This is a genomic window from Clostridium sp. AF20-7 (assembly GCF_003479275.1).
GTDB classification, from domain to species: domain Bacteria; phylum Bacillota; class Clostridia; order Lachnospirales; family Lachnospiraceae; genus Otoolea; species Otoolea fessa.
On sequence record NZ_QUGF01000006.1, the window covers coordinates 12,841 to 70,511 of the forward strand.

General features: G+C 50.4%; 56 protein-coding genes and 1 riboswitch (1 of these 57 running past the window's edge). Of the genes, 5 read left to right on the top strand and 51 right to left on the bottom strand.

The features are described 5' to 3' along the window. Positions 1 to 39: 39 nt before the first annotated feature. The 9 genes from DWX68_RS07260 to DWX68_RS07295 all read right to left on the bottom strand — a co-directional run bounded on the left by DWX68_RS07260 (position 40) and on the right by DWX68_RS07295 (position 6,338). Positions 40 to 507 carry a VanZ family protein gene (locus tag DWX68_RS07260; protein WP_107000974.1) on the bottom strand — a complete coding sequence of 156 codons (468 nt, stop codon included), beginning with the start codon at positions 505 to 507 and terminating at the stop codon, positions 40 to 42. A gap of 106 nt (positions 508 to 613) precedes the next feature. Then, positions 614 to 763 carry a hypothetical protein gene (locus DWX68_RS14650; protein ID WP_022359365.1) on the bottom strand — a complete coding sequence of 50 codons (150 nt, stop codon included), beginning with the start codon at positions 761 to 763 and terminating at the stop codon, positions 614 to 616. A 74-nt stretch (positions 764 to 837) separates the two neighbouring features. Continuing rightward, positions 838 to 1,512 carry an orotate phosphoribosyltransferase gene (gene pyrE / locus DWX68_RS07265; protein ID WP_107000484.1) on the bottom strand — a complete coding sequence of 225 codons (675 nt, stop codon included), beginning with the start codon at positions 1,510 to 1,512 and terminating at the stop codon, positions 838 to 840. Between the two features lie 14 nt (positions 1,513 to 1,526). Continuing rightward, positions 1,527 to 2,432, bottom strand: a complete 906-nt coding sequence (locus DWX68_RS07270) for a dihydroorotate dehydrogenase (RefSeq protein ID WP_022359363.1) — start codon at positions 2,430 to 2,432, stop codon at positions 1,527 to 1,529. Further along, entirely contained in the window at positions 2,429 to 3,193 is a 765-nt protein-coding gene (locus DWX68_RS07275; protein ID WP_107000486.1) for a dihydroorotate dehydrogenase electron transfer subunit, read from the bottom strand. Before DWX68_RS07275 ends, DWX68_RS07270 begins: the two co-directional genes overlap by 4 nt. Positions 3,194 to 3,203: 10 nt before the next feature. After that, complete coding sequence (pyrF, locus tag DWX68_RS07280; RefSeq protein WP_118628915.1) at positions 3,204 to 4,121, bottom strand: orotidine-5'-phosphate decarboxylase; 918 nt, start codon at positions 4,119 to 4,121, stop codon at positions 3,204 to 3,206. A gap of 276 nt (positions 4,122 to 4,397) precedes the next feature. After that, positions 4,398 to 5,162, bottom strand: coding sequence for a nitroreductase family protein (locus DWX68_RS07285; protein WP_333489839.1), 765 nt, complete (start codon positions 5,160 to 5,162; stop codon positions 4,398 to 4,400). Positions 5,163 to 5,283: 121 nt separating this feature from the next. Continuing rightward, positions 5,284 to 5,976 carry an LrgB family protein gene (locus DWX68_RS07290; protein WP_118628916.1) on the bottom strand — a complete coding sequence of 231 codons (693 nt, stop codon included), beginning with the start codon at positions 5,974 to 5,976 and terminating at the stop codon, positions 5,284 to 5,286. After that, complete coding sequence (locus DWX68_RS07295; protein ID WP_118629099.1) at positions 5,973 to 6,338, bottom strand: CidA/LrgA family protein; 366 nt, start codon at positions 6,336 to 6,338, stop codon at positions 5,973 to 5,975. Before DWX68_RS07295 ends, DWX68_RS07290 begins: the two co-directional genes overlap by 4 nt. 280 nt (positions 6,339 to 6,618) lie before the next feature. On the opposite strand from DWX68_RS07295, the gene DWX68_RS07300 reads away from it, so the two are divergent. Then, complete coding sequence (locus tag DWX68_RS07300; RefSeq protein ID WP_022359357.1) at positions 6,619 to 7,500, top strand: GNAT family N-acetyltransferase; 882 nt, start codon at positions 6,619 to 6,621, stop codon at positions 7,498 to 7,500. Between the two features lie 65 nt (positions 7,501 to 7,565). On the opposite strand, the gene DWX68_RS07305 is transcribed toward DWX68_RS07300, so the two are convergent. The 10 genes from DWX68_RS07305 to DWX68_RS07350 all read right to left on the bottom strand — a co-directional run bounded on the left by DWX68_RS07305 (position 7,566) and on the right by DWX68_RS07350 (position 16,561). Further along, entirely contained in the window at positions 7,566 to 8,279 is a 714-nt protein-coding gene (locus tag DWX68_RS07305) for a GTP pyrophosphokinase family protein (protein ID WP_107000490.1), read from the bottom strand. Between the two features lie 37 nt (positions 8,280 to 8,316). Beyond that, positions 8,317 to 9,144, bottom strand: coding sequence for an Mrp/NBP35 family ATP-binding protein (locus tag DWX68_RS07310; protein WP_022359355.1), 828 nt, complete (start codon positions 9,142 to 9,144; stop codon positions 8,317 to 8,319). 312 nt (positions 9,145 to 9,456) lie between these two features. Then, on the bottom strand, positions 9,457 to 10,041 hold the full coding sequence (locus DWX68_RS07315; RefSeq protein WP_022359354.1) for a biotin transporter BioY: 585 nt from the start codon (positions 10,039 to 10,041) through the stop codon (positions 9,457 to 9,459). A 127-nt stretch (positions 10,042 to 10,168) separates the two neighbouring features. Further along, complete coding sequence (locus DWX68_RS07320) at positions 10,169 to 10,732, bottom strand: folate family ECF transporter S component (protein ID WP_022359353.1); 564 nt, start codon at positions 10,730 to 10,732, stop codon at positions 10,169 to 10,171. Between the two features lie 63 nt (positions 10,733 to 10,795). Then, positions 10,796 to 10,900, bottom strand: a riboswitch (THF riboswitch). 90 nt (positions 10,901 to 10,990) lie between these two features. After that, the gene (locus DWX68_RS07325) at positions 10,991 to 11,425 is read right to left on the bottom strand and encodes an acyl-CoA thioesterase (RefSeq protein WP_107000491.1); all 435 of its coding nucleotides are present in this window, start codon (positions 11,423 to 11,425) and stop codon (positions 10,991 to 10,993) included. Positions 11,426 to 11,553: 128 nt separating this feature from the next. Next, a complete protein-coding gene (locus DWX68_RS07330) occupies positions 11,554 to 11,829 on the bottom strand; it encodes an HPr family phosphocarrier protein (RefSeq protein ID WP_022359351.1) in 276 nt (91 codons plus the stop codon). A gap of 73 nt (positions 11,830 to 11,902) precedes the next feature. Next, positions 11,903 to 14,380, bottom strand: coding sequence for a homocysteine S-methyltransferase family protein (locus tag DWX68_RS07335; RefSeq protein ID WP_118628917.1), 2,478 nt, complete (start codon positions 14,378 to 14,380; stop codon positions 11,903 to 11,905). A 30-nt stretch (positions 14,381 to 14,410) separates the two neighbouring features. Beyond that, on the bottom strand, positions 14,411 to 15,064 hold the full coding sequence (locus DWX68_RS07340; RefSeq protein ID WP_107000493.1) for a vitamin B12 dependent-methionine synthase activation domain-containing protein: 654 nt from the start codon (positions 15,062 to 15,064) through the stop codon (positions 14,411 to 14,413). Beyond that, complete coding sequence (metF, locus tag DWX68_RS07345; RefSeq protein ID WP_022359348.1) at positions 15,064 to 15,924, bottom strand: methylenetetrahydrofolate reductase [NAD(P)H]; 861 nt, start codon at positions 15,922 to 15,924, stop codon at positions 15,064 to 15,066. The genes DWX68_RS07340 and metF overlap by 1 nt, the downstream gene beginning before the upstream one ends. A gap of 166 nt (positions 15,925 to 16,090) precedes the next feature. Beyond that, a complete protein-coding gene (locus DWX68_RS07350; RefSeq protein WP_117796165.1) occupies positions 16,091 to 16,561 on the bottom strand; it encodes a hypothetical protein in 471 nt (156 codons plus the stop codon). A gap of 236 nt (positions 16,562 to 16,797) precedes the next feature. On the opposite strand from DWX68_RS07350, the gene DWX68_RS07355 reads away from it, so the two are divergent. Continuing rightward, complete coding sequence (locus tag DWX68_RS07355) at positions 16,798 to 17,820, top strand: PTS sugar transporter subunit IIC (protein WP_022359346.1); 1,023 nt, start codon at positions 16,798 to 16,800, stop codon at positions 17,818 to 17,820. A 106-nt stretch (positions 17,821 to 17,926) separates the two neighbouring features. On the opposite strand, the gene DWX68_RS07360 is transcribed toward DWX68_RS07355, so the two are convergent. From DWX68_RS07360 to DWX68_RS07370, 3 genes are all read right to left on the bottom strand, one after another. After that, entirely contained in the window at positions 17,927 to 18,781 is an 855-nt protein-coding gene (locus DWX68_RS07360) for a RelA/SpoT domain-containing protein (RefSeq protein ID WP_265104151.1), read from the bottom strand. A gap of 10 nt (positions 18,782 to 18,791) precedes the next feature. Then, a complete protein-coding gene (galT, locus tag DWX68_RS07365) occupies positions 18,792 to 20,297 on the bottom strand; it encodes a UDP-glucose--hexose-1-phosphate uridylyltransferase (RefSeq protein ID WP_118472164.1) in 1,506 nt (501 codons plus the stop codon). 313 nt (positions 20,298 to 20,610) lie between these two features. Beyond that, positions 20,611 to 21,144, bottom strand: a complete 534-nt coding sequence (locus DWX68_RS07370) for a Gx transporter family protein (RefSeq protein WP_118472165.1) — start codon at positions 21,142 to 21,144, stop codon at positions 20,611 to 20,613. Between the two features lie 283 nt (positions 21,145 to 21,427). Between DWX68_RS07370 and DWX68_RS07375 the strand changes: the two genes are divergently transcribed. Next, entirely contained in the window at positions 21,428 to 22,453 is a 1,026-nt protein-coding gene (locus tag DWX68_RS07375; RefSeq protein WP_107000498.1) for an FAD:protein FMN transferase, read from the top strand. Then, positions 22,434 to 22,778: a NusG domain II-containing protein gene (locus DWX68_RS07380; RefSeq protein ID WP_181357182.1), complete on the top strand. Its 345-nt coding sequence runs from the start codon at positions 22,434 to 22,436 to the stop codon at positions 22,776 to 22,778. The genes DWX68_RS07375 and DWX68_RS07380 overlap by 20 nt, the downstream gene beginning before the upstream one ends. A 69-nt stretch (positions 22,779 to 22,847) precedes the next feature. Here the strand turns inward: DWX68_RS07380 and DWX68_RS07385 are convergent, their stop codons facing one another. The 21 genes from DWX68_RS07385 to DWX68_RS07485 form a co-directional block, all read right to left on the bottom strand. Next, positions 22,848 to 23,843, bottom strand: a complete 996-nt coding sequence (locus DWX68_RS07385; protein WP_118628918.1) for an aldo/keto reductase — start codon at positions 23,841 to 23,843, stop codon at positions 22,848 to 22,850. A gap of 15 nt (positions 23,844 to 23,858) precedes the next feature. After that, a complete protein-coding gene (locus DWX68_RS07390) occupies positions 23,859 to 24,719 on the bottom strand; it encodes an SseB family protein (protein ID WP_022359338.1) in 861 nt (286 codons plus the stop codon). 16 nt (positions 24,720 to 24,735) lie between these two features. Further along, positions 24,736 to 25,365 (bottom strand): DUF3877 family protein, encoded by a 630-nt coding sequence (locus tag DWX68_RS07395; protein WP_182432155.1) that lies wholly within the window; start codon positions 25,363 to 25,365, stop codon positions 24,736 to 24,738. A 134-nt stretch (positions 25,366 to 25,499) separates the two neighbouring features. Further along, the gene (locus tag DWX68_RS07400; protein ID WP_117796169.1) at positions 25,500 to 25,997 is read right to left on the bottom strand and encodes a metallophosphoesterase; all 498 of its coding nucleotides are present in this window, start codon (positions 25,995 to 25,997) and stop codon (positions 25,500 to 25,502) included. Next, the gene (rdgB, locus tag DWX68_RS07405; protein WP_107000503.1) at positions 25,994 to 26,596 is read right to left on the bottom strand and encodes an RdgB/HAM1 family non-canonical purine NTP pyrophosphatase; all 603 of its coding nucleotides are present in this window, start codon (positions 26,594 to 26,596) and stop codon (positions 25,994 to 25,996) included. The genes DWX68_RS07400 and rdgB overlap by 4 nt, the downstream gene beginning before the upstream one ends. Before the next feature lie 109 nt (positions 26,597 to 26,705). Beyond that, a complete protein-coding gene (locus tag DWX68_RS07410) occupies positions 26,706 to 28,421 on the bottom strand; it encodes a lectin like domain-containing protein (RefSeq protein WP_118628920.1) in 1,716 nt (571 codons plus the stop codon). Then, entirely contained in the window at positions 28,411 to 29,577 is a 1,167-nt protein-coding gene (locus DWX68_RS07415; RefSeq protein ID WP_107000505.1) for a class I SAM-dependent RNA methyltransferase, read from the bottom strand. Before DWX68_RS07415 ends, DWX68_RS07410 begins: the two co-directional genes overlap by 11 nt. A 141-nt stretch (positions 29,578 to 29,718) precedes the next feature. Beyond that, positions 29,719 to 30,030 (bottom strand): rhodanese-like domain-containing protein, encoded by a 312-nt coding sequence (locus tag DWX68_RS07420; RefSeq protein ID WP_118628921.1) that lies wholly within the window; start codon positions 30,028 to 30,030, stop codon positions 29,719 to 29,721. Between the two features lie 217 nt (positions 30,031 to 30,247). Beyond that, positions 30,248 to 30,448: a hypothetical protein gene (locus DWX68_RS07425; protein WP_107000506.1), complete on the bottom strand. Its 201-nt coding sequence runs from the start codon at positions 30,446 to 30,448 to the stop codon at positions 30,248 to 30,250. Between the two features lie 264 nt (positions 30,449 to 30,712). Then, positions 30,713 to 31,432 carry a C40 family peptidase gene (locus DWX68_RS07430; protein ID WP_118628922.1) on the bottom strand — a complete coding sequence of 240 codons (720 nt, stop codon included), beginning with the start codon at positions 31,430 to 31,432 and terminating at the stop codon, positions 30,713 to 30,715. 384 nt (positions 31,433 to 31,816) lie between these two features. Next, positions 31,817 to 33,574 carry a HAMP domain-containing sensor histidine kinase gene (locus tag DWX68_RS07435; RefSeq protein ID WP_118628923.1) on the bottom strand — a complete coding sequence of 586 codons (1,758 nt, stop codon included), beginning with the start codon at positions 33,572 to 33,574 and terminating at the stop codon, positions 31,817 to 31,819. Beyond that, positions 33,571 to 34,248 carry a response regulator transcription factor gene (locus DWX68_RS07440; RefSeq protein WP_022359328.1) on the bottom strand — a complete coding sequence of 226 codons (678 nt, stop codon included), beginning with the start codon at positions 34,246 to 34,248 and terminating at the stop codon, positions 33,571 to 33,573. Before DWX68_RS07440 ends, DWX68_RS07435 begins: the two co-directional genes overlap by 4 nt. Before the next feature lie 358 nt (positions 34,249 to 34,606). Continuing rightward, entirely contained in the window at positions 34,607 to 36,415 is a 1,809-nt protein-coding gene (aspS, locus tag DWX68_RS07445; RefSeq protein ID WP_118628924.1) for an aspartate--tRNA ligase, read from the bottom strand. A gap of 53 nt (positions 36,416 to 36,468) precedes the next feature. Continuing rightward, positions 36,469 to 37,731, bottom strand: a complete 1,263-nt coding sequence (gene hisS, locus DWX68_RS07450) for a histidine--tRNA ligase (RefSeq protein ID WP_118628925.1) — start codon at positions 37,729 to 37,731, stop codon at positions 36,469 to 36,471. A gap of 148 nt (positions 37,732 to 37,879) precedes the next feature. After that, on the bottom strand, positions 37,880 to 39,331 hold the full coding sequence (gene hemZ / locus DWX68_RS07455; RefSeq protein WP_118628926.1) for a coproporphyrinogen dehydrogenase HemZ: 1,452 nt from the start codon (positions 39,329 to 39,331) through the stop codon (positions 37,880 to 37,882). Next, a complete protein-coding gene (locus DWX68_RS07460) occupies positions 39,328 to 39,972 on the bottom strand; it encodes an MBL fold metallo-hydrolase (protein WP_118628927.1) in 645 nt (214 codons plus the stop codon). Before DWX68_RS07460 ends, hemZ begins: the two co-directional genes overlap by 4 nt. A gap of 68 nt (positions 39,973 to 40,040) precedes the next feature. Beyond that, complete coding sequence (locus DWX68_RS07465) at positions 40,041 to 42,326, bottom strand: bifunctional (p)ppGpp synthetase/guanosine-3',5'-bis(diphosphate) 3'-pyrophosphohydrolase (RefSeq protein ID WP_022359323.1); 2,286 nt, start codon at positions 42,324 to 42,326, stop codon at positions 40,041 to 40,043. Between the two features lie 277 nt (positions 42,327 to 42,603). Next, on the bottom strand, positions 42,604 to 43,128 hold the full coding sequence (locus tag DWX68_RS07470) for an adenine phosphoribosyltransferase (RefSeq protein WP_022359322.1): 525 nt from the start codon (positions 43,126 to 43,128) through the stop codon (positions 42,604 to 42,606). 32 nt (positions 43,129 to 43,160) lie between these two features. Beyond that, entirely contained in the window at positions 43,161 to 46,016 is a 2,856-nt protein-coding gene (locus DWX68_RS07475; protein ID WP_118628928.1) for a YfhO family protein, read from the bottom strand. A 105-nt stretch (positions 46,017 to 46,121) separates the two neighbouring features. Then, the gene (locus DWX68_RS07480) at positions 46,122 to 46,559 is read right to left on the bottom strand and encodes a GtrA family protein (protein WP_117796305.1); all 438 of its coding nucleotides are present in this window, start codon (positions 46,557 to 46,559) and stop codon (positions 46,122 to 46,124) included. A 149-nt stretch (positions 46,560 to 46,708) separates the two neighbouring features. Further along, complete coding sequence (locus DWX68_RS07485) at positions 46,709 to 47,995, bottom strand: aminotransferase class I/II-fold pyridoxal phosphate-dependent enzyme (RefSeq protein ID WP_117796177.1); 1,287 nt, start codon at positions 47,993 to 47,995, stop codon at positions 46,709 to 46,711. Between the two features lie 269 nt (positions 47,996 to 48,264). On the opposite strand from DWX68_RS07485, the gene DWX68_RS07490 reads away from it, so the two are divergent. Continuing rightward, the gene (locus tag DWX68_RS07490) at positions 48,265 to 49,185 is read left to right on the top strand and encodes a polysaccharide deacetylase family protein (protein ID WP_243027642.1); all 921 of its coding nucleotides are present in this window, start codon (positions 48,265 to 48,267) and stop codon (positions 49,183 to 49,185) included. 2 nt (positions 49,186 to 49,187) lie between these two features. On the opposite strand, the gene DWX68_RS07495 is transcribed toward DWX68_RS07490, so the two are convergent. The 8 genes from DWX68_RS07495 to atpG all read right to left on the bottom strand — a co-directional run. Further along, complete coding sequence (locus tag DWX68_RS07495; RefSeq protein ID WP_117796178.1) at positions 49,188 to 50,288, bottom strand: zinc ribbon domain-containing protein; 1,101 nt, start codon at positions 50,286 to 50,288, stop codon at positions 49,188 to 49,190. Between the two features lie 109 nt (positions 50,289 to 50,397). Next, a complete protein-coding gene (locus DWX68_RS07500) occupies positions 50,398 to 51,231 on the bottom strand; it encodes an RNA methyltransferase (protein WP_117796179.1) in 834 nt (277 codons plus the stop codon). A 407-nt stretch (positions 51,232 to 51,638) separates the two neighbouring features. Beyond that, a complete protein-coding gene (locus tag DWX68_RS07505) occupies positions 51,639 to 52,232 on the bottom strand; it encodes a cytidylate kinase-like family protein (RefSeq protein ID WP_333549888.1) in 594 nt (197 codons plus the stop codon). A 14-nt stretch (positions 52,233 to 52,246) separates the two neighbouring features. Beyond that, a complete protein-coding gene (locus tag DWX68_RS07510) occupies positions 52,247 to 53,614 on the bottom strand; it encodes an MATE family efflux transporter (protein ID WP_118628929.1) in 1,368 nt (455 codons plus the stop codon). A gap of 378 nt (positions 53,615 to 53,992) precedes the next feature. Further along, positions 53,993 to 54,952, bottom strand: a complete 960-nt coding sequence (locus DWX68_RS07515; protein ID WP_118468162.1) for a LysR family transcriptional regulator — start codon at positions 54,950 to 54,952, stop codon at positions 53,993 to 53,995. Between the two features lie 94 nt (positions 54,953 to 55,046). Further along, complete coding sequence (atpC, locus tag DWX68_RS07520; RefSeq protein ID WP_107000516.1) at positions 55,047 to 55,460, bottom strand: ATP synthase F1 subunit epsilon; 414 nt, start codon at positions 55,458 to 55,460, stop codon at positions 55,047 to 55,049. A 6-nt stretch (positions 55,461 to 55,466) separates the two neighbouring features. Next, positions 55,467 to 56,867, bottom strand: coding sequence for a F0F1 ATP synthase subunit beta (gene atpD / locus DWX68_RS07525; protein WP_107000980.1), 1,401 nt, complete (start codon positions 56,865 to 56,867; stop codon positions 55,467 to 55,469). 41 nt (positions 56,868 to 56,908) lie between these two features. Continuing rightward, positions 56,909 to 57,671, bottom strand: the 3' portion of a protein-coding gene (atpG, locus tag DWX68_RS07530) for an ATP synthase F1 subunit gamma (protein ID WP_107000517.1). The gene runs 140 nt beyond the window's last position; only the last 763 of its 903 coding nucleotides appear in the window; its start codon lies off the right edge, out of view — the gene reads right to left on this strand; its stop codon occupies positions 56,909 to 56,911.

The window sequence follows — 57,671 nt, forward strand, 5'->3', positions numbered from 1 at the left end:
CCGTGTTCTGCCATCGGCTTGCGGATATAAGAAATCCGGTTATCTGTTTGACGTCCCATGCAGACACCTCCCAATTGCACGTGTAATCCACTGGCAGAGGTAGCCAGCAATTCCACCTAACGTATTTAAAAACATATCATCCACATCAAAACTTCCCACCTTGAATACGAGCTGAATCGTCTCGATGCTCAAAGTCAGAAGGAAGCTCAGAATCAACATCAGGTACCATTTTCCAAATCTCGGACTGATGATCGGCAGGAAAAATCCAAACGGCATGAAGCACACCACGTTGCCAGCCGTATTTAACAGGAACGCTTCCGTTCCCACTATATCACGATAAATATAAAACCGTTTGATTTCCTTAAATAAAACGAGATTATAGGCATACTCCACATGCGGCGCGCGCCCGAATCCGTCCGAAAAAAACATAAAATATATAAGAAGCACCAGGTATGCGACAAAGAATATCCAGCACACCTTCTGATGCGTTTTTGTCCGTTTCCACATAATTCCCCACATAAACTGCCAGAAATGAGAAAAACCGTACACCGTCCCCGGTCATACGGTTTTTCTCTTTCGACTGGGCATATCTGCCCTGTTTCAAATCCAATTTTTAGAATGTAATATCTGATTTGCGTTTCAGTAAAAACGCACCGCTGACGATCGCCATCACACCGGCTGCCAGCCCTACCGTGATGATCACACTTCCAATCACGATATTAATCACACCGGTTCCCTGCATCGTTTTGTAGATCTTTTCCATATCGATCCGCTCCTTCTTACACTCCGTCGCATGGCATTTCCCATTTCAAGCATGCCGCTCCGTGAACCAAATTCCTATTTTGCACCGTACTGCTCATAGTATGCGTCGATCGCTGCTTTCAGTGTATCATCGATCACGACCTTGCCCTGGCACTCCTTGTTGTACAGGCACTCTACGACATCTGACATCGATACGATCGCTGCGGTCGGGAAGCCGTACAGTTCCTTGATCTCATCCAGCGCACACTTTTCTCCCTTGCCGCGCTCCATACGGTTTAAAGATACCATCAGGCCTTTGATCTCCACATCTGCCTGGGATTTGAGGATCGGGAAGGTCTCCTCGATGGATTTACCGGAAGTGGTTACATCCTCGATGATAACGACGCGGTCGCCGTCCTTTAACTTGCTTCCCAGAAGGATGCCGGTATCGCCGTGATCCTTGACCTCTTTCCGGTTGGAGCAGTAACGTACTTCTTTGCCGTACAGCTCACTGATCGCCATCGAGGTGGCAACTGCCAGCGGGATTCCCTTGTAAGCCGGTCCAAACAGGACATCGAAATCCAGACCATAGTTGTCATGAATCGCCTTTGCGTAATACTCGCCCAGACGGCGCAGCTGCGTACCGGTTACATATGCACCCGCGTTCATGAAGAACGGAGATTTACGTCCGCTCTTTAAGGTAAATTCGCCAAACTTGAGCACTTCGCTCTCTACCATGAAATTGATAAATTCCTGCTTATACTGTTCCATCATACTCTCCTATCTTACCGAACCGCACCAATCAGTTCATGTATATCTTCAATGCCATATTTTTCCATGTAGGCGTCGATGCCCTTCACGATCTCCTCCGTCGCATACGGATTATGGAAATTCGCCGTACCGACTGCCACCGCGCTTGCGCCTGCCAGAATAAATTCGATCGCATCGTCCGCATTCATGATACCGCCCATGCCGATGATCGGAAGCTTGACCGCCTGCGCCACCTGGTAAACCATGCGGACTGCCACTGGTTTCACTGCCGGGCCGGACAGACCGCCGGTACGGTTGGCTACCGCAAAGGTTCTCCGGTTGATATCGATCTTCATGCCAGTCAGTGTGTTGATCAGGGACAGCACATCCGCACCGCCTGCCTCGGCTGCCTTCGCCATCTCCGTGATGTCGGTAACATTCGGGCTGAGCTTCATGATAATCGGCTGTTTCGCATGGCGTTTTACCTCGCGGGTGATCGCCTCCACTGCTTTCGGATCCTGTCCAAATGCGATGCCGCCCTCCTTGACGTTCGGGCAGGAAATGTTGATCTCCAGCATATCGACCGGCTGGCTCGCCAGTTTTTCCACTACATCGACGTAATCTTCCGTCGTTTTTCCACATACATTGACGATAATCTTCGTATCATACTGACGTAAAAACGGGATATCCCTCGATGCAAATAAATCATACCCCGGATTCTGTAAGCCGATCGCGTTGATCATGCCGCCGTACACCTCCGCAATACGCGGGGTCGGATTGCCTGGCCACGGCACATTTGCCACACCCTTGGTCACAACCGCGCCGAGCTTGTTCAGATCGACCATCTCGCCGTACTCTGCCCCTGAACCAAAGGTTCCGGATGCCGTCATGACCGGGTTTTTAAGCTCTACACCCGCAAGATTGACTGCCATCTGTCTCATAATTCTACCTCCTCGGCTAAAAATACGGGACCATCCTTGCAGATCCGCTTATTGTGTACATTGCTGTGGTGGTCTACATCCTTCGACTGGCAGACACATGCCAGACAGGCGCCGATTCCACATGCCATCTTCTCCTCCAGGGAAATATAGCACTTGATTCCCTTTTCTGCCGCATACTCCTTGATGGCGCGCAGCATCGGGGTCGGTCCGCAGGCGTAGATCACATCCGCCGTCAGGTTCTGCTCCCGGATCGCGTCCAGGACATTGCCCTTCGTGCCGACGCTTCCGTCCTCGGTCGCCACAAAGACTTCTCCATATGCCTCAAATTCATCCCGGAGGAAGAGATTTTCATCCCGGTATCCTAAAATGATCTGTTTTTCGCAGTTTAACTGTTTCGCCATCTCAAGCATCGGCGGAACACCGATACCGCCGCCGATCAGAAATACATTTTCGCCCTCCTGCGGGAAACCATTTCCCAGAGGTCCCATGATGTCGATCGGGTCTCCGGAAACATATTTGGAAAATTCATCTGTTCCTTTACCGGCAATCCGGTATACGATCCGCAGGCGTCCTTCATCCGGATCTGCCTCGCAGATACTGATCGGGCGCGGAAGAAGTCTGGAACCGTCCTGGCTGTAGACCGAGATAAACTGTCCCGGTCTTGCCTCGTCCGCTATGTCCGTCACGATCCACATACTGAAAATGCCAGGTGCCAGTTCTTCCTGACTGTATACAACTGCCGTTTCTTTCTTCTGTGCCATGAGCTCCTCCTTACAGTACGCGTCCGATGTCCGCAATCATATCGATGACAGCCTGTCTCGATGCGTCCGCAAAATGCTCCGCACCGAATTTGGCGTATGCATCTTTCTTGTATGCCGCGATGATACCGCGGGAAGAATTGACGATCGCGCCCAGTCCATCCTCGTTGAAGCAGTATTTTAAGTCTTCGGCCGTACCACCCTGTGCGCCATAACCCGGAACCAGGAAGTAAGTCTTCGGCATCAGCTTACGCAGAATCTTGCTCATCTCCGGGTAGGTTGCGCCCACAACCGCGCCTACATTACTGTAGTCGCCATCCATGGAAGCCTCACCCCACTCAACGACCTTCTCCGCTACCAGCTCATAAAGCGGGCGGCCGTCCACCAGACGATCCTGGAACTCACCGCTGGACGGGTTAGAAGTCTTTACCAGTACAAAGATACCGCGGTCGGATGCATTACACTCGTCCACAAACGGTTTCACGCCGTCGGTTCCCAGATACGGGTTGACCGTCACATACTCGGTATTGAACGCGGAACAGGTTGTATTTCCAACCTTCACGCTGCCGAGATGACCGGTTGCGTAGGCAGCCGATGTGGAACCGATGTCGCCGCGCTTGATGTCTCCGATGACAACTAAGCCCTTCTGCTGGCAGTATTTGACGGTCCGGTCATACGCTTTCAGACCTTCGATGCCAAACTGTTCATACATCGCAATCTGCGGTTTGACCGCCGGAATCAGATCAGCCGTCGCATCCACGATCGCACGGTTGAACTGCCAGATCGCCTCTGCCGCTCCTTCCAGGGTCTCTCCGAACTCCGCAAATGCTTTTTCCTTCACGTGCTCCGGAATATATCCAAGCATCGGATCCAGTCCTACACAGATCGGTGCCTTTGTCTTCTGAATCTTCTCAATCAATTTACTAACCATCACGTTCTCCTCCAGAGTATCTCTCATAAATAATCAACTTATTTTATCATAAGTGGAGGGCGCTTTCAAGGGCACGGAGCAAGGAAAAAAGGGTTTTTGCTTATGCCCTTTTGATTGCCCCGAAAGAAGCGCGCCAGCTGTCACGGCATCGGACGGCTGGCGCGCTTCTTTCTTGAGTGTATCGTTTCTTTGAATAATTGGTTTTAAAATTGCAAAATTAGTTTTTCTTGCTCAAATATAAACTATTTCAACATTTAATACAATGAATCAATGCATCTAATGCAGCGTCAACGTCGCCACATAATCTCCATTTTTGTAACTTTTAGCCGCAAAATGTTCCTCCGTCTCCGTCTGAAGTTCCATCCAGAGTTCTTCGGCGGCGAGCATAATGTGGGAGAGCATGATGCCGATGCTGAATTCGCGCATCGCATGGAAGCTCTTGCCCGGAAAGCGGGTTTTTAGGGCGAACACATAGATTCGGTCGGAATAGACGATGAAGCGCCACGGCTGGGTGTTCATCGCGGACGGTGCGAGACGCGCCGCACGGAGAATCGTCTTCATCTGCTCTCCGGCTTCTTCCTTGAAAATACAGAGTTCATTGAGCGGGAGGCGCTTTGCCAGCGGGCTTTCACGGTAGAGCTTGCCCTCCGGGTAGCCGAATGCGACCATCATCAGGCAGCGTTTGCCGCCGCGCACCTTCTGCGCCGGCTGCACGCTGCCCAAATAGCAGGTTCCAAGCCCTTTTGCCGTCATATAGAGCACCATCTGCTCCATCAGATAACCGGCATTGCGCTCGCAGCCTTCCTCCTGGTCCGAATAGATCGCCAGATAGTAGGGAGCATCCACCTTCCAGAGTCCGTGGACATCGGCTTTTTTCTTTGTATTGTCGAATATCACTGCCTCAACCCGGATCCGGTCATTTAACCGGGAGGTCTTATCAAAATAGGACAGGATCTGCCCACGCAGCTTCTCCGTGACCTCCCGATCGGTGTATTTTCGAACTGAATGGCGACATCCTATCGCCTCATACAAATTCATCATACCTGCTCCCCTCCTATCTTTTTGCTGCCGTTATCATGCGCATGACCCGCAGTATCTTTTTCTCTGCCTCTCTACGTGCATTCCAATTTCTATACAAATTCTGACCGTTTCAGCACCACCTTTAAATCAGTCCCGACATCAGTGGTACTACCACTACGGTCAAAAGACCGGCGACCGCAATTGACAAGCTGCTCATCGCACCCTCGATCTCGCCTAATTCCAGCGCCTTTGCCGTTCCAATCGCATGAGCTGCTGTTCCAAGTGCCAGCCCCTTCGCGATTGGCTCTTCAATTTTAAATATCTGAAACAGCCAGTCGGCTATAATATTTCCCAAAATTCCTGTAATTATAATGCTGATAACCGTCAGCGTCACGATACCTCCCGCTTCCTCGCTGACGCCCATGCCAATCGCCGTCGTAATGGACTTCGGAAGCAATGTCACATAGTGCGTATGCTCCAGTTGAAAGAAACGGCACATCACATAGATACTGCCGACACTTCCCGCTCCCCCTGCCACAATTGCAGAAGCAACCGCAATCAGGTGCTGGCGCAAAAGCTCCAGCTGCTTATACAGCGGAATCGCCAGACAGACCGTTGCCGGTGTCAAGAAATAGCCCAGATACACCGCACCGCGGTTATACTCCTTATATTCTATATGAAAAACAGATAAAAATGCAATCACAACTATAATTGCAACCAGCAGCGGATTTAAAATCGCCCAGCCGGTCTTCTTTTTCAGCCAGACGCCCAACATATACGCGCCAACGCTGACCAGCATTCCAAAATAAAGAGAAGAATGAATCAGTCCATTCATGCTTTCGCACCTCCTTTATTCTTTCTGCGGATGATGCTCTGCGCCACGCACCCGGTCGCAACCATAACAAATACCGTCGAAATCACGGTAATCACTGTCAGCGGCACCAGGATGGACTCCGCCTCCTGCACGCTGTCAAGCAGACCTACACCTGCCGGTATAAACATAATCGGCATCGTATCCAGGAAGAAATCTCCCACTTCCGCCACATCTTCTATATGTAATGCACCTGTGCAAAGCAGAAGCAGAAGAATGAACAATCCGTATACGCCGGACGGAACCGGAAACGGAAGCAGATAGTTCAAAAACTCTCCCAGCATTGTGATGCCAAAAATAATTGTCACTTCTTTCAAGTACTTCATGATGTCTTCACCTTTCGTATTTAATGCCTCTATTCTATCACTCCCAAATTTATAGGACAATATGAAAATTAGCATAAATTCTGTCAATTTCCTTGAATTTTTTGCGTCTTTTTTATACGATACAGGTAAGCTTTTCCGATTCGTAAAATCCAGACATTTTCGATCCAAAAAACGTGAAGTTTTTATCCGCAAATACGTTTATCTTTATGAAAGACTTATCTTCTCAGCTGCTTTTGTAGCTGGTACACTTTGTATTGCAAGAAAGAAAGGATTAGAAGTTATGAATTTAATTCAGACAAACTCTCTCTCTGCCAGACAGGCAGAACAGATCCTGGCACTGTTGAATGAATGCCAGAAGACGCAGCCGATCCACATTTCTTTTCCATTTGAAGACGGAAATTGTTTCCTGCTTCTTCTGGATGAATCAGAGACACTTGCAGCCATCATGGGAATGATCCTTCCACCGGATGGCTCTTCGGACGAGGAACCCGTCGAATGCATCGCCTTCACCCGCCCTTCCCTGCGCCGACGCGGATATTTTGCCGCACTCTTAGAAAAAGCCTGCGACATCTCCGGTGAGCACGATATTCTATTTCCGGTTGACCCGGAATCTGCTGATACGGCTGCCACGATGAAAGCCATTCACGCTGACCGCGTTGATCAGGAATATCAGATGAAATGGGACTTTGACCCGGCGGCCGAACGCTTTGACTCTCCCATGGTTGAAAAACGCCCGCTTACCTTTACCTGCACTTCTGCACCGGAAGGTGACGTCAACGAAAGTGTTGATCCCGACAGTTGCTGGGACTGCTTCCACAGCGCCGATGATCCAGATCCGGCCGTTACAATTCTGACCTATGAATTTTTAGAGACTCCGCCGGATCCGATGTGCTCTCCGGCTGCCGTGTGCATGGCGCGTATGCAGCCCGTCCCGGACGTTCCCGGCACATTTCATGCCTGTTTCTACGGTTTCCGGGTCCATGACCTCTGCCGCGGACTAGGAATCGGTGAAGCTGCTTTCTGTCTGGTCTTAAACGATCTGATCGCGCGCGGCTGCACCCGAATTGTTCTTCACGTCAGCAGTGACAATTATCCGGCACTCTCGATCTATAAAAAAGCAGGGTTCCGAATTACCGAAACCCTGTCCTATTTTATGTATTAAAGATATGGCAGGCGCTTCAGCCGCCAAAAGCACCCCGATACATGAGCTATTCGTTTACATCACGACTATTCTTCCTGCGTCGGATGTTTTTCCTCAATCTTCTGACGGATGCTTAACATCTTGCAATCTGTCTCCGCGATGACATCCGCGCACTTTTTCAGCTCCGCACCGATCTCTGCGGCTTCCTGGGCATCCAGCTGCTTTTTATACTTGAGCTGGTGATCCAGACTCGCCCAGAAATCCATGGCGATCGTGCGGATCTGGACTTCCACACGGATATTTTTCTTACTGCTTGAAAAGAATACCGGTACTTCCACGATCATGTGGTAGCTGCGGTAGCCGTTTTCCTTCGGCGCCTTGATATAATCCTTGATCGCAATGATGGTCACATCATCCTGGCGTTCCAGCATCCGGCTGATCTCGTAAATATCGTCCACAAACGAACATATCACACGGACACCCGCTATATCATCCAGGTTGGACTCCATCGATTCGATCGAAAGCGGAAGTCCGCGCCGCTGCAGTTTTTCTACAATACTCTTCGGCTTCTTCACTCTCGCCTTAATCATCTCGATCGGGTTTCTTGCATTCCGCATGGAAAGCTCATCGTTGAGCACTTCCAGCTTCGTCTTAAACTCTCGAATCGCGCAGCTGTACTGCATCATCGCTTCCTGAAACTGCCTTGCCGTCTCCCGGAATGTCTCAGGAATCTCAAACACCTGAGGCGTATTGACCGCGAAATGGCTCAGCTCGCTGTTGGGATTCTGAGCAATATTCATTTGTATTCTTCCACCTCTTCTATATATCTATATTCTTTTATGCCTTCTCCACTGCGTCAGCCGCCGCATCCAGCCATGGGGATTCCACATACTCAACCAGCCCCTCGTCCACCTTGGACGCAATCGACGGATCGATCGGAATCTTCGCAAGCACCGGAATCTCATACTCGTCTGCCGTCTCCTCGATATGGCTTTCACCGAACACAGAAATCTTCTTTCCGCAGTCCGGACATTCCAGATAACTCATGTTTTCAACCAGTCCCAGAATCGGAATATCCATCTTCTTCGCCATGTTGACCGCTTTTGCCACGATCATCGAAACCAGCTCCTGCGGGGAAGTCACAATGATAATACCTGCCAGCGGCAGGGACTGAAATACAGTCAGCGGCACATCGCCGGTTCCCGGAGGCATATCGACAAACATATAATCAATGTCCTTCCAGAGTGCCTCGCTCCAGAACTGCTTAATCACGCCGCCCACAACCGGTCCACGCCAAATTACCGGATCCGTCTCATGCTCCAGAATCAGGTTCGAAGAAAGAATCTCTATCCCCGTCGAGGTCGTGCGCGGCAACATCAGCTGATCCGCTGTCACACCTACCATGCCGTGAATGCCAAATGCCTTCGGGATCGACGGTCCTGTAATATCTGCATCAAGAATGCCAACGCGGTTGTTTCTCGCACGCATCTTACATGCCATCAGGGATGTCACCAGGGATTTTCCGACGCCGCCCTTGCCGCTGACTACACCAATTACTTTTTTAACTGAACTCTGTGGATTTAACGGCACCCGGAAACTCTCCATCGTCCGGCTGGCACACGTTTCGCCGCAGCTTGAACAATTATGACTGCAATTCTCACTCATACATACTTCTCCTTTTTATCAGGTTGGATTCTGATCGTTCGCTGGTTTTCGTTTTTGCATCCTCTTCAGACGTTTTCCAAGACCAAAAACCTGTAACGCCCAAATCCTCCCCTGTCGTAATCTCCGTACATTTTACCATATTTTCTGCAAAAATGATAGGGGGCAAACACAACTGGCAGCGTTACAAAAGAATGTGCCGTTACTGTACACGTATGCGTGAACAGTAACGTTTTCTATGAGACAAAAACAGACAGCCCGTTTGCTGCACTGCATTCAGACTGTCTGTCTTTTTTATATCCTATTCATTTTTCTCTACAGATACGCCTGTACCATCGGGCGCAGCCGTCTTGCCATGATCGCCGCCAGAATGCAGAGAATATAATCCGCCGGCATCTCCGGCAGGCAGTAAACCAGCACAATCGCTTTCCAGCCGATCGGCTGCAGGGTTACGAGATGGGTAATCAGATAGAAATAAACCATTCCCATTCCATAATATACCACATATCCAGCCGTCGCCGCCGTCATCAGCGCTCCCATTTTCCAGGAATTCAAACATTCACAGACCTTTCCCATGACCCACGCCGCAAGGAGAAATCCCAGCAGAAAACCAAAGGTCGGGCGCAGCAGATACGCCGGACCGCCGCCGCGTGCAAAGATCGGGACGCCCGCAAGTCCAATCAGCAAATAGACACCCACACTGGTAAATGCCCGTCTGGAGCCCAGCAGAAATGCTGCCAGCATCACGAAAAACCACTGCAAGGTGAAGTTCATGGTATCTGCGCCGGTCGGAATGACAACCTTGATAAATGCCCCCACGGCGACCAGCGCCGCAAACAGACCGCAAAGCGCCACATCCTTCGAATGTTCCCGGCTCCGCGAAACTGCTTTTTCTCTCATCTGTTTTCCTCCATCATGCATGATGCATTTTTTCATAAACGGTTCCTTTCATGGCATGCAGCCACCGTGCCTGCAGACTTTCGCTGTCCATGTATGTTTCCTTTTGCTCAAAACGAATCCTCCAGCATCACTCCGCCTGGAATTTACGGATCATCCGCACAAGCCCAAGACTCTCCATCCGTTTTGCAATCAGATAAAAGAGTGCTGCATCCACCGGCCACTTGATGAGATTCTTAAGCACACGCATCGGCAGAAGCACCATCATTGCTTTTCCAGACATCATGCTAAGCCAGAGTGTGTTCAAAAATATGTTGCAGATCAGCGCCACCACCAGATCCGCCCAGAGCGCCCGGCGGAAGGTAAGCGGTTTCCGATACAGAATTGTGCCATATAGCACGCCGCCCAGCATCGCATTCAGCGTAAATCCCGGAAAAAATGCCCCCGTCGGCTTTACGACATATTTGACCAGGTCCAAGACTCCGCCATAGACCGCTCCAGCCACCGGACCGAAGAGGTAGTAGACAAACTGGTTGACCACACCACCGAATCCGATTTTCAAATACGGACCAGCCTCAATCGTGAAGTATCCCAGAACAACGGAGACAGCCATCAGCATGGCGGCAGTCGTGAGTGTTTTCACGTGTTTCAGTTCCTGAAAGGATGCCTGATAACATACTGCAAATTTTTTCATAAAAAAATACCTCCTTTTCTGCAGATCTCTCGAACCACATCAGGAGATAGATTGTATCAACGATGCAGCGGGATGCGGAATACTGACCGCGAAACCCCGGAGGGTCTCTTCGTCCGGCTGACAACTCCCTGTTCAACCGGCACTTAACGCCTGTATTCCTACTCTGCGTTTCTTTTTTTATCTTTTACATCATACCACAATTTTCCCGCTTTTCAAGCACTTTATAAGCGCATCTGTCATTTTCGAACCAGTCAGCATTTACTCTTCTTTTTGGCTCTGTTCGCTGTATTCCCTAAACGCACGATCCATCTCGATATAGTTGCGTTTCAGGGAAACCGGCTTTCCGTCGCGGGTCAGGAAACAATGGCGGCTCTCGCCCACGCAGCGGATTGCGCCCGTTTCCTTGTCAAAAACCGTGTATTCCAGCGTCATGCGGATGCCGTTGTATTCCTTCATCTGAACCAGCACCTGCACCGTCTCGCCAAACCGCGCCATGCTCTTATAATCGCAGTGAACCGACAGCACCGGGCTTATGATCCCCTGTTTTTCCATGATGTCATATCCCATTCCCATCTGCTCCATCATGTCGATCCGCGCTTCCTCAAACCAGTGTAGGTAATTTGCATGGTGAATGATTCCCATCTGGTCGGTTTCATAATACTGCGCTTTGTGTTCGTAAATTTTCAGTTCCATAAAAACCCCTCTTTTCCATCTAAAAAGGGATACCTGCACAACTGCAATTTCTGCCGTTCTGCAATATCCCCCTCTGGTTCTGATATGTGTGTCACCGTCCGCACACTATGCAGGCAATGGCTGATACCTTACTGTTCCAGTTCTTCTCCGAGTCCGCTCTCGATCGCCTCGGTAATCGTCTTCAGCGCTTCTTCCTCATCCGGTCCGTCGCAGGCAACCGTGATCTCGGTGCCGCACTTGATACCCGCTGCCATCACGTTCAGCACGCTCTTTGCCACAATATGTTTCTCCCCGCACTCAATCAGAGTCCGGCTCTTAAATTTCATCGCGGTCTGCGAAAGCACGCCAGCCGGCCGCAGGTGAAGTCCCGATGGATTAACCACTTTCACTTTCTTCGATACCATAGCTGTCCCTCCCTCGTCAATTCTTAGTTTTAATTACCCTAATTTTAGTCTAAGTAAGGCAGACTGTCAAGCGTTAGACCAGCACCTGCTGCGCGTAATTAACAGACGCCATCGCATCGCGGCAATACGCATCCGCTCCGATCATATCCGCGTATTCCTGAGTCAGAACCGCGCCGCCTACCATGACTTTCGCCCACGGTGCTTCCTTGCGGAGCTGCTTGATCGTCTCCTCCATGCTCGGCACGGTGGTCGTCATCAGGGCGGACAGACCGACCAGTCTTACATGGTTCTTGATCGTCTCTTCCACGATCGCCTCCGGGGCTACGTCCTTACCTAAATCCAGCACATCATAGCTGTAATTCTCCAATAATACTTTTACGATATTTTTTCCAATGTCATGAATATCGCCCTTGACGGTCGCCAGCACGATCTTGTCCTTCTTCTCTCCTGCTTCCCCGGAGGACTCCATCTGGTTTTTGATGACCTCAAACGCCGATTTTGCCGCCTCCGCACTCATCAGAAGCTGCGGCAGAAAGACGGTGCCTGCCTCAAACCCCTTTCCGACCTTATCGAGTGCCGGGATCATGCAGGAATTGATGACGGTCAGGGAATCCATGGTCTTTAAGAGTTCCCCGGCTGCCGATGCCGCCTGCTCTTTTAAACCTCTCTCCACACTGACCGTAAGCTGATGCTCCGGACCGGATGCCTGGCTGCCAGTGTCCGCACTGCCGGAAGCTCCAGCTGCACCTGCCGCCGGGGCACCCGAACCTGCGCTGCCTGCTGCACCTGCGCCGGAAGCTCCGCCCGCACCTGCCTTTGGAATCGCCAGCCGCGCTGCCTGCTCAATATAATCGCCGCAGTGTTCATCCAGTGCTGCCAGGGCCCGGTAGCTATAATAAGAACGCATCATTGCCGCCGAATTTGGATTGATGATCGCCGCGGTCAGACCGCTCTGCATCGCCATCGTAAAGAAATTAGAGTTGACAATCTCACGCTGCGGCAATCCGAAGGAAATATTGGAAACGCCGAGAATTGTATTGCAGCCAAGTTCCTGGCGGACACGGCGCACCGTCTCCAACGTCACCAGCGCGCCGGTCGGCTCGGAGCTGATCGTCATACAGAGTGCATCAATCACAATATCTTTTTTCTGGATGCCATACTTTTCCGCCTCCGCACAGATTTTCCGCGCGATCGCCATACGTCCGTCCGCTGTCTCCGGAATGCCTTCCTCATCGATTGTCAGCGCAACCACCGTGCCGCCGTAATGTTTTACCAGCGGGAACACAGCGTCCATGACCTCCTGTTTGCCATTGACAGAGTTAATCAGTGCCTTTCCATTGTAAATACGCAGCGCCTGTTCCATCGCCTCTGTGTCGGTCGTATCAATCTGCAGTGGAAGCTCGGTCACCGCCTGCAATTCCTGTACGACCTCGCGCATCATCGCCACTTCATCGATCTCCGGCAGTCCCACGTTGACGTCAAGCACCGCAGCGCCATTTTCCTGCTGGGTAATCGCCTCGCGCAGGATATATTCCAGGTTGTGATCCCGCAGTGCCTGTTTGAATTTTGATTTTCCGGTCGGATTGATGCGCTCGCCAATAATGACCGGATCGGTTCCCATCTCAACCACCGACGCGTAGGACGTGATGAGTGTGTCATTTTTCGGCTCAATCAGCTTTCTCGTTCTGCCCTTACACATCTCTGCCAGCAGACGGATGTGCTCCGGAGTTGTGCCACAGCAGCCGCCGACCGCCGAGACCCCCATCTCCAGCATCCCCTTCATTTCTTCGACAAATTCCGGCGGATCAATATCATATACGGTCTTTCCGCCCTCGCTTCGCGGAAGTCCCGCATTTGGATTGACAACCACCGGGATCGACGCATACCGAAGCAGTTCTTCCACAATCGGCTTCATCTGAACCGGACCTAATCCACAATTGATTCCGAGCGCATCCACGCCCAGACCTTCCAAAAGTGCCACAACGGACTTCGGTGTTCCGCCGGTTAAAAGTTTGCCTTTTCCATCGAAAATTGTGGTTGCAAAGATTGGAAGATCGGAATTTTCCTTTGCCGCCAGAACCGCTGCCTTGAGTTCATACGTGTCGCTCATCGTCTCGATCAGAATCAGATCCGCGCCGCCTCGCACGCCTGCCTTTACCACCTCGGTATAGATGGAGACCGCCTCCTCAAAGTCCAGATCACCCATTGGCTTTAAAAGGCGTCCGGTCGGTCCCAGATCCAGCGCTACATAACCACGGCCGCAGTGTTCTACCGCTGTCCGGGCATTTTTCATCGCCGCATCCACGATCTCATCCAGATTAAACTCGGCTGCCTCATTGTATTTCAGGCGGTTCGCGCCGAATGTATTCGATAAAATAATATTCGCGCCCGCGTTCAGATAATCCTCATGGATCTTTACCAGAACCTCCGGATGCTTGATATTCCAGGTTTCCGGCAGTTCGCCCGGTTTCAGCCCGGCTCCCTGCAAAAGACTTCCCATTCCTCCGTCAAATACCAGTATTTTATCGTTCCAATCTTCCCGTATACCCATGTCAGCTTCCTCTCTGTTTTTGTTTCTTACTTATTTATCTCTCCGGTACAGGCAGTTTTTGTTTGAACAGACCTCACAGCCCTCTTTCACACAGCCCGCCGCTATCTTCGATACTCCGATGACCGCCGTCACCGACTTGGACGGCATCATCAAAAAACTTTCCGTCAATGTAATCCCCACCGTCTTTTCCGCTTCCAGTACCCGGCAGAAATCCGGCTGGCACGAAAGCGGCAGATCTCCATAACCTGGCGAAAAGCGGGGACGCAGATAGAGTCCTTCTTCTGCTGCCTCCGCTTTTAATTTGTCATTGATTTCATTGCAGTAACTCTCAATCCGTGCCGCCGCGCACGCCTGCAGGACAACCGCCCGGCTCATCGAAAGACGGCTGTATCGGCGCAGAAGCAGATCCACACCAGCACCCAGCGTCGCCGCAAAAAGGATGACCTCCTGACAGTCCTTTAAATTGCGGCTGAGCGCCCGGCTTTTTACTTTAAAACACGTAAAATCAAGTTCTGAATCTGGCAGCAGCGTCAGCGGATAGCGTCTGTAAAAGCTCCGGCAGTTGACGGACCGCTCTAATTCTCCCAGACAGTCCTCCACCAGATCTTTCGTCTGCGGATCCGGCTCCTGCTGCCCTTTAATTCCTAAATACCGATATATTTCTCTCCGATTGACTTCCGCCATTACAGAATCTCCGACAGGTTGTTCTTAATCTGCGCCGCTACATCCGGTTTATTCATTGAATATACATGGATTCCATTTACATGGTTCGCAATCAGATCGATGATCTGCTCAGTTGCATAGGCGATACCTGCCTGCTTCATCGCTGCCGGGTTATCACCAAAACGATCTACGATCGCCTTGAAGCGTGCCGGAAGGTAGGTGCCGGACATGCTGCAGATGCGCTTAATCTGACTTATGTTTGTCACCGGCATGATGCCTGCGACAACCGGAACCGTGATTCCTTTTTCTCGGATACGGTACAGGTAATTATAAAGGATATTATTGTCAAAGAACATCTGAGTCGTCACAAAATCACAGCCCGCTTCCACTTTTTCTTTCAGATGCCCGATATCCACCGTCTTGTTGACCGATTCCACATGTCCCTCCGGATAGCAGGCTGCGCCGATGCACAGATCCGGGCAGGTCTCACGGATCTCGCGGATCAGCTGGGATGCATACTGATAATCTTTTTCTACCTTGCCGTCTTTCGGAATATCGCCGCGAAGTGCCAGGACATTCTCAATTCCGTGTGCCTGAATCTCGCGCAGGACACTGTGCACCTTCTCACGGGTCGAGGAGACGCAGGTCAGATGTGACAGCGCCGGCACCTGGCAGGTGCTCTGGATATCCGATGCGATCTGGACCGTATACTGGCTTGTGCCGCCGCCTGCTCCGTAGGTCACGCTCATAAATGACGGATTTAACTTTGCAATCTCAAGCGCCGCTTTCTCAACGGAAGCGAAGTTGCTCTCCTCCTTCGGCGGGAACACTTCAAACGAAAGCGTCGGCTGTCCTTTGGCTAAAATATCCTTAATCTTCATCGTATTTATCTCCTGTTCTCATCATTTCGTCCGGTTCTGCCCCGGACCTCTATTGCCTATGTATTCTATATGATTTTTGCTCAGTATACCATATTTCCCCAATGAACGCCAGACTTCCGACAGCTATCTTCTGGATTGATTTTCTATATCTTGCCATAGGCAAAATCTATAGGAACCAAATAAAATACATAAACATACGATACAGATAATTAATTCCAGACAAAGCAAACAAAATCAGCAAAATCACCAGCACAAGGCTCATTTTCCCCTTCTTTTTCTGATTTTTTCCTTGCTGCACCGCGCTTCGTCTCTGCGTTGTCTGATACGACATACTGTTCTGGTTCTGTGTCCGGACGGATGCCTGTCTGCCTGCGCCTGCTGCTTTCTGCGTCTGGGAATATACCTTCGCCCGGTCCGCAAGCGTGCGGATGGCATCTGTTCCTGCCCTTGCACTCGTTTCCCACGAGGCAGATCCCGCATTGTGATACTCACAGTCCGTCTCATGCGCCGGGTGGCGCTCATTCAGATAATAAGTTGCATTGACATAGTTAGGATTCCGGATCCACTGTTTACAAAAAGAACAATAATGACCATACTTGATCGGATGGTCGCAAATCGGACAAATTCGTCTCTGCATGAAATACCTCCCCTCGAATCGAACATACTTTTTCGAAAACACCTCGTCAATTATTTTTTATTGTATCATAACTTTTTTACTTTTTTCTATATTTTCTCTTGTATTTTCTCCATTTCGTGTTAAAATACAAACGTCCATTACACCTGTCAAGACAGGTGTAAGCCATTTATTTGACCGGAATGGCTGAAACGATTCATTCCGTTCACAATTATTTTACTCTGGGAGGTTCTATCAATATGGAACGTGTGAAAGCTTTTCTGAAACGGAAGCAGGTTGTCATCTCCGTTCAGACGTATCTCATCGATGCGCTGGGCGCGATGGCATTTGGTCTGTTTGCTTCTCTTCTGATCGGTACCATCTTCGGCACACTGGGGGAGAAGACAGGCGTTGTAATTTTTACTACGATCGCAGGCTACGCCAAGAGCGCGACCGGTGCGGCGCTCGGCGTCTCGATTGCCTACGCCTTAAAGGCACCGACGCTCGTCCTTTTCTCCGCCGCTACCGTCGGCATCGCGGGCAATGAACTCGGCGGTCCGGTCGGCGCGCTCGTTGCCACCATCATCGCAGCCGAGCTTGGAAAAATCGTCTCCAAAGAGACACCGGTTGATATTCTCGTCACCCCGGGTGTCACCATCATCTCCGGCATCCTGGCCGCACAGTTTGTCGGTCCGGGCGTCTCCGCATTCATGACCGCTTTCGGAAATCTGGTGAAGACAGCGACCGTCATGCAGCCGCTTTTCATGGGTATTCTGGTTTCTGCCCTGATCGGCATCGCCCTGACGCTTCCGATCAGCAGTGCGGCAATCTGCATCATGTTAAGCCTCGACGGTCTGGCAGGCGGTGCCGCCACCGCAGGCTGCTGCGCGCAGATGGTCGGATTTGCCGTTTTAAGCTTCTGTGAAAATAAATGGGGTGGTCTTCTGGCACAGGGACTCGGAACCTCGATGCTCCAGATGGGAAATATCGTCCGGAACCCGAAAATCTGGATTCCACCGACACTCGCCTCGATGGTCACCGGTCCGCTCTCCACGATGGTCTTCCATCTGGAAAATATTCCAGCCGGTTCCGGCATGGGAACCTGCGGTCTCGTCGGACCGATCGGCATCTACACCGCCATGCAGGGAAGTGGAAATTCGATGATGTGGCCGGGCATCCTGCTCATCTGCTTCGTGCTTCCGGCTGTTTTGACCCTGTTCTTCGGCGCACTTTGCCGGAAAGCCGGATGGATCAAGGAAGGCGATTTGAAGCTGGATCTATAATTATAGCTCCATAAAACAGGCATTGAAATGCTATTCATCCACCACTGTGTGGATAGCAAGCATTCCAATGCCCGTTTTTTTGATCCAGTTATCTTTTCCCTACTCCTTATCGTTCTTCTTTCCCCAGCAGCTCCCGCATACTTGCGAGTAGCTTCGCCTCTTTGTCTTCCTTATATTCTCCGAGCAGGACCTCTTCAAACTCCTTCTCCACCTTCATCCGGCGGAAATACGAGCTCATTTCATCCGCCATGCCGGAGAGCCGGTTTAACAGGCGTGAGAAATCGCGCAGCATCACGTCGTCCTTGTGGTACGGATAAACAATGTCGTGGTCAACCTCACTCCATCCCTCCTCGAACAGCGTTCTCGCCTGAATCTCGACGTAGTAACCGCGGTATTTGATGATGTAGTGAAGGGAACGGTAGATACCGCCTGACTTGATTTCGATCACATTTTCATCGTAGATCCGGCTGTCCCCGTTTCGGCGGTATACCTTCGGACGCTCTGCAATATAGCAGTGTGTCTCATCATTGTCAAAATCGCGCTCACGGTCTTTTACATACTGCTCCGGGGCATTTTCAAACGCCGATGTGATGTATTCATGGAAATGACGCCAATCCTCACGGTACAGGAAGAATACACGGATACCGATAAGGTCCGTCACGTATTTCCAGTAATTATCAACTCCCAGCTGGGCAAATTTCTCCGGCTGCTCTTTTTTCTTGCGGATAATCTTCTCCAGCAGATGCCCCGGTGCCTTGGTACGGTAACGGTAGGAATGGATCCCCGCTTTTTCAATATCATACAGATACTTATCTACAAAATCCTTGCCAATCTCCCGCAGCTTTCCCTCGATCGTCGCATAATGATCCGCGATCGCAGTCAATTCCTCCCAGGAAACGCCCGCCGCGTCAAAGTCTTCCTGTTCGATCCGATATTTTCTTAAAAATAAATCTCTCTCCATTATCTCCTCTTTATCGGAAGCCCACTGAGCGCAGGAACCGGGCAAATGCCTCCCTGCCTTCCGGCGTACACTTATATACGCCCGCGTCTTCCAGTACCTGCTCAAAGACAAGACCTACCTCTTTTTGCAGGATTTCGTTTATATTTTCACTTGTTATATGCTCATACTTCGGCAGGAACTCATCCACCCAGTCCGCATGCTTTTCAAGCTCTGGATTGGAACGGATATCGCCTCCGGAAAGGATCGCCTCCGCCAGATCGGCAAGCTCCTGTTTCAATCTGGACGGGAGCACCGCCAGACCCATGACCTCAATCAGACCGATATTTTCTTTCTTGATGTGATGCAGCTTCGCGTGCGGATGGTAAACACCAAGCGGATACTCATCCGTCGTGATGTTATTGCGGAGCACCAGATCCAGCTCATAGAAATCGCCATTTTTTCTGGCAATCGGCGTGATCGTGTTGTGCGGTTCTCCGTCCGTCTCAGCATAAATAAAAGCATCCTCATCCGTATAGCTGCGCCATGCACGCAGCACTTTTTCACCCAGATCAATCAGGCGGTCTGGATTCTTGGAACGGGTCCGCAGAACTGACATCGGCCATTTAACGATTCCGGCTTCCACATCCTCGAAGCCTTCCATCTCAAATTTCTGTTCAATCGGCGCTTTTGCCATCGCAAACGTGTAATGTCCGCCCTGAAAATGGTCGTGACTTAAAATCGAACCGCCGACGATCGGCAGATCCGCATTGGACCCCAGGAAATAGTGCGGGAACAATTTCACAAAATCAAACAATTTGACAAACGTTGCCCGTTCGATCTTCATCGGCGTGTGCACACCGTTGAACACGATGCAGTGCTCATTGTAATACACATACGGCGAATACTGAAAGCCCCACTGGCTGTCATTGACCGTGATCGGGATAATACGGTGGTTATTGCGCGCCGGATGGTTGACACGTCCGGCATAGCCTTCATTTTCCTTGCATAAGAGACATTTCGGATAACCGCTCTGCTTTGCCAGTTTGGCTGCCGCGATTGCCTTCGGATCTTTCTCCGGCTTGGATAAATTAACCGTGATGTCCAGCTCCCCGTATTTTGTATCCGTTTTCCATTTCATATCCTTGGAAACACGGTAACGGCGGATGTAATTGGAATCCTGGCTCAATTTGTAATAATAATTGGTTGCCGCCTCCGGCGATTCCTCATACAATTTCCAGAAATGTCCAATCACCTCGCTCGGGCGCGGCATCAGGCAGTTCATCAGCTTCGTGTCGAACAGATCGCGGTACACCACGCCGTCCTCCTTCAAAACGCCCGTCTCATGTGCATAATCAAGCAGGGCATCCAACGTCTCTTCCAGTGAAATCTCCCTGCATGCGCCCTGCGGTTCTTCATATTCATCCAGTCCCAGGACCTCGAGAATCTGGTTCGTCGCGTAAATGCGATCCGACTCCTGAAGAAGCCCCGTATTGACTCCGTACTGTACTAAATTTCTGATTTCTTCATATACTGCCATACCCTATCCTCCTGACTGAAAAACAACCTTGCTGTTTCATTCTTATCCTTTTATCATTATAACTTTATCGTTACTGTTCACGCATACGTGCCCAGTAACGGAATTTGCCGTGGCTTCGCATTTAAATACGGCAAATTCCTGCTGCCACCACGTTTTCTTACGGCACTTTCGGTTCCAAAAGTGCCTACCTGTGAACAGTAACACTTTATCTGCCCATCTACCACTGCGCCACCTTATCTCATGGCATTTTCGGTTCCAAAAATGCCTGCATATGAACAGTCACTGTACATCCTCTTACTCTTGTGGCTTCCATTTACATAAATTTTGTCAAATCCAGACATTTTAAGCGATTTACCAGGATTCCTCCGAGAAGCCCAATCAGCGCCCCCGCTGCCGTTCCGGCTGCCAGAAGCACCGGAAGATAGTAGAACAGACTCGCATTTTCCACCACCAGCGCCGCCACGATAAGCTGCCCGATGTTGTGTCCCGCACCACCCAGGATGCTGACACCGGTCACGCCGAACCAGTCCAACCGGCGGAACACCACCATCAGAAGAAGGCTGACCGCAGCACCTGCCAGACTATACAGCATCATCGACAGGTTTCCAAACGTAAATCCTACCAGCACGATACGCACCAATGCAATCGCCGCTGCCGCACCGGATCCCAGCAGATACAGACTCACGATCGACGCCAGATTCGCCAGTCCCAGCTTGACCCCCGGAACGCCCAGGTTGATCGGTATCAGGGTCTCGACATAGCTCAGCAGAAATGCCAGTGCTGTCATCATTCCATATAAAGCGATTTTTCCGGCTCTGGATGTGCCCACTCGTCCTTTTTTCTGCATTTCTTCCTCCTCTGTATGCCTCTCTATATATTAGTAAAAATTTTTAGTTTTGTAAAGCGCGTAACTCCGATTTGTTACTGTTCACGCATACGTGCCCAGTAACGGAATTGGCACTTTCGGTTCCAAAAGTGCCTACCCGTGCCCAGTAACGATTTTGCCGCTGCGTTTGGTTTCTGGGCCGTAATCTTGACTTTCCTATCAACCTTTGTTAGAGTAGTTGCAGACATTTTTGCAAACATAGTTTCAAACCGAATTTTCGATATTTTTAAGAATGGAGCTCTTTATGAAAAAAAAGGATTTATCCGCGCTTCTGACACTTCTTGCCGTCGTATTTTTTGGCTGCGGCGCGGCGCTTCTTTTCAGCAAATCCCGCCGGGAGCCGATCAGCCGTTCCGCGTTTCTGCTGAATACATTTGTCAACATCACACTCTATGATTCGCAGGATGAAGCGATCCTTGACCACTGTGTGGACATGTGCCAGGAGTACGAAAACCGTTTCAGCAAGACGATCGAGGGCAGCGAGCTTTACAAGTTAAACCACCGCAGCGCCGACGAGACGACTTTTACCGTCTCCGACGATATGGCGGCGATGATTTCTGAAGGACTGCATTACAGTGAGGTTTCCCATGGTGCCTACGACCTGACGATCGAACCGCTCAGTTCTCTCTGGAATTTTACCAGCGACGAGCACGTGATCCCGGCGGAGGATGACATAACAGCGGCGGCAGAACGCGTCAACTGGAAAAATGTGAAACTTGACGGAAATACTTTAACCTTCCTCTCCCCGGACACGACGATTGACCTCGGCTCCATCGCCAAGGGCTACATTGCCGACCGCATGAAAGACTATCTGACCGAATCCGGCGTCGAAAGCGCCATCATCAACCTGGGCGGCAACGTACTCTGTGTCGGTGAGCGCACAAACCACCAGCCGTTCCGCATCGGGCTGCAGAAACCGTTTGCCGACTATGCAACGGTCTTTGCCGATCTGAATATTGATGACATGTCCGTTGTCTCCTCCGGCGTCTATGAGCGCCATTTTGAGAAAAACGGTGTCAATTACCATCACCTGTTAAACCCGAAAACAGGCTATCCGTACCAGAACGGACTGGTTTCCGTGACGATCGTCTCCCCGCGTTCGGTGGACGGCGATGTACTCAGCACGACCTGTTTCTCGATGGGACTGGATAAGGGTCTGGAACTCATCAATTCAATGGATGGCATTTATGCTTATTTTATCACGGATGATTATAAACTGATTTACTCGGATGGAGCGGAGGCATTTATTGATGAAATCAAAGAAAAATAGAAATGATTTTGTTTTGATTCTGGTTCTTCTTGCCGTCATACTCATCGGTTTTCTGGTTGTGCGCTTGCAGCGCCAGAAGGATGCTTTTACCGTTGATGTCAGTGTCAATGGAACAACCGTCGCCACCTACCGGCTGGATGAGGAGATAGACACCTGGATCGACGGGTATCAGGGGGGACAAAATCATCTGGTGATTCAAGATGGATGTGCCCGGATCGAAGAGGCAGACTGCCCGGACAAGCTCTGTGTGAAGCAGGGAACCGTTTCAGAGAGTGGGGAATCGCTGGTTTGCCTGCCGAATAGGGTGGTTGTGGCGGTTAAATAGATATGGTTTGCCAACACGGACGGAAACGCCCAGCGGGTACGCATAATTGCGCCGCTGGGCATTTTCTGTTTATTTTATTCCACAAATTTGATCGATTTTAAGCAGCTCTTCCTCGCTCAACGGTGCCCCATCCAACATTTTCAGATTATCTAATATCTGCTCCGGTTTGGACGCACCGATGAGAACGCTGGTTACCACATGATCCTTCATGACCCATTTGAGCGCCATCTGGGAGAGTTTTTCGCCTCTCTGTCCGGCCATCTCGTTGAGGGCGCGGATCTGGCTGATTTTTTCTTCGGTGAGCTGGTCTTTTTTGAGAAATCTGCCGTCGGTCATGACGCGGCTGTCGGCTGGGATGCCGTACAGATAACGGTCGGTTAAGGTTCCCTGTGCAAGCGGGCTGAATGCAATCAGACCTTTCTTTTCTTTGACAGCAGCTTCTTTTAAGCCGTTGTTTTCGATCGTGCGGTCAAAGATGCTGTAGCGGTTCTGATTGATGACGAACGGGCATTTCAGATCACGCAGGATCGCAGCGGCTTCCTGCATTTTTTGTCCATTGTAGTTGGAAAGTCCTGCATAGAGAGCTTTTCCGCTCTTAACTGCCTGATCGAGTGCTCCCATCGTCTCCTCAAGCGGCGTCTCCGGGTCCATCCGGTGATGGTAGAAAATGTCTACATACGGAAGTCCCAGGCGTGTAAGGCTCTGATCGAGGCTTGCAAGCAGGTATTTGCGGCTGCCCCAGTTTCCATAAGGGCCGTTCCACATCTCGTATCCGGCTTTCGTGCTGATGATCAGCTCGTCTCGATATGGCATGAAATTTTCCTTTACAATCCGTCCCAGATTTTCCTCAGCACTTCCCGGCTCCGGTCCATAATTGTTGGCAAGGTCAAAGTGCGTGACGCCATTGTCAAAAGCGGTAAAACACAGCTTCCGCATTGTCTCATAGACGCCGGTGTTGCCAAAATTATGCCAGAATCCCAGCGAAACTGCCGGGAGTCTGAGTCCGCTGCTGCCGCAGCGGTTGTAGGTCATTCCATCATATCTTGCGTCTGCTGCCTGATACATATACTCTTTCCTTTCCTACTCCCGTCCAGCCTCTGCCTGAACCTCGCGGATAGCTGCGTCGATCTGTGCCTCTACGGATACCGGCTTCTGGACCGGTGCTTCCGGCTGCTTCTTTACTTTCTGTACGGTCAGCGGCATATTAACGCCCAGCGGATTGAGAACGATGCCCTTTGCCTCCTCCGGGAGTACCTGAGCCAGCTTGAGCGCATCTACGACAACCGGGCGGAATTTCTTCTCACGGTTGAAACGCTGGAACTCGATCACATCCGTAAAGATCGGCTGGAAAATATCTCCGCTCTTTAATTTAACCAGCGGAATGCCATTTCCTTCCTCTGGAAGCGGCACGATATAGCGACCCTTCGTGAAGTGCGCGCCGATCTCCTCCTGTAAATCGTTTAATTCCGGCGTAATCTCCTGATTTGGCTGACGGCGCAGATCCTGCATATAGTAAAGCATCGTCAGGTGCAGCTCCGGGTTCTCCACCCAGACTTTTCCATTCTTGCTCTCCTCCGGGTCTTTGCGTCTTACAAACTCGGTCAGCTGAATCATCTTCTGCTCCTCGCCCACGTGTACCTGGATAGCATTGACACCCATCGTGTAAAGGCTGGTATAGAAAAGCAGAAGGCTCTTTCTGTCTACCTTCGCGATTCCTACCGGAATCTGCTGCTCTGCCAGCTTCTGTGCGCCTGCCTTTGCGCCCTCTTCGTCCGTAAACAGCAGGATGGCATCATCCATTGTTTCCGGATCACAGTATACATACGGCTCTTTCGTACATCCGGAAAGAATGGCATATAAGGAATCTGCCTCTCTTAACTTCTGTGCGAAGATATCCGGCTCCTGTTCATTCGTATTTGTCTGCTTTGTCTCGTTTTCCATCCGTCTAATCTCCTTTTTATTGAATCGTCATCAATGCCTCAAAATCAGCCCGTGCAAATCGGTGGTAAATCGTGTGCCCCATCTCCTCACGGATGCAGTAATCATATGCATCGATGCTGCTGTCTGTAAAATAAATGACATAATCAAAATCCATGCCGTCCGGCATCTGCCGACACTCATACGCACCGAATTTTTCAAACACAGCGGTAATCTCTTCCTTTGTGCAGGCGTGCTTTTCCCGAAACAACTGGATCAGCTCCTTTAAAAACGGCGGTTCCGGAACCTGCTCATGGACATACTCCACAAAATCCGGCGGGATCGTAAAGACGATCCGATCGGCGTGGATCCGAATCTGGGTATCTCCCATTTTCTCCTTCTTCGCCTCCAGCTCATGCCGTATCTTCTTCGCCAGCTCCCGGATATCCGTCTCCTGCATCTCCAGCATCGCATTCAGGGAAGAAAGCGGATAATAAAGGCGCATCGTCTCCCTGGCATAACCAAGTTTTAGCTGCGCCTCTTTGATCTGATCCGTCATATTTTGAATTAAAGCTTCCAGTCTCATGTCATACTCCTGCCTCGGAAACGAAACCTCCGTCCCCGGCATCTTTATTGGGTCGATTGAATCATTGATAAGTACCTTTTTCACAATCTCTCTCATTATAACAATTTACCGAAAATGCGTCAATATGCGGATATTTGCTTTTTCGGTTTCTGTACACGCATAGTTACTGGGCACGTATGCGTGTACAGTGACACACATATGTGCCCAGTAACAGACCTCTACAAATAGCAGGTCGTAAAATGCGCCTCGCCCTCGTCATCCAGATCCATGAGCATGTAGCTCGGGCGTCTGCCCTCCTGGCGCGGAAACGAAAGACTGCCCGGATTCAACACAGTCAGATCCCCGCGCCGCTCCAGATACGGCTTGTGGGTATGTCCAAACATCGCAATCTGCACGCCGCGATCCTGTGCCTCATCGATCAGGCGCTCCGTCCCAACCGATACGCTATAAAAATGACCGTGGGTCAGAAATGTGCGGTATTTTCCAATCGAAATCTCCTTCTCACGGTCCAGATGGGAGAAAAAATCATTATTTCCCAGCACCATATAGACCTCGCAGTCCGGGTTCTGCTCCTTACACCACGATGTAATCATGTCCTCACTTCCCTCGGCGTCACCCAGATGAATGAACATGTCAAACGGTGCTTCATTCTGGATGACTTCCAGCAGATTACCATCCCGACGGTGGGTGTCGCTTGTAATTAATATCTTTTTCATCTCTCGCCAAGCGCCTCCTTCAGCGCATCTTTCATCCGCTCCAGCGCCTTGCCCCGGTGGCTGATACGGTTTTTCTCCTCCATCGTGAGCTCTGCTGACGTTTTGCCGTACTCCGGCAGCCAGAGAATCGGATCATATCCAAATCCGCCGTTTCCAGCCGCTTCCTTTGCAATCTCGCCCTCCATCGCCGCTTCTGTGTGAAGCACTCTGCCATCCGGCAGCACTGCCGCGATATTGCACATAAAACGGGCGCTCCGCTCTTTTCCTTTTGCATCCTTCACGCGCTCAATCAAAATCCGGTTCTTTTCCTCATACGGTGTGTCCCCTAAATACCGCGCTGAATAAACGCCCGGCTCGCCGTTTAAATAATCTATCACCAGTCCAGAATCATCTGCCAGCACAATGCCGCCCGTCTTCTCCCAGACTGCCTTCGCCTTGATCTCTGCATTCTCGCGGAAGGTGGTTCCATTTTCCTCGATCTCGCCTTCAAATCCAGCCTCGCGCATCGTAACAATCTCACGGTTTAAATCCTTTAAAATCTCACGGATCTCTTTCAGCTTTCCCGCATTTCCCGTCGCAAATATAATTTTCTCGCTCACTTTTCCTCGCTCCTTTATCCTCAAACAGCATGGCTTTTCATATCCCGACATTCCGAATCACCGTTCTTCAAAAACGGCTTCCGCCATACCTTCACATCCGTACCAGCAATCAATTCCAGGAATCCACATTTCTCGTATACGCTTTCAGACAGACATTGCAGTTTTGCTCCGTCTCCACGCGCTCCCAGGAGGAACCGCGGTAACTGATATAGCCTTCACCGTCGCTTAAATCGACCGTCAGTCCCTTATCCGGCGAACTGTACTCGATCGCCACCGGATGAATCGCTCCCGGCGTCGTGATTTCGACAATCACGGCAAACCGTTCGCCTGCCTCCAGCGTCACCGTCTTATCCAGCAAAACCGTATAATATCCGGCGTTCGCAACCTCCCCGGAAGCCACCTTTCTGCGCCGCCCGAACTGGGAGCTGCCCTCGGCGTCCGTCACGGTATATACCTGATACGATGTATTTTCCCCGGTTGCATAGAAGCCGACTGCCTCCAACTCTTCTTTCTCCTCTGCCGTATAAATATTGGCAAAAAATGCCGATTCTTTTCCGTAACCGAGCTGCCCGACCCAGCCGCACAGATCTGCCTGGTAAATGTGGTCGTAATTATCTGCCGACTCGATTCCGGAATAGAGAATGTTGTGGATCCCAATATTTGTATCATAGTAGGACACGTAAAAATACCCATCGTCCCCAAATTCGCCGCCCCAGCTGTTGGCGCAGATAAACGCGCCATCCCCCTCCGGCGGCTGGTTAAAATTGTCTCTCGAATAGTGGTCATCCCAGCCGATGATCACAACGTCATGATTTGGCTTCTCATCGCCATTATACCAGTACGCCCCTGTCTCTTTCCGGTAATAATGCGTGTCGTCGCGGTCACTGACCATCGCCGTATACAGGGAACTCTGAACGCCTCCGTACAGATAAACCGCCCGTTTAACCGCCTCATAATCCTTCTCCGGCAACACCTGTATCTCCTGCACATGACAAGCAGGGCTTAAACCGTCAGGCGAATAGCCGTCGCCGTATGGATCCTCTTCTTCCAGCACCGGCCCCTGCCACGCCAGCAGATACGCCATCGACATCGTATACTCGCCCCCGGCATTCTGTGAAAAATGGAAGCTGTTCCGGAGGGACATATGATCCTCCGAAAAGCTGACATTCCACTCCGGCCGGACACGACTTTCCAGCGCCATCACCGATGCAAACGCCCAGCACGTTCCGAGACTCCCCTGGTTTTTAACCGCCGGTGCCCGGCCTGCCTTCCGGTAATCATAGGATTCCGGCAAAAACGTGGCTGGATCCTCTGACCCGGTCAGTTCCATTTTCCGGTTCTCTGCATCCCAATTTTCTTCATAGGAAAATACCTCCGTCACCGCCTCAAGCGGCACATACAGGATTCCATTGTCCCACTCCGGGGAAGCTGCAATCGTCTGGCTCTCCTCTCCAAGCAAAAGTTCCGGGCTTCCGACCGTCATCTCCGCATGAGTATTGCCGCGCTCCATCACAAGCCGGTTTCCATCGTAGAGAAGCGCCGCGCAGAAAAGCGCGTCCGGCAGCATCCCATACGGTATCATAAACTGCCCGTCCTGCGACATTCTCAAGCCTCCAAGCTGCGGATCGACCGTTGTTCCATCGACTTCCAGCGTGATCGGGCTGTCATTAATCTCCTCGGCCATCTGCTCATACCACTCCGGCTGCCACTCGGCGCTCTCCTCCGTCTTTTCCACCTGCTTCGGAATATGAATCAGACGGTTCTCGCGTACCAGAAATCCCAGCAGAAGCACCAGAAGCGCCCCATAGAAAACATTACGCTTCAACCTGATCCCCCGTTTTTCTTCTCGGCGGCTTCGGACCCATAAACTGATAATAATACGTCTTCATCATACCATTGTAGATTTTCCGGTTCTTGTCCGCTTTCCTGCCAATATAGCGCTCTGCGTCCTCATACGCGGTAATCAGGTACATCGACCAGGAATCCAGCGCCTTAAACCGTTCACCGATCGTCTTATAGAGCGCTGGAAGGTTCTTTTTCTCCTCGATACGCTCGCCGTAAGGCGGGTTTGTGATAATAAAGCCATATTTCTTCGGATGGCTCAGCTGCGCCACCGGACGCTCCTGGAAATGAATCATGTGATCCACTCCGGCTCTCTCCGCATTTTCCCGCGCCGCCTTGATTACCTCTCCGTCAATATCGTAGCCCTGAATGTCTACCTTTACGGTATCATCCACCATCTCGGTCGCTTCATCGATCGCGTCGTACCAGCATTTCTTCGGAATCAGGTTTGTCCAGCTCTCCGACAGGAAGGAACGGTTCATGCCCGGTGCCATATTTGCCGCGATCATCGCCGCCTCGATTGGGAAAGTACCGCTTCCGCAGAACGGATCGACCAGAATCCGGTCCGCTTTCCACGGAGTCAGAAGAATCAGCGCCGCTGCCAGTGTTTCCGTGATCGGCGCCTTACTCGTCATCTGACGGTAACCGCGCTTGTGCAGCGACTCGCCGCTCGTATCGATACCGACTGTCACCTGATCCTTATAGAAAAAGACGCGCAGCGGATATTCATTGCCCGTCTCCGGCATCCGGTCCAGATCGTAATATTCCTGCATATGACGGGCAATCGCCTTTTTCATAATTCTCTGGATATCTGACGGGCTGAACAGCTTACTCGAAATAGACGACGCCTTTTTAACCCAGCATTTACCGTCCTTCGGAAGATATTTCTCCCACGGAATCGCACGGGTCGCCTCAAACAGCTCGTCAAAGGTCACTGCCTTGAAGCTTCCCACTTTTAAAAGGACGCGCTCCGCCGTCCGCAGAAAAATATTCGCACGGCAGATCGCCTCCGCATCGCCGATAAAGGTTACGCGACCATTTTCCACCTCGGTAACCTCATAGCCCAGATCCACTACCTCTTTTTTTAACACTGCTTCCAGTCCAAAATGACAGGGAGCAATCAGTTCATATCGTTCCAATCTTTTTTCCTCTTATCTCTCTGTGGATTCATTGCCAAATCATTTCATGCAAAGAATCCTTTTATTTTCATTACAGTCTTCACCATTTTTATTCTAGTTGACTGGTCTGCATCTGTCAATGAAAAGCCGCGGCAAAAGTGTCTATCTCAGGCTGCACTGATACTTCCCCTGATAAAAGCGGTAACCGCCGCCCAGATTATAAACCTCATATCCCATCCGGTCATACCAGCCGCACACCAGAAGGCTTTCACTCCCCCGCGCACAGTAAAACAGAAGCGGACGTTCACCTGTAAGTGTCTGCCGGTTATCCTGAAGCCATAAAAATGGAATATTTTCCGCCTCGCAGAGGTGAGACTCATTATATTCTTCCGGCGTCCGAAGGTCAATCAGCCGTCCCGTGTACCCTTGCTCCAGCCACGCGTCCAGATACCGCACCGGTATGGTCTGATACATCCGTCATCCCTCCTCATTTTATACAAAAACGGTTTCTGACAGAACCCGATTTCTTTTTTAACTCTATGTAATATTAATATATGCTTTGTCCGGCGGACAGGTGTCGGAGGAGATGCGGCAGCCTCTTCCATTGGCTAGAAAACGAACAAATGCCGGGAAACGGTGGATATTCCGCATTCCCGGCATTCACTATTTTTTCTCTTATCTGCCTGTCTCATCAGTCACAATCGCTGTAATCATCCTCTGTCTTGTCCTGATACTGGTTTTTAGAGCTATTCCTGGAACGGTTCTGGCTCTGGTTCTGCATGCGGTTCTGGCTCTGGTTGGAACCATAATTAGAGCTGTTCTTGGATGCATTTTTGGTGCTGTTTTTCTCAGCACTGTTATCATAGTTGCTGTAACTGTTTTTGCTTGACATAAGTCATTCCTCCTAAATTCCTGCCCTGTCAGGTTTTCTACGTGTCGGTTCCGGCTTCCTGTGAACAGCCGCTTAACCGTCACTTTCTTGTTACAGGTCTTAGTATGGAATTTTACTGCGAAAGTATGCAGGGTAATTCTTACTTTTTATGCCAGTAATATTTTTTTGTTTCATCGGACGCAATTTCCTATGAAATCAAAAAACATCTACATCCAACCCTTTTTTCATGAAAAGGTTCAATGCAGATGTTTCGTAAATTCATTCTTAACCCAGCACGTTCACAATCTTAACCGGTGTGCGGTAGTTCCATGGGGAAGTCTTGATGCCGGTTCTTTCAGTTGAAGCATGTACCACTTTGCCGTCGCCGATATACATCGCTACATGGTTGATACCTCTTCCGCTTCCGTAGAAAATCAGGTCGCCCGGCTGCATCTGGTCAGCGCTGATTGCTGTACCCTGCTTGGACTGGGAAGTTGAAGAACGGTTCAGGCTCACACCGGCACCGTGCTGCATCACATATTTCGTAAAACCAGAACAGTCAACCCCTGTGTGCGGGTCGCTGCCGCCAAATTTATAACGTCCACCTACAAACTGCAGTGCATAATTGACTAACTGCTCTCTGGTCGAGAGATTGCTCTGCTCTGCGACAAATGCATCTGCGACTGCAGCTGCTTCCTCTGCCTTGCTGAGCATAACGCTACTCTGAACCTTCAAATAGCCTTCCATCTCACCGGCCGTTACCTTGATCCAGCTGTCATCTGCCTTTCCAACTACGTCATAGGACTCGCCCTTTTCAGCCATCGCTACTACTTCTGAGTTTTCATCCTCATCCGCATAGATCGAAAGGTCTGCTGCCACGGTTGCCACCATGTCGCTCTCATAACCTGTAGACGGCCCCGCAAAAGCTGCCTGCGCGCTGCCAATGGTCAGCATTGAGCACACGCATACCATACTGAAAAGTTTCTTTGTTCTATTTAAATTCATGCTTCAAAACTCCTTAATTAGATTTTGTGATTCCCGCAGATATTGCTGAAACAAAAGAATCGAGTCCCAATCGCTGTGGTGTTATCTATCGGTCGAAATGTTACATAATTATTAAATCTTGTTACGTTATTATTATATTTTCTTTTCTTTTCGTTGTCAAGGAAATGACGGATCTTTTATATTTATTTAAGATTTTAATTTCGGACAAAAAAACGCAAAAATACAGGGAATTTCAACCATATTGGGACAAAATATTTTTGCCCCAGGCTGCCGAAATTCCCTGTATTTTCAAGTGTTTTTTATATCATCTCATATATAATGCAAATCACGATTCTGAAACATATTTCATAATTCTAAGATTCTGTCTCTGGCAAAATTTTATTTTCATTTTTCACCAGCCGTGTCCAGCGTAAACCAGAACTCCACACCGTTCTCATGGTTCTTCACACCGCACGCCTTATGGTGCATCTCCATGATCGCCTTGACGATCGAAAGCCCGATGCCGCTGCCGCCATATTCCCGCGTTCTCGCTTTATCTACCTTGTAAAACTTCGTCCAAAGGTTCGAAAGTGCTTCGTCCGGGATCGGATTTCCCGTGTTAAACACTTCCACGCAGACCTCTTTTCCATCGCGCCGGTGGTCAATCCGGATCTGAATCTTCTTCTCCCCGCCGCCCACATGATGAATCGCGTTCGTCAGATAATTGGTGATGACTTCCTCTATTTTAAATTCATCGCCCATGACGTAGACCGGTTCCTTCCCGTCAAAATCCACAGTCAGCTCATTCTGCTTAAGCAGCACACCGGAAGAAGAAATCACACTGGCAATCAGCTCCGTCAGGTCAAACCGCTCCACAGACAGCCGCTCTCCCCCAAATTCCAGCGCCGTCAAGGTCAGAAGCTGGCGCACCATCCGATTCATTTTCCCAGCCTCGTCCATGATAACGCCGCAGTAATAATCGCGGTTCTCCTTGTCCTCCGCCATGCCCTCGACGAGTCCTTCCGCATAGCCCTGAATCAGCGCGATCGGCGTCTTTAACTCATGCGACACATTCGCAATGAACTCCTTCCGCATCTCATCGATCTGCACTTTCTCGTCAATATCCTTTTTAAGCTGTGCATTCGCCTCTTTCAGTTCCCCGATCGTTGTCTTGAGGCGCTCCGAAAGCACATTCATGCTGTTTCCAAGCGTATCAATTTCCTCCGTCGAGCGGCGGCTTGTCTCATAGCGGGCATCAAAATCCAGGTTCGACATCTTTTCCGACAGCTCCGACAGCCGTTTGATCGGCATCGTAATGTGCCGGGTAATAAAATAAATCAGAATACTTCCCGCCAGAATTACCACGATTCCAACAAACATCAGAAACCGGTTTGAGATAGCCGCGCTCTCATGGATGCTCTCCATCGGCATCGTCATGATGAAAATGGTCGCATTATCCGAGAAAAATCCCCAGCTTTCCAGATAAAACGTCTTGCTGAGCGGGTCAAACGTCTTCTGAATCATGTAGTTGTCATATTCCCGCAATACATCCCGCTTCGCCCCCGCATGACCGACGATATAGCGCCGCACCCGGTCACGCATGACTTCCACATCCCGCGCCGAGGAGACGAGTGTCTGGTCACTCTCGCTGTCATATAAAAGCAGGGAAATATTCGACCGGTCACGCAGCTCGCGGATCACATTTGCCAGCCGGACACCGCCGCTCGAAGCTTCCTCCCCATCCAGTGCATCCGCCGATGCATCCTCCGAGTCATCCTCCAGCACCACCGTGTCACCTTCCGCATATTCACCCAACGCATCCTGTGTCTCATCGCCAGCCCTATCACCGGTTCCATTTTTACCAGACTGAGCCGAACCGCCATCCGCACTGTCCATATCAGAACTTCCATCTTTCGACTTCTGGTACTCTTTCCAGCCCGAATTCAGCTCCGCCTGTGCGTCCTCCAGCGAACTCTCGCCATTCCGGACCTCATCCTGGATAATCGCGTCAATCGCCCGATATCCCTTTTCCAGCGTATGAATCTTATAATTCTGGTAATATCCGGACAGAAACCAGTTATTGATACACCAGATAAGCGCGATTGCAACCGTCATCAACCCGGCAAATATGATTGTAAATTTCCATCGGACCGAACGTTTCATTCGCTTACCTCAAATTTGTAGCCCATGCCCCAGATCGTCTTGATGTACTCGCCTTTCTCGCCCAGCTTACTCCGAAGCTTCTTCACATGCGTATCGATCGTCCGCGCATCGCCGAAATAATCATAATTCCATACATTATTCAGAATTTTTTCTCTCGAAAGCGCAATTCCCTGATTCTCTGCAAAATACGTCATCAGCTCAAATTCCTTGTAGCTTAAATCCACCGGTTTTCCATCCACGCTGACCTGATGTGCCGTCTTATCAATGTGGATGCCGCCCACATCGATCACATCCTGGCTGCCGCCGTTGCTGCGGCGCAGGATCGCCTCCACACGTGCGACCAAGATCTTCGGACTGAACGGTTTGGAAATATACTCATCCACGCCCAGATTAAAGCCCTGCAGCTCGTCGCTCTCCTCGCCTCTCGCCGTCAGCATGATGATCGGCACCTGCGAATACTTGCGGATCGTCTTCACAACCTCCCAGCCGTCCATCTTCGGCATCATCACATCCAGAAGAATCAGCGCAATGTCCTTCTGCTGGAAAAACAGATCCACCGCCTCCTCGCCGTCCCCGGCTTCCAGCACCTGATACCCTTTAATCGAAAGGAAGTCCTTCACCAGCTTCCGCATCCTCGCCTCATCGTCCACGACCAGTATTTTAATCTTATCCATAAAATCTTCACCTCATTTATTTTACTCTGCCGTGTATGACAGAACCTTTTTCCACGCTGTCATATCCTGATTACATTCTCAATCTGTCTGTATTTTAGCAGATTCGGGTGGGAGATTCCATAGGTTCACAAAAGATTCATAGTTTCTGCCACATATAGAAAAGAGAGTCCTTTTCCATCCTCCTGGGTTCCCCAATGCAAGCAATTTATATATTCAGTTGCCAAGGACAAATGGAACTTTTTCATCTCACACGCAAAACAGGACTGTCCGACAAAATCCAGTATTTCCCTGCATTTCTCATCCAGCCCTGTTTGCTTTCTATTTCACAGTCTTCCCAGGCTGTTCCATATCTTATATTTTATTCTTCGGTCTTCTCCGCTTCATCGCTCTCGACCACACCAATGGAAAGATCTTCAAGCTGTTTCGGATCAACCTGAGACGGTGCTTCCATCATCAGGCAGGAAGCATCTTTTACCTTCGGGAATGCGATGACGTCGCGGATGCTGTCTGCGCCGACCATCAGCATAACCATACGGTCCATACCGTAAGCCAGACCAGCGTGCGGCGGTACTCCGTATTTGAATGCGTCTAACAGGAAGCCGAACTGCTCCTGTGCTTTCTCCTTCGTGAATCCAAGAACCTCAAACATCTTCTCCTGGATGTCTGCCTGATGGATACGGACAGAACCGCCGCCCATCTCGGTACCGTTCAGGACGATATCGTATGCTTTTGCACGTACCTTGCCCGGATCAGTATCGATCAGCGGAAGATCCTCTTCCATCGGCATGGTAAATGGATGGTGCATAGCTACGTAGCGATCCTCTTCCTCTGAATATTCAAGCAGCGGGAACTCGGTTACCCACAGGAACTTGAAATCATCCTTCTTTAAGAGGTCAAGCTGTCTAGCGATCTCCAGACGTAAGTTTCCAAGTACATCAAATACAACTTTATCCTTGTCAGCTGCGAACAGAAGCAGATCGCCCGGCTTACCGCCCATAGCAGCCACCAGTGCATCCAGCTCTTCCGGCTTCATGAACTTGGAGAAGGAGCACTTGTAGGTACCGTCCTCATGGATTGCCAGATATGCAAGACCTTTTGCACCAAAGCCTTTTGCGTACTCAACCAGCGCATCGATCTTCTTTCTCGGCATAGCGCCCTGTCCTTCTGCGTTGATACCGCGGACAGAGCCGCCATTTTCCAGTGCACTCTTAAATACAACGAACTCGCAGTCTTTTACTACATCCGATACGTTTTTCAACTCCATGCCGAAACGCAGATCCGGCTTATCGGAACCGAAACGATCCATTGCCTCGCGCCAGGTCATACGCTGGATCGGAATCTGCAGATCGTAATTGCAGATCTCCTTGAAGAGCTTCTTTAACAGACGCTCATTGACATCCAGAACGTCCTCAACGTCAACGAAGGAAAGCTCCATATCGATCTGGGTAAACTCAGGCTGACGATCGGCTCTTAAGTCCTCGTCACGATAGCAGCGTGCCAGCTGGAAGTAGCGGTCATATCCAGAACACATCAGAAGCTGTTTTAACAGCTGCGGAGACTGCGGCAGTGCATAGAAGCTGCCCGGATGTACACGGCTCGGTACCAGGTAGTCTCTCGCGCCCTCCGGAGTACTTTTAATCAGAGTCGGAGTCTCAATCTCAAGGAAGCCTTCCTCTGCTAAGAATGCACGGGTCAGGATAGCCACGCGGCTTCTTGTCATCAGGTTTCTCTGGATATCCGGACGTCTCAGATCCAGGTAACGGTATTTCAGGCGAAGATCCTCTTTGGTTTTGGAGTTCTCCTCGATCGGGAACGGCGGTGTCTCAGACTCTGCCAAAATGCGGAGGTAATCCGCGCGGATCTCAATCGCACCTGTCTTTAAGTTTTCATTTACTGCACCGGAACGTGCCTCTACGCGTCCGGTTACAGCGATAACGAACTCGCTTCTCAGCTTTTCTGCCTTTGCAAAGCTCTCAGCGCCGCAGTCAGCTTCCTCGAAGATCAGCTGCAGGATACCGGAACGATCCCGCAGATCCACGAAAATAATGCCGCCTTTATTTCTGCTCTTCTGAACCCAGCCCATAACGGTTACTTTCTCACCGATATTGGCAGTTCCCAGCTCGGTACAGCGATGGGAACGTTTCAGTCCTGCCATAGATTCTGCCATGATAGTATTTCCTCCGTTTATTATAGTTTTATCTGAAAAATTCAAAAACTGAATCACTTCAAACTGTCTTTGTAAAATTCCACGATCTCCTCGTAGCCGTCCTTCGCCAGCTGCTCCTTCTGGAATTTCTTGTTCTTGTTCATCTGTGCGACTGCCACGCGGGTGCCGTTAGCGCGCTCTTCCTGTGCTTTCTTTAAGACGGCACGGAACTGCTCGCCGCTTAAACCTTTCTCATACAGGAATGCTTTCTTGCCGGCTGCCTCCGGTACTTTGAAACCGGAATCCATCAGGATCGTGATGATACGCTCAAAACCGATGGAAAATCCGCACGCCGGTGTATCGACGCCGGTAAATTTGCCGATCAGCTTGTCGTAACGTCCGCCGCCTGCAACGGAGCCGCCGAAGCCTTCCATGGAAACCTCAAAAATCGTTCCGGTATAGTAGCCCATGCCGCGCACCAGCGTCGGGTCAAATTCAAGACCGAATTCGATGTCTGCAACCGCTTTAACAGTCTCCATGATCGTTGCCAGATTCTCTGCCTTTGCCGGATCCATCACGCCGGAGAGCTTCTCGCCCAGCGCGCGGACGCCTGCCGCATCGTTCTGAATCTCTGCCAGAAGTCCGGTGTATTTCTCAACCGCCTCTGGCGCATAACCTTCTGCAAGCAGCTCTTCGCGGACACCGTCCAGACCGATCTTATCCATCTTATCGAGAATGATAAATACCTTATCTGTCTCATTTTCCGGGAATCCGCTGTAATCTGCCATGCCCTTTAAGATCGCACGGTCATTGACGCGGACAGTGTATGCCTTGTCCGGGCAGATGCGCTTCAGCGCCTTGGTAAGCGCCAGAATCTCCTCGATCTCAGCCAGGTTTGTCGCATCACCTAAAATATCGATATCACACTGTACAAACTGACGGAAACGTCCCTTCTGCGGACGATCGGCACGCCATACGCTTCCGACCTGCAGCGCCTTGAACGGCGCTGATAAATTAGCAGAATTGTTTGCATAATAACGGCTGAGCGGCAGAGTTAAGTCATAGCGGAGACCACCGTCTACGACATCTGCCTCTGTCTGTGCTGTCTCGACGTTCAGCTTCTCGCCTCTCTTTAAAATCTTGAAGATCAGCTTCTCATTGTCGCCGCCCTGCTTGCTGGTCAGGTTCTCAATGTGCTCCACGCACGGAGTCTCGATCGCCGAGAAGCCGTATCCGCGGTAGGTATCTTTGATGATATTCAGCACATAATCCCGGATCTCCATCTCGCCCGGAAGAATGTCCTTCATGCCTGTAACTGGTTTTTTCTTTAAAGCCATGTGTCAAACTCCTTCTATGTCTTTCTGCAACCATATTTCCCGCGCAAAGAAAAGTTCACTTTTCCATGCTGGAAACTGGATTTTTATGTTTCTCTGTTACAAAGTGTTTTTCTGCATCTGACACCCTGTATCTGTGAATTTTTCGTTTTTACTCTCTTCGTCCAAGCAGCTTCTCTTTCCGCCCGATCATCTCATCGATCCGGTCGATATACTGCTCAACTTCCTTGACGTTCTCCGCCCTCTCAATCCGGTTTTCTGCCGGGAAATAAACCTTGGTGGTCGTTCCCGCACCGCAGGCGGCGATCGTCTGTTTCTCTTCCATAATCAATATATTATAGAGACATTCCTTGCCCGGAACCGCATAACCGACATTTTCAAAATTGCCCGCCATATTTTTCTGGCGGTAGAGATAGTACGGTTTCAGTCCCATCTCCTCGGCATACTGCGCGGTCAGGTCAATCATCTCCTGTGTATTGACAATCTTCAGATTTCCGTAGCGCTCCTTATAGATATTCAGGCGCGCCGCGCGCTTGATCGCCAGCGAATGCACCGTCACGCTGTCCGGTCTGAGTGCCTTGATCTCCTCCATTGTCTGGCGGACATCGTCGATCGTCTCCTCCGGCAGACCCACGATCAGGTCCATATTGATATTGTCAAATCCCAGCTCCCGCGCCAGCAGGAATTTTTCCTTCACATCCTCCACCGTATGACGGCGTCCGATGAGATCAAGCGTCGCCTGCTTCATCGTCTGCGGATTGATGGAAATACGGGAAATGCCGTGATTCCGGAGCACCTGCAGCTTTTCGCGCGTGATGCTGTCCGGACGTCCCGACTCAACGGTAAATTCAACTGCCTGTTCCACCGGGAATAATTCTTCCACCTTTGTCAGGATCTCATCCAGATCCTGCGGATTTAACGAGGTCGGTGTGCCGCCTCCAAAATAGATGGTCGAAAGCGGGCGATCCTTCATCTGCTCCGCCACATATTCCATTTCCTTAAAAAGCGCCTCTTTGTAGAGGTCCATCCGTTTTTCCCATTTCACAATCGGAAACGACGTAAACGAACAGTACAGGCAGGTCGTCGGACAGAACGGGATTCCCACATACAGGCTGTACCCATTCTCATAATCGATCGTGGACAGCAGGCGTCTCTCGCGCTCCGCCACGTCGATGCTCAGATCGATCTTTTCCTTGCTGGTGAAATACGTCTCGCGCATATAGGTCTCGATCTGCTCGTCCGTCCAGCCATCATACAGCTTCGTGAGCGCAATCTTCGTCGGACGGATGCCGGTAAGCGTCCCCCACGGAAGCTCTCTGCCGGTCTGGGCAGTCAAAAGACGGTATAACGTCTGTTTGATCTCATTTTTCGTCTCAAAACGGTTGGAAAAATCCGGATAAATCAAAGCAAAGTGAACAGCTTCTTTCTTCACCGGCGTCACATCCAGTGAAAACGAGTTTCCGTCCCGGACTCCCCGCACAATCAGAGCCGCCTCCCCGGCTTCCTCTTCCTTGTGCGTAAATGTCTCGCCCGGATAAAATGCCATCAGGAGCTCACGGATATCCTGTTCAAAGGACGCGTCATTTAACAAAATCGCTATCATGCTTCGCGCCCCCTGTATCCCGCCAGCGGATTGTACTGTTTTTCGTCGGCGATCGTCGTATATCCCATGTGTCCCGGATATACATTCGTATCATCCGGCAGGTTCAGAAGGATATCTGCCACCGAATGAATCATCTGACGTCCGCTTCCAGTCGGGAAATCGATGCGTCCGTAAGAACCTTCAAATAAGGTATCTCCCGAAAACAGCACCCTCTCTGATTTTACATAATAACAACAGGAACCTTCCGTGTGCCCCGGTGTATGAAGCATCTGGAACGTGTAGCCCGCTGCCTCGAACGTCTCTCCATCCTTCAAAAGCATATCCGCTTTCAGATGCAGACCGCCGCCCTGAAACTGGACGGACAAGTTCTTATCCGGATCCGCCAAGACCGCCTGCTCCTGCTCACAGGCATAAACCGGCACGCCCAGATCCCGTCTCAGCTCTTCCATCGCCGTCACATGGTCAAAATGTCCATGAGTCAGCAGAATCGCCTTTGCCTTCGCTCCGGTCTGCGCCAGTGCATCCTCGATCCTCGCCGCCTCATCGCCCGGATCAACAATCACAGCTTCCTTCGTCTCCGGATGCACCGCAATATAACAGTTCGTCTGGACCATTCCCACGATCAGCCGTTTTATCTCCATCTTTTCCTCCTAATAATATGTGAAACTTTCACAGGGTGTAAGTACCTGTGAAATATAGAGAGAACCGCTTATCCGGCAGTTCTCTCTATATCTAACACTCCTTCAATCTGTCTGAGTTTATCAGATAATTTATTTAATTCCTCAATTCCGTGAATATCGAACGTCATGACGATCGTCGCCTTGCCCTGCTTGCTCGTCCGCACATTCATCGAGGTAATGTCGATCTGGCGCTCAGTAAATACCTTGGAAATATCCACAAACATGCCGATGCGGTTGTTCGCATAGATCTTGATTTCGGTGGAGTATTTTTCCGTGCCCGTCTGTGCTTCCGGCTGTTGCCACTCGGCTTCAATCAGGCGCTCACGCTCTTCCTGCGGCAGATTCATCACATTGATGCAGTCCGTCCGGTGGATCGAGATACCGCGTCCCCTTGTGACAAATCCGACGATCTCATCGCCCGGAACCGGGCTGCAGCACTTCGAAAAACGAACCGCCAGATCGTGGATTCCCTTGACAACGATACCACTCTTCGACTTCCCGGCTGCGATCACCGGAACCTTGTTTCCATCCGACGCCATGTTATCGAGGATCGTCGTGTCGGTTACTTCCTTCTTTAACTTCTTGTTGCGCTCATCCAGCATCTTGTTGATGACCTGTCCCTCTTTGAGGGCGCCATGTCCGATCGATGCCAGAACGGAATCCCAGTCACGGTACGCATAGCGCTTCATGACCTTTTCCATATATTCCGGTTTATTTAACTCTGAATAATTGATGTCCTTCGCCTTACAATATTTATCCAGAAGCGCACGGCCGCGCAGGATATTGTCCTCTTTCAGCTCGCTCTTGAACCACTGGTTGATCTTATTCTTCGCCTGTGTACTCTTAACCAGTTTCAGCCAGTCGCGGCTCGGTCCCTTGGAATTCTGGGAGGTAATAATCTCGACACGGTCACCATTTTTAATGACATAATCGATGTTGACCAGTTTTCCGTTGACACGGGCACCAACCATCTTGTTGCCGACCGCACTGTGGATCGAATACGCAAAATCGATCGGGGTGGAACCGCTCGGCAGGTTCTTGACATCACCCGTCGGGGTAAAGCAGTATACATCATCCGTAAAGAGGTCCAGATCACTCTTTAAGAGACTTAAGAACTCTTTATTATCGGACATATCCCGCTGCCATTCCAGGATCTCACGCAGCCAGGAAAGCTTTGCCTCGGCGCTGTCGATCGCCGCCTTGCTGCTGCCGCTCTCCTTATATTTCCAGTGTGCCGCGATACCATACTCAGCGGTACGGTGCATCTCATAGGTGCGGATCTGAATCTCAAACGGCTGTCCACTGCTGCCAATCAGAGTCGTATGCAGCGACTGGTACATATTCGGTTTCGGCATGGCAATATAATCTTTAAAACGTCCCGGAATCGGTTTGTACATCTCATGGATGACACCGAGCGCCGCATAACAGTCTTTCACGCTCTCCACGATAATCCGGACCGCAAAAATATCATAGATCTGATCCAGCGTCTTGTCCTGGTTTACCATCTTTTTATAGATGCTGAAGAAATGTTTCACACGGCCGTCTACCTTGGCTTCGATGCCCGCATCGTCCATATGTTTCTTGACTTCATCCATAATCTTATGGATAAACGCCTCCCTGGTGTCCTTACGGAGCGCCAGTTTTTCGGACAATTCTTTGTAAACCTCCGGCTGGAGATATTTGAGAGACAAATCATCCAGCTCGGTCTTGATCTTGGAAATACCGAGACGATCAGCAATAGGCGCGTAGATATCCATCGTTTCACGCGCCTTTTCTTTCTGTTTTTCCGGCTTCATATATTGAAGCGTCCGCATATTGTGCAGACGGTCTGCCAGCTTAATCAGGATAACCCGGATGTCCTTCGCCATCGCTAAGAACATCTTACGCAGGTTTTCCGCCTGAATCTCTACTTTATCGATCGTCCACGAAATCTGGGTCAGCTTGGTAACGCCGTCTACTAAAAGTGCTACCTCCTCGCCAAAGATCGCCGTGATCTCCTCCTCTGTCATGACCGTATCTTCCACGACATCGTGCAGGATACCTGCCACCAGAGTCTCTTTATCCAGCTCCAGATCCGCCAGAATGATCGCCACACAGAGCGGATGGATGATATACGGTTCACCTGATTTACGCCTCTGGTCCTTGTGTGCGTCATACGCGATCTGGTACGCTTTCTCAATCATGCTGATGTCATCCGACGGATGGTACTTGCGAATGGCGGCAATCAACTCATTATACAGTACCTCCGGACTCGTAAAATCCGCCGGCGCTTCAATTTCCTGATCCAGCTTTTTTATTTTATCCAAATTTCCCATATATGCCTCCTGACCCTTCCGTAGATAACTGAAACGCCTGCCGTTCGGAATCCGGAAAGCGGTTCACGCAAATGAAATAAAATATTATATAGAATACCCCTATTATACGAATATTTGACAAAAAATGCAACGGCAAACTATTTTGTTACTATTCACGCATACGTGCCCAGTAACGGAATTTGCCGTGGCTTCGCATTTAAATACGGCAAATTCCTGCTGTCGCCACGTTTTCTTACGGCACTTTCGGTTTCAAAAGTGCCTGCCCGTGAACCGTTACCTATTTCCCCTCATAGGTAATTAGGGCATCCACCGCATATCCGTTCAGTTTTTCGCGTCCCTTTAAGCCGGCCAGCTCCATCACGCAGCAGATTTTTACAACCTCGCCGCCCATCTTCTCGATGAGCTTGACAATCGCCTCGGTCGTTCCGCCGGTTGCGATCAGGTCGTCAACGATAACTACCTTCTGTCCCGGTTTAATGGCATCCTCATGCATCTCCAGAACCGCGCTGCCATACTCCAGATCGTAGCTTACAGATACCGTCTTGCACGGCAGTTTGCCTTTCTTGCGGATCGGCACGAATCCCTTGTGCATCGCATATGCAACCGGCACGCCGAAAATAAACCCGCGGGACTCCGGACCAACCACGATATCATAATCCACGCCCTCTAAGGATTTCTGGATTCCGTCGATCGCAAGCTGCAGTCCGTCTGCATCCTGTAAAATCGTAGTAATATCGCGGAAAATGATACCCGGCTCCGGAAAGTCCGGAATGCTTCTTACATATTCTTCCAGCTTTTTCATGATTTTAACCTCTTTTCTATAAATTTTGTATCTCAATTTCTCAGTTTTAAATCGCCATCCGGCTCTTTTTCCACCGTTCTTCTCATTTTTGCAGAAGTTTTCCCCTGCTTCTTCTTCCTTATATACATAGAAGCCACAATCACCGCCAACACAAACAGCGCACCTCCGCTGATCAGCAGTCCCTCATGCAGTCCCTGCGGATAATACCTGAGTTCCACCGTATGGGTTCCCGCCGTCAGTTCCACGCCGGTAAATGCCTTCCAGACCGGACGCGTGATAGCTTCTTTTCCATCCACCGTGACCGTCCAGCCCTCGTCATACGGGATCGTGAGGAACAGCGTTCCGCCCTCGCCCGCGTCGATCGTGCCCTTCATCGCCTCCTCGCCCAATGTTTCCAGTTCAAATGGATGCTGGTTGAGGCGCTCATAGAGCGCACGCAGCCCGGCTTCGTCAAAGCGGTACGCGCTCGCGTCCATGCTTCCGGCACTGTCATTGCTCTCCAGCAGAATCAATGTGCCTGCCTTCACATATCCGGTTTCCACCAGATACCCGCGTTTCAACGTATCAATGCTGCGGCTCTCCCCGCCGACATCCAGTTTAACCGAATCAATCTGACGGTTTGCGACACTTATATAATACTCCCCATCTTCCGGTGCTGTAAAGGAAAAACGATTCCCCTGCTCCTCCCCGTCCGTGAAAATCAGGCACTCCGGCACGCCCAGCACATCCGATAAATCATTCTGGACATCCGCCGGCGAAGAAAGATCGCGTTTCCAGCCCGTTTCCACTATGTCCGGCAGGATAAAGCCGAGCGGCAGCGTCCACGGATTCTCATAGAGGTACGTGTCACCTGAAAATGCATAGAGCGACAGGCGCGGATTGTCCTGCTTGCCCCCATAGAGTGCATATTTGATTGAAAATAACGAATCCACCAGCGGCGTACTTCCCACAATGCTGTATGCGTTCGTCGAACCTTCGCAGCCCATCTGTTTGAAGAAATCCGTCACCCCGGCATTTGCCACCGATGAAAACAGAGATACGGATGGAAAATGCATCCACGCGCCATCATTTTTCGTGCGCGCATTCGTTTTATCAATCCGGTAAAATTCCGTCTTTTTGAGCGGCTCTGTCACCGCTGCAACATCCTGATTGTCTGCCACATAATCAGTCCGGCTCGTCGTCGGAATACTCGTTGCCGCCATATTGGCAAGCGCCTCCACACTTACCAGCGCCATCGCCAGAAGCGCCGCCGTGAACGCGAAATGTTCTTTATTTTGATAGAAATAAAAGACGCCCAGATACAGCAGCAGAAGCACCACTGCCACATACCAGACAACTGGCTCAAACGCATCGTCCGTCACCAGCTTTTCTGCCAGAATCACGTAGCCAATCGCGGCGGATGTCACCCCGGCAAACTGCCGTTTGGATATTTCATCCAGATATAGATACGCCCGGAAACACATCGTCAGCACCAGCGCGATATAGATAAACGACTGGCGGCACGGCAGGCTGTTCGGGTAATGGAAGCCATGCCAGATAAAATTCAGCACATTGAACGAAAAGCTGGCATAGAAAAAGAGCAACAGCACACCGTACACAACCTTTTCCCGGATCGCAATCCGGCGGTTCAGAAAATACAGCCCCATGAAAATGTAGACTGCCACGCCGCAGTAAAGGTTCGGCCAATGGTCGAGTCCCGTCTCCACCTGTACATTTCCGATGTGCCGCGCGATCATGTCAAAGATCGGGAAGTAGATTTCCAGCGTGGTCGGAAAATTAAAATCGCCAGACGCCGTACTCTGCAGCGCCGCAATCTCCGGAAGAAGCACCGCAGCCGCCAGCGCACCCGCCAGAAGCGAATACACACCAAACAGGAAAAAGCTGTGCAGACAATCTTTCCATCCCGGCCGTTTTTCCAGAAACAGGAGCGCCACATAGTAAATTACCATGAAGAGGCATATCATAATTGATATATAGTAGTTGGACAGGATTGAAAGTCCCAGCATCAGGCAGTAAAAAAGCCCTTTTTTTTCGCGCACCAGCCGCTCCAGGCCGTGCAGGATCAGCGGCAGCAGCACGATGCAGTCCAGCCACATGATATTCCAGCTATACGCCGCCATATAGCCGGACAGCGCATAGAATACGCCGAAATAGCACGCTCCAAACTTCTGTGAACCTGTGTGCTTTTTCAGATACCACGCCATCGAAAGCCCCGCCAGACCGCTCTTGAACACGATCATGTAGGTCATAAATTCGATAATCAGGGACGACGGGCATAACAGCAGCAGCCAGTTAAACGGGCTCGCCAGATAGTACGCATAGAGCGCGGCAAAGTTTACGCCCATGCCGACATCCCAGCTGTAAAGCAGGCTCTCGCCACTTAAAAGCTTATGCCGGAATTCCGAGAAAAACGGCGCATACTGGTGGTACATATCCGTCCGCAGGAAGCTTTCCTGCCCAAAGGGGAAAATACCGCGGTATGCAAAAATCAGGATCAAAATCACCACCGGCAGGAAAAATGCCGCCAGGAGATCATCCGACGGACGGAAAACCGCAGCCAGGCGGCCCATTCCGCGGGGTGATTTCGCTGGTTCATCCCACTCATCTAATTCATCTAATTCTTCCTGCTCCCAGTCATCATCATTCAACTCATTAACGACATCTGCTCTGGACTCTGAAAGTTTAGATTTTCTGGCATCTTCTTCCTGTCTCCAGGCCGGCATTCGTTCAGCGCGTCTCATATCTGTACAGGCGGTCTCCGAATCCACGTCCGCACCTTCCCGCTCGTTCTCATACTCCTCTATTTTCCCCGTTGTTTCCGCTCCCGTAAGCTCCCTGAGTGCTTCTTCCAGTTTACTGGAACTTTCGTCTCGTTCTCTTTGCTCCATCTTCCCTCCATCCAGAATCCTGTTCAGGCGGCGTTTTCTCTACTCTTTCCGGCTTTTCCGGTCTGTCTTCAGCATCCATTTCCGCTGTCATTTCCCCACACAGCCCTATTTCGAGGATTCTTTCTTTTTGAAAATAAATAATTTACTGCAAATATAATTCAGCACCAGCGAGATCGCTGATACCACAATCTTACAGATCATATCCTGTTTGATTCCCATGCCGTCTACCATCACGATCATCGCCACATACGTGAACACCGATGTGAGAATACGGCAGGAGAAAAACGAAGCCATTTCCTTAAGAAGATATACAGGGCGGAAATTGTAGCTTCGAAATACCCAGATCTTGTTTGTCACATATGCAAACAGGATCGCCGCCGCCTGACAGCAGATCGTCGCCATACGGTAGTTCATACCGTTGTGGCGGAAAACCGCATAGGAAATCCAGTCCACCAGCGTCGTCAGGACACCAAATATCAGATACGATATCGTCTCCCTGTTTACAAACTTTCCCCAGAGCAGGGATAATTTTTCCTTTATCATCACTTTTTCTCCGAAAAAAGAATTGTATGGGCAGCGGTCCTTCGACATCCCCATACAATTCCTGTACTTTCTGTAACACACCGGACTCTGATCCGGCAGTTTTATGATTGAAACGTAACTGTCTTCTGCATTTACAGTTACTCCTGCTATTACATTTCCTCTAACAGCTTGTTTACGCTGACCAGCTTCACGCAGAGAGTGAAGAGCTCAGTTGCAATGATCAGATCCTGCAGCGGCGGATAGGACGGAGCAATACGGATGTTGCGGTCTTCCGGATCCTTGCCATATGGATAAGTTGCACCGGCTCCGGTCATAACAACGCCTGCTTTCTTGCACTTCGCAACGATCTCCTTCGCACAGCCGTTCAGGGAATCAAAGGAAATGAAGTAGCCGCCGTGCGGTTTTGTCCAGGTACCAATCTCCAGTCCGCCTAACTCGCGGTCGAGAATGTTCTCAACAGCCTCGAATTTCGGACGCAGGATGTTGGCGTGCTTTCTCATGTGCTCTACCATGCCGTGGATATCCTTGAAGAAACGCACGTGGCGGAGCTGATTCACCTTATCATGACCGATAGTCTGGATCTTTAACTGCTTCTTGATATCGTCCAGGTTGTTGTGGGAAGTTGCGATTGCCGCAATACCAGAACCCGGGAAGGTAATCTTGGAAGTTGAAGAGAATTTGTAAACCATATCCGGGTTACCGGCTTTCTTACATTCTGCCAGAATCTCCAGCACATGATCCTGCTCATCGTCATATAAATGATGGATACCGTATGCATTGTCCCAGTAGATACGGAAATCCGGAGCAGCCGGATGCATGCGTGCCAGACGGCGTACCGTCTGATCGGAGTAGGAATTGCCGGTCGGGTTAGAGTACTTCGGAACGCACCAGATTCCCTTTACGGTCGGGTCGGTTGTCACATACTGCTCTACCAGATCCATATCCGGACCATCTGCGGTCATCGGAATGTTGATCATCTCGATGCCAAAATATTCAGTAATGGAGAAATGTCTGTCATATCCCGGTACCGGACACAGGAATTTAACCTTGTCAAGCTTGCACCACGGGGTATTTCCCATAACGCCATGAGTCACAGAACGGGAGATGGTGTCGTACATTACGTTCAGGCTGGAGTTTCCATAGATAATGATATTGTCAGCCGGAACCTCGATCATATCCGCTAACAGCTCCTTCGCCTCGCTGATACCGTCCAGACCGCCGTAATTGCGGCAGTCTGTCCCATCTTCGCAGGTCAGATCACTGTCGCTGCTCAGTACGTCCATCATTCCCATCGATAAATCAAGCTGCTCTGCACTTGGCTTACCGCGTGACATATCCAGCGTCAGATTCTTGCCCTGAAACTCCCGGTACTGATCGCTCAGATCACGCTTAAGCTCCAGAAGTTCTTCTTTCGTCATCTCGCTATAAGGCTTCATCCTTCAACATCCTCCTTGTTTCTCTTATTTATTTCATCATAATTTCATGGTCTGCTTTTCATCCAGCTCCCCTTGTTCAAGGGTTCGGATCATCTCATCTAAGCATCGTTATAATAATAACATAGGTACAAAGGGCATGACAAGCATTAATTTGTTATGTCAGCACATAAAATTTGTTATATGGTACCGCTTGGTTTTTCCGATTCGGTGCATTTCACGGACAGCAAATTATAATAAAAACATGATGTTCCCCCTTCTTTCATATACTAATGAAAATATATCTTTCAGGTCACATCATGTTCATTCATTTTCCCATGCATTCTGTTCCATCACGTTTCCGGCACATCATTTCCCCGCTGCTGGTTCCCGCCCTGTTTGCCATCTCTTTCTTCGCCGGGCAGACTGCCGCACATTTCCTGCGCCGTCCATCCGGGCACACGGTTTCAGCGCCTGTTATCGCCTGTGGCTCGCTCCCGCCTGCCTTTGATTCCGATTCGATTCCGGTTTCCGCAGATGGAAACTGGGGACTTGGATTTCCCAGTCCAGGGCAGACACCGGTCGGCAATGCCTCCGCCGACACTTTAAAAAACTTTGACGCTTTCTATGTAGGCGATACCTCCAAGCCCGTCATCTATCTGACCTTCGACGCCGGATATGAAAACGGCTGCACACCTGCCATTCTGGAAGCACTGAAAAAACACCATGTCCCGGCAACCTTTTTCGTCGTCGGCAACTATCTCGAAACCAGTCCTGAACTGGTAAAACAGATGATCGCAGAGGGTCACACCGTCGCCAACCACACGTATCACCATCCCGATATGTCCCGCATTTCCGACAAAGCAGCATTTGAAAAGGAGCTGACTGCCCTGGAAACACTCTACCAGTCCGTCACCGGGCAGACAATGAAAAAATATTACCGTCCGCCGCAGGGCAAATACAGTGAATCGAACCTGCAGATGGCAAAGGAGCTCGGCTACAAGACCTTTTTCTGGAGTCTCGCCTATGTGGACTGGATGCAGGATCAGCAGCCATCCAAAGAAGAAGCATTTTCCAAGCTTCTGACGCGCATCCACCCCGGCGCGATCGTCCTTCTGCACAGCACTTCGCAGACCAACGCTCAGATTCTCGATGAACTTCTGGCAAAATGGGAGGAAATGGGGTATCAGTTCGGGCGATTAGATGAATTATAAAATTATACCAGCAGCATTTTCCGGATAAACGAAAGGATCGCGCCTCCGATGCTGCAGAACAGCAGAAATCCGTGGTTCGCATTGATCGCCTCCAGTGCCGCATAGCCGCCGTCTACAATCGGCTGTAAGCTGCCCGCATTCTTCGGCATCAGGTACGCTGCCGGACCGGCTACTAATACCAGAACAAGGATGATTATAAACGGGATAAATCCGCGCCCCGTATCGTATTTTTGCAGCCGTACTTTACCACCCGCGTGCTTGCCTGACAGAATCCACAGGCACCAGATCGCGCCCATCAATACCAGAAATACGCCAATCCCTACATACAGCCCCAGACCATAATTTTCCTCGGTAATCATAGTTCCGATATAGCCCAGATCGTCGCCGCCATACCGAAATGCCTTCGCATTCGCCCAGGTGATTCCCGCCATCAGAAGAAAACTGGCTGCCTGCATCACACGCGCCATCAGCACAACCACGCCGGTTACTCCGGCTGCCGTCACATCCAGCACGGACGGACCGTCATTTGAGTCACTCTGCGTATGCGCCTCACTGCGCTCCGCCGCCCGTCTGGTGCGCTCTGCCTCCCGGGACTGGCGTTCCAGTTCCCGCTGGTGGCTGCGCTCCATCCGATTTTTCTGACGCTCTGAGCGCTCCCGCTCCGACTCCAGAGCATGAAGGCGTTTTTCCATCTGCTTCTGCTGTTTTGCATCCCGCTTATCCTCTTTCGCGCTGGAAGAAGAACGTCTCGCGCCCTGTCGTCTGCGCGATGCCGCTTCACGGTCGCGGCGGGCATCCTCCTGTGCCTGGGATTGGCAGCGTTCATTGTCGCGGCGCTCTTCCTCACGCTTCTGTGCGTCCTGACTCTGGCTGCTCCGCTTTTCCTGACTGTTTCGTTTCGATCCAGAGCCGGATTCCGCCTTTTTCTCATCCGATTCCATCCGAGCTGGATTCCGCTGTTCTGAATCACCGTCGTCATAGCTATTTTCCGGCTTTCTTCCCACCGTTTCCTGTTCTCGGCGTACTGTATCATTTACAAGCGGAGTTCCGCAGTTACTGCAAAAATTTCCAACTGCCTCCTGTCCGCATTTTGGACACTTCATTCTATTTTCTCCTTCCTCCAAACGATTCTTTCCATCCATTTCCGCACTCATTTCTGGCATTTGAAACGCATGTTAAACAATGTACATTTTTTTTTACACAGCCAGAACTTTATTTCCTGTTTCCCATGCCCAGCTGCCAGAACGCCACTGCACTCGCTGCTGCCACGTTGAGCGAATCCACGCCGTGTGACATCGGGATTTTCACGGTGTAATCGCACGCCGCGATCGTCGATGCCGCCAACCCGTCACCCTCGGTTCCGAGAATGATTGCTAATTTTTGTTCCTGCGAAAGCGCCGGATCCGCGATACTCACGGAACGGTCACTGAGCGCCATCGCCGCCGTGCGAAATCCCAGCTTCTTAAGCGTTTCCATACTGTTCTCCGCCCAGTCGCCCTTCGGAATGTACGTCCACGGCACCTGAAACACTGTTCCCATACTGACACGGCTTGCGCGGCGGTACAGCGGGTCACTGCATCCCGGTGTCAGAAGCACCGCATCCATAAAGAGCGCCGCCGCTGACCGGAAAATCGCCCCCACATTCGTAGGATTTTCTACATTCTCAAGAATCGCGATCTGTCTGGCACCTGCACAGATTTCCTCGATCCCCGGCATTTTCTTCCGTTTCACCGCACACAGCATCCCGCGCGTCAGTTTAAAGCCGGTCAGGCGCGTCAGCACATCAAATGGTGCCGTAAACACAGGCACTCCCGCACACACCGGGCGTTCCAGAATCTCTCGCCCTTCTGTCTCAATATGGCGTTCTTCCATCAGAAAAGAAACCGGCTCATATCCCGCGTCGAGCGCCCGCCCGATGACCTTCGGGCTTTCCGCAATGAAAAGACCTTCCTTTGGTTCATTATAATGAAATAACTGCCCCTCGCTCAGCCGGGCGTAGATATCCAGCTCCGGCGCTTCCAGGGTTGTAATTGAAATATGATTCATTCTGCTTTTCACCTTTTTAATATGGTTTTCATGTTCTATCGAGTATACCACATTTCTTACAAAAAGGAAGTGCTGATTATGGACGCTGACATGAAATCATTCCTCTATTCTGCCGCATTCTATCATCCTCTTTCCGATTCCGTTCCTATTTCCATACAAATCTATCTTCGGCAAAAGATTTGACTTTTTCATCCCTGTTTTCCATACCGCCTATCATAACGCTGAACCCCCGCTTTATGTCAATCATCTGGGCAAAGATTTCACACAAAGTTCAGAAATAAAAAATGGGTTCTGACACATCTATGTGGGACTTCCAAAACAAAAAAACAGAACTGTCGACTAAATCAGCTACACAGTTCTGGTTTTTCTGTTACTTATAAGAACAAAAGACTATTGTCAGCCCTATCCTAGCGCCCCGCACACTCCATAATAATCCTCTCACACATCTCATACCCCAGCACTGAACTGTTCAGCGACAGTGTATAATTACTTGCCATCCCCCACTTCTGATCCGTGTAAAAGCGATAATTGCTCATACGGCGCTTATCAATGTCTTCTGTCATTTTGATCGCTTCCTGTTCCGTAACATTGTATAAGCCGCAGATCCGCTTTACCTTCTCCGGTATATTTCCGTGTATAAATACGTTCAGAACGTCATCCCGATCTTTCAGGATAAAGTCCGCATTTCTACCTATTATCACACACTCTTCTCTTTCCGCAATATCCAAAATGATCTTTCTCTGCGCTTCATAGATCATGTCTTCGACGGATCGTCCCATCTGGTCGCGCCCTGAAAACGCATAGGCAAATAACCCCTTCTTGGGTGACAATTCCGCATTCTCCTGGATATACTTCGGTGAAAATCCGGACTGCTCCGCAATCTGTCCGATCATCTCCTTATCGTAGTATTTCACACCCAGTTTCTGCGCCACTTCCATACCGATAAAACGTCCGCCGCTTCCAAACTCCCGGCTGACCGTAATAATTCTTTTTCCCATCATCCTATCCTCTCTCCTTACTCCAAATGTTCCACTTTATTCGTTCTGATTTTCTTCAAAAATCCATATCCCACCAGGCAGGCGGCGAGCTCTGTGATCGGAAACGCCCACCAGATAAGCGAAACACCTGCCTGACCGTTTCTCACAAAGATTGAAAAGATGCCTGCCAACGGCAGAATAATCACAAACTGTCTGAGCAGTGAAATCACCAGCGACTGGATGCCACTGTTGAGCGCCTGATAAATACCCTGATATGCCACATTGATTCCGGCAAAAATAAAGCTGATGGAAATGATTCTCATTGCCCCGATAAAGTATTCTCTGGACGATCCGGCATTAAATAACCCGGCAAACATCCCTGGGAAAACCTCTGTGATTGCCATGCCCACAATCATCAGAACAACCGTATAGAACAGACCATATTTAATTCCATCCAGAATCCGCCTTCTGCTATGCATTCCGTATGCAAACGCGATGATCGGTGTGATGGCGTCGCGCAGACCAAACGCAAGGAACAATACAAACTGCTGTACTTTGTAGAAGAGTCCATACGCCGTCTGGGCGGAAGGATTGAATTTCAAAATCAGGTTCATCACATACACCATAATAGACATGAGCGCCTGCGCGATGATCGCAGGAAGTCCGATCGCGTAGATTTCCCTTATAATTCCGACATCCGGCTTCATATATGTGAAATCATGCTCAAACTCTTTGTTTAACTTCATATGAAAAACAAATAATAAAACCGCCGATATGACCTGCCCGATCACCGTTGCATAGGCAGCGCCCGCAACTCCCATCTCCGGGACAGGTCCAATTCCATAGATCATAATCGGGTCCAGAATGATATTTACCACTGCTCCCAAAACCTGACCGATGGTCGAATAAAACGAACGCCCTGTTGCCTGCAATAATTTTTCAAACAAAGAGAAAAATACGATTCCAAACGAAATCACGCAGCAGATCCGAAGGTACTCCGTTCCCATCGAAATAACCTCCGGATCGACCGTCTGCGACGCGATATATGCGTTTACTCCAAAGAGTCCGAATAACAGACATACCGCATAAATAATCACACCCAGAAACAGGCTGTTTCCGGCTGCCTTTGCAGCTTTTTTATTATTTCCCTGTCCCAGCATCCTCGCAAGAAGCGCATTCGTTCCCACGCCGGTTCCAATTCCCACTGCCACCATCAGCATCTGGATCGGGAACACCAGTGTCAGCGCATTCAGGGCGGCTTCGCTTCCTACCCTCATATTTCCCACAAAGGCGCTGTCCACGATATTGTAGACTGCCTGCAATGCCATCGATAAAATCATCGGTATGCCCATCTGGATCATGAGCTGATTTACCGGCATATCCTTCATCTTGTTGCTTTCTGCCATTTTAAACTAAATCCTCCTTTTTTCCGCATAAAAAAGAATGTGCCTTGGCACATCCGGGCGTCTCGCGCGGTCGCTTGCGACATGTTTCTGCTTCGCGCGAGTGCGCATCATTGGCACGTTAGTGCCTTTTTTGTGTAATAGGGAATTCCAAGGAATTTCCTATTACATAAAAAAGTGTGCACCTATCTCATAAGCTGGACTTACGCTGATAGGCAACACACTTTTTAATGGCATTTTTATGAAATTTAATAAAAAATGCACCTTGGCACATTCTTTATGGAATAATAAAAAAGAGCAGCAAAAACTGGATTTACGCTCGTTTGCCACTCGTTTCGGTATTATTATATTTCCTGTTTTAAAAAAAGTCAAACCAAAAAATCACCTGTCGGAAACAGGAATTCTGGTTATTGGTTCACGGGTAGACACTTTGGAAACCGGCACTCCCACTCTCCGCTTCAACGCCTCAATATACAGTCCCGCAAACCGTCCCGGTGTCACGCGATTGTGGGTAATGTAACCGATCTCCATATAATCGTCCACATCAAGTGGAATCGCTACAATATTCGGTCCGTTCAGTTCCTCATTGATGACACCGCTGCAGATCGTATACCCATTCAGCCCAATCAGAAGATTAAACAGGGTCGCGCGGTCGGACACCAGGATGTCCTTGCGGCTGTCCAGCGTGCTGAGGATCTCCTCGGAGAAATAAAAGGAATTGTGCTCGCCCTGCTCATAGGACAGACGCGGATAAGGTTCCAAATCCGACAGGGTGATGGAACTGCGGCTTGCAAGCGGATTGGCCGCACCGATAAATACATGCGGTTTTGCCATAAAAAGCCGCGTAAATTTGAGGTCGTGTTCCCGCAGCGTCTTGCGGATCACCGTCTCGTTAAAACGGTTCAGATACAGCACGCCAACCTCGCTCCTAAGCTTCGCCACATCCTCAATCAGCTCATACGTCTGCGTCTCGCGGATACGGAAATCGTACTCTTCTCCGCCGTACTCGCGGATCAGATCGACAAACGCCTCAACGGCAAAGGAATAGTGCTGGGTGGAGACACAGAACTGGCGTTTCTGCGGCACAGCGCCAAAATAGCGCTCCTCGATCAGGTTTGCCTGCTCGATCACCTGTCTCGCATACCCCAGAAATTCTTCCCCGTCCGGGGAAATCACCACGCCCTTGTTCGTGCGGGTAAACAGGGAAAATCCAATCTCATGCTCCAGTTCCTTGATCGCCGCCGTGAGGCTCGGCTGTGCAATATAAAGTTTTTTTGCCGCCCCGCTGATGGTTCCGGCTGCCGCCACCTCCACCACGTATTTTAACTGAAGTAATGTCATGCCCTGTTCTCCATTCTTACTGATTTTCTGTCATTTCTTTCTGAACCGTATCTGCCACAGAATTACATCAGACTCAAATCCGCCTCTAACGCACCTAGTCCACAAATTTTTCCGTCTCTTTCAGACGAACCAGCGCTCTCGCCATCGCCGCGCGGGTGCTGTAATACTCGGAAATACTCTGTTTCTGGCGCAGCCGCTCTTTCGCACGCTCTAATGCCTCCTGCGCCCGGATCCGGTCGATCTCCTCCGGTTTCTCGATCGTATCTGCCAGCAACATAACACGGTTGTTGGCGATCTCACAGAAGCCCTGCCCGACGACTGCCGCCTCCCACGGACCGTCCTCTGTCACCTGGAAACGCATTTCTCCCGCTTTGACTGCCACGATCTCGCTCTCATGGTGCGCCATGACAGCCATCTCACCGTCCACCGCCGGAAGGATCAGACAGTGGCAGACTCCCTCATAGAATGTCCGGTTGCTGGATATGATTTTTACATGAAAATCTGCCATCCGTTCCTACGCCTCCTGTTTCTCTAAAGCCTTCGCCTTTGCCACTACATCCTCGATCGTTCCGACATTGAAGAATGCTGCCTCCGGGTACGCATCCATCTCACCATCCAGAATTGCCTTAAAGCCCTTGACGGTATCCTTTAACGGCACATACTTGCCCGGTACACCAGTAAAGTTCTCCGCCACGTGGAACGGCTGGGATAAGAAACGCTGTATCTTTCTTGCGCGGCCGACGGTCAGCTTATCTTCCTCAGACAACTCGTCCATACCCAGAATTGCGATAATATCCTGCAATTCCTTGTATTTCTGTAAAATCTCCTGCACCCGTCTGGCCGTCTCATAGTGTTCTTCGCCGACCACATCCGGTTCCAGAATACGGGACGAGGATTCCAGCGGATCGACCGCCGGGTAGATACCCTGTTCTACGATCTTTCTGGAAAGAACCGTAGTTGCATCCAGATGGGTAAAGGTAGTCGCCGGTGCCGGATCGGTTAAATCATCCGCCGGTACATAGACTGCCTGGATTGAAGTGACCGAACCATCTTTCGTCGAGGCAATCCGCTCCTGCAGCTCGCCCATCTCATTCGCTAACGTTGGCTGATAACCAACCGCCGACGGCATACGCCCAAGCAGCGCTGAAACCTCCGAACCTGCCTGTACATAACGGAAAATATTATCGATAAATAGTAACACATTCCGGTGCATTTTGTCACGGAAATATTCTGCCATCGTAAGCCCGGTCTCTGCAACTCTCATACGAGCTCCCGGCGGCTCGTTCATCTGTCCAAACACGAGCGCTGTCTTTTCCAGAACACCGGATGCCTTCATCTCACTCCAGAGGTCATTGCCCTCACGGGAACGCTCACCGACACCCGTAAAGATAGAATAACCGCCCTGCTCCATCGCAATATTCCGGATCAGCTCCTGAATCAGGACTGTTTTTCCGACGCCCGCGCCGCCAAACAGACCGACTTTTCCGCCCTTGGAATACGGCGCCAAAAGATCAATAACCTTGATGCCCGTCTCCAGAATCTCCGCGACCGGGCTCTGATCCTCAAATGGCGGCGGATCCCGGTGAATACACCAGTGCTCCTCACCATCCAGCTTTTCTCCTCCATCTACCGTCTCACCTAAAACATTAAACAAACGTCCAAGCGTCTTTTCGCCAACCGGAACGGAAATGCCTTCTCCCGTCGGTGTTACCTTCATGTCACGGCTCAAGCCCTCGCTTGCCGACAGCATGATGCAGCGGACGATATTATTTCCCATGTGCTTGGCAGCTTCCATCACACACGTCTTTCCCTGATTTTCTACTGTGAGCGCGTCCCGGATCTCCGGAAGGGGACCGCTCTCAAATTTCACATCGACAACCGGACCGGAAACCTGGACAATCTTGCCTTCCGGCAGGCTGGTTTCAGTCTTTTTTGTCTCTGCCGCCTGTTCTCCCATCACACTCTCATCTCCTCTTCTCGTTCTCGTCTCTGTGCAGCCGCGCCGCCGCATACTTCGGTGATCTCCTGTGTGATCGCCGCCTGCCGCGCCCGGTTGTACATCGTATTCAAATCTTTTAAAAGTGCATCCGCATTATCCGTCGCCGCATCCATCGCCATCATACGGGCATTCTGCTCGCTGCAGAACGACTCAACCAGCGCGCCGTAGATAAATCCGGCTACATAGTTCGGAACGATCGCATTCATCGCTTCCTCCGGCGTTGGCCGGAGGGAAAACTCCTCCAGCCGCACATCGACCGGAATCGCCATTCCGTGCATATCCGGCTTGGTAATCGGAAGCACCCTTTTATCCTTCGCCACACTCTGCATCACATTTTCCATTCTTGTATACAGGACATGGATCTCATCCAAATCACCCGACAAATATCGTTCCAGAAGCATTCCTGCAATCCACCTTGCCCGGTTAAATGTCGGATCCTGCGCCGTATACTGGAAATTTTCTTCAATCGGGATGTGCTGGGAGGCAAAAAACTGCCGCCCCGTCTCACCGATGACAAACAGATGTACCTCGCGGGAAGGATCCTTTAAAAATGTATCCGCCATCTTCATGATGTTATGGTTATAAGCACCCGCCAGCCCTTTATCGCCGGAAATAACCAGCAGCCCCGTTTTCTTCGACTGGTGCCCTTCTTTTTCAAAATAGGGACTTTCCATGTTCGGCAGATGCCTCTGGATACGCCGGATGACATTTTGCAATGCA

What these genes read in the sequence shown, in the direction of transcription:
- DWX68_RS07260 (WP_107000974.1), bottom strand. Translation starts at nt 507, where the DNA reads ATGTGGAAACGGACAAAAACGCATCAGAAGGTGTGCTGGATATTCTTT.
- DWX68_RS14650 (WP_022359365.1), bottom strand. Translation starts at nt 763, where the DNA reads ATGGAAAAGATCTACAAAACGATGCAGGGAACCGGTGTGATTAATATC.
- pyrE (WP_107000484.1), bottom strand. Translation starts at nt 1,512, where the DNA reads ATGGAACAGTATAAGCAGGAATTTATCAATTTCATGGTAGAGAGCGAA.
- DWX68_RS07270 (WP_022359363.1), bottom strand. Translation starts at nt 2,432, where the DNA reads ATGAGACAGATGGCAGTCAATCTTGCGGGTGTAGAGCTTAAAAACCCG.
- DWX68_RS07275 (WP_107000486.1), bottom strand. Translation starts at nt 3,193, where the DNA reads ATGGCACAGAAGAAAGAAACGGCAGTTGTATACAGTCAGGAAGAACTG.
- pyrF (WP_118628915.1), bottom strand. Translation starts at nt 4,121, where the DNA reads ATGGTTAGTAAATTGATTGAGAAGATTCAGAAGACAAAGGCACCGATC.
- DWX68_RS07285 (WP_333489839.1), bottom strand. Translation starts at nt 5,162, where the DNA reads ATGATGAATTTGTATGAGGCGATAGGATGTCGCCATTCAGTTCGAAAA.
- DWX68_RS07290 (WP_118628916.1), bottom strand. Translation starts at nt 5,976, where the DNA reads ATGAATGGACTGATTCATTCTTCTCTTTATTTTGGAATGCTGGTCAGC.
- DWX68_RS07295 (WP_118629099.1), bottom strand. Translation starts at nt 6,338, where the DNA reads ATGAAGTACTTGAAAGAAGTGACAATTATTTTTGGCATCACAATGCTG.
- DWX68_RS07300 (WP_022359357.1), top strand. Translation starts at nt 6,619, where the DNA reads ATGAATTTAATTCAGACAAACTCTCTCTCTGCCAGACAGGCAGAACAG.
- DWX68_RS07305 (WP_107000490.1), bottom strand. Translation starts at nt 8,279, where the DNA reads ATGAATATTGCTCAGAATCCCAACAGCGAGCTGAGCCATTTCGCGGTC.
- DWX68_RS07310 (WP_022359355.1), bottom strand. Translation starts at nt 9,144, where the DNA reads ATGAGTGAGAATTGCAGTCATAATTGTTCAAGCTGCGGCGAAACGTGT.
- DWX68_RS07315 (WP_022359354.1), bottom strand. Translation starts at nt 10,041, where the DNA reads ATGAGAGAAAAAGCAGTTTCGCGGAGCCGGGAACATTCGAAGGATGTG.
- DWX68_RS07320 (WP_022359353.1), bottom strand. Translation starts at nt 10,732, where the DNA reads ATGAAAAAATTTGCAGTATGTTATCAGGCATCCTTTCAGGAACTGAAA.
- DWX68_RS07325 (WP_107000491.1), bottom strand. Translation starts at nt 11,425, where the DNA reads ATGGAACTGAAAATTTACGAACACAAAGCGCAGTATTATGAAACCGAC.
- DWX68_RS07330 (WP_022359351.1), bottom strand. Translation starts at nt 11,829, where the DNA reads ATGGTATCGAAGAAAGTGAAAGTGGTTAATCCATCGGGACTTCACCTG.
- DWX68_RS07335 (WP_118628917.1), bottom strand. Translation starts at nt 14,380, where the DNA reads ATGGGTATACGGGAAGATTGGAACGATAAAATACTGGTATTTGACGGA.
- DWX68_RS07340 (WP_107000493.1), bottom strand. Translation starts at nt 15,064, where the DNA reads ATGGCGGAAGTCAATCGGAGAGAAATATATCGGTATTTAGGAATTAAA.
- metF (WP_022359348.1), bottom strand. Translation starts at nt 15,924, where the DNA reads ATGAAGATTAAGGATATTTTAGCCAAAGGACAGCCGACGCTTTCGTTT.
- DWX68_RS07350 (WP_117796165.1), bottom strand. Translation starts at nt 16,561, where the DNA reads ATGCAGAGACGAATTTGTCCGATTTGCGACCATCCGATCAAGTATGGT.
- DWX68_RS07355 (WP_022359346.1), top strand. Translation starts at nt 16,798, where the DNA reads ATGGAACGTGTGAAAGCTTTTCTGAAACGGAAGCAGGTTGTCATCTCC.
- DWX68_RS07360 (WP_265104151.1), bottom strand. Translation starts at nt 18,781, where the DNA reads ATGGAGAGAGATTTATTTTTAAGAAAATATCGGATCGAACAGGAAGAC.
- galT (WP_118472164.1), bottom strand. Translation starts at nt 20,297, where the DNA reads ATGGCAGTATATGAAGAAATCAGAAATTTAGTACAGTACGGAGTCAAT.
- DWX68_RS07370 (WP_118472165.1), bottom strand. Translation starts at nt 21,144, where the DNA reads ATGCAGAAAAAAGGACGAGTGGGCACATCCAGAGCCGGAAAAATCGCT.
- DWX68_RS07375 (WP_107000498.1), top strand. Translation starts at nt 21,428, where the DNA reads ATGAAAAAAAAGGATTTATCCGCGCTTCTGACACTTCTTGCCGTCGTA.
- DWX68_RS07380 (WP_181357182.1), top strand. Translation starts at nt 22,434, where the DNA reads ATGAAATCAAAGAAAAATAGAAATGATTTTGTTTTGATTCTGGTTCTT.
- DWX68_RS07385 (WP_118628918.1), bottom strand. Translation starts at nt 23,843, where the DNA reads ATGTATCAGGCAGCAGACGCAAGATATGATGGAATGACCTACAACCGC.
- DWX68_RS07390 (WP_022359338.1), bottom strand. Translation starts at nt 24,719, where the DNA reads ATGGAAAACGAGACAAAGCAGACAAATACGAATGAACAGGAGCCGGAT.
- DWX68_RS07400 (WP_117796169.1), bottom strand. Translation starts at nt 25,997, where the DNA reads ATGAAAAAGATATTAATTACAAGCGACACCCACCGTCGGGATGGTAAT.
- DWX68_RS07420 (WP_118628921.1), bottom strand. Translation starts at nt 30,030, where the DNA reads ATGTATCAGACCATACCGGTGCGGTATCTGGACGCGTGGCTGGAGCAA.
- DWX68_RS07425 (WP_107000506.1), bottom strand. Translation starts at nt 30,448, where the DNA reads ATGTCAAGCAAAAACAGTTACAGCAACTATGATAACAGTGCTGAGAAA.
- DWX68_RS07430 (WP_118628922.1), bottom strand. Translation starts at nt 31,432, where the DNA reads ATGAATTTAAATAGAACAAAGAAACTTTTCAGTATGGTATGCGTGTGC.
- DWX68_RS07435 (WP_118628923.1), bottom strand. Translation starts at nt 33,574, where the DNA reads ATGAAACGTTCGGTCCGATGGAAATTTACAATCATATTTGCCGGGTTG.
- DWX68_RS07440 (WP_022359328.1), bottom strand. Translation starts at nt 34,248, where the DNA reads ATGGATAAGATTAAAATACTGGTCGTGGACGATGAGGCGAGGATGCGG.
- aspS (WP_118628924.1), bottom strand. Translation starts at nt 36,415, where the DNA reads ATGGCAGAATCTATGGCAGGACTGAAACGTTCCCATCGCTGTACCGAG.
- hisS (WP_118628925.1), bottom strand. Translation starts at nt 37,731, where the DNA reads ATGGCTTTAAAGAAAAAACCAGTTACAGGCATGAAGGACATTCTTCCG.
- hemZ (WP_118628926.1), bottom strand. Translation starts at nt 39,331, where the DNA reads ATGATAGCGATTTTGTTAAATGACGCGTCCTTTGAACAGGATATCCGT.
- DWX68_RS07460 (WP_118628927.1), bottom strand. Translation starts at nt 39,972, where the DNA reads ATGGAGATAAAACGGCTGATCGTGGGAATGGTCCAGACGAACTGTTAT.
- DWX68_RS07465 (WP_022359323.1), bottom strand. Translation starts at nt 42,326, where the DNA reads ATGGGAAATTTGGATAAAATAAAAAAGCTGGATCAGGAAATTGAAGCG.
- DWX68_RS07470 (WP_022359322.1), bottom strand. Translation starts at nt 43,128, where the DNA reads ATGAAAAAGCTGGAAGAATATGTAAGAAGCATTCCGGACTTTCCGGAG.
- DWX68_RS07475 (WP_118628928.1), bottom strand. Translation starts at nt 46,016, where the DNA reads ATGGAGCAAAGAGAACGAGACGAAAGTTCCAGTAAACTGGAAGAAGCA.
- DWX68_RS07480 (WP_117796305.1), bottom strand. Translation starts at nt 46,559, where the DNA reads ATGATAAAGGAAAAATTATCCCTGCTCTGGGGAAAGTTTGTAAACAGG.
- DWX68_RS07485 (WP_117796177.1), bottom strand. Translation starts at nt 47,995, where the DNA reads ATGAAGCCTTATAGCGAGATGACGAAAGAAGAACTTCTGGAGCTTAAG.
- DWX68_RS07490 (WP_243027642.1), top strand. Translation starts at nt 48,265, where the DNA reads ATGAAAATATATCTTTCAGGTCACATCATGTTCATTCATTTTCCCATG.
- DWX68_RS07495 (WP_117796178.1), bottom strand. Translation starts at nt 50,288, where the DNA reads ATGAAGTGTCCAAAATGCGGACAGGAGGCAGTTGGAAATTTTTGCAGT.
- DWX68_RS07500 (WP_117796179.1), bottom strand. Translation starts at nt 51,231, where the DNA reads ATGAATCATATTTCAATTACAACCCTGGAAGCGCCGGAGCTGGATATC.
- DWX68_RS07505 (WP_333549888.1), bottom strand. Translation starts at nt 52,232, where the DNA reads ATGATGGGAAAAAGAATTATTACGGTCAGCCGGGAGTTTGGAAGCGGC.
- DWX68_RS07510 (WP_118628929.1), bottom strand. Translation starts at nt 53,614, where the DNA reads ATGGCAGAAAGCAACAAGATGAAGGATATGCCGGTAAATCAGCTCATG.
- DWX68_RS07515 (WP_118468162.1), bottom strand. Translation starts at nt 54,952, where the DNA reads ATGACATTACTTCAGTTAAAATACGTGGTGGAGGTGGCGGCAGCCGGA.
- atpC (WP_107000516.1), bottom strand. Translation starts at nt 55,460, where the DNA reads ATGGCAGATTTTCATGTAAAAATCATATCCAGCAACCGGACATTCTAT.